This window comes from Microbacterium sp. PM5 (genome assembly GCF_003293595.1).
GTDB lineage: Bacteria > Actinomycetota > Actinomycetes > Actinomycetales > Microbacteriaceae > Microbacterium.
The window spans coordinates 2,493,102-2,550,772 of the sequence record NZ_CP022162.1; the positions used below are offsets into that span (position 1 = coordinate 2,493,102).

Annotated in this window: 53 protein-coding genes (1 of these 53 only partly in view); 45 read left to right on the forward strand and 8 right to left on the reverse strand. The window is 70.3% G+C overall.

What is annotated here, in order from left to right:
* Positions 1-42: 42 nt before the first annotated feature.
* From CEP17_RS11870 to CEP17_RS11885, 4 genes are all read left to right on the forward strand, one after another.
* A complete protein-coding gene (locus CEP17_RS11870) occupies positions 43-711 on the forward strand; it encodes an NUDIX hydrolase family protein (RefSeq protein ID WP_112932388.1) in 669 nt (222 codons plus the stop codon).
* 42 nt (positions 712-753) lie between these two features.
* Entirely contained in the window at positions 754-1,566 is an 813-nt protein-coding gene (locus tag CEP17_RS11875; protein WP_239498521.1) for an ATP-binding protein, read from the forward strand.
* A 110-nt stretch (positions 1,567-1,676) separates the two neighbouring features.
* Positions 1,677-2,936, forward strand: a complete 1,260-nt coding sequence (locus tag CEP17_RS11880; protein ID WP_112932389.1) for a DivIVA domain-containing protein — start codon at positions 1,677-1,679, stop codon at positions 2,934-2,936.
* Between the two features lie 42 nt (positions 2,937-2,978).
* Entirely contained in the window at positions 2,979-4,916 is a 1,938-nt protein-coding gene (locus CEP17_RS11885) for a M3 family metallopeptidase (protein ID WP_112932390.1), read from the forward strand.
* 21 nt (positions 4,917-4,937) lie between these two features.
* On the opposite strand, the gene CEP17_RS11890 is transcribed toward CEP17_RS11885, so the two are convergent.
* The 3 genes from CEP17_RS11890 to CEP17_RS11900 are packed head-to-tail and all read right to left on the reverse strand — an operon-like array spanning position 4,938 to position 8,132.
* On the reverse strand, positions 4,938-5,999 hold the full coding sequence (locus tag CEP17_RS11890) for a low specificity L-threonine aldolase (RefSeq protein WP_112932965.1): 1,062 nt from the start codon (positions 5,997-5,999) through the stop codon (positions 4,938-4,940).
* Positions 6,000-6,010: 11 nt separating this feature from the next.
* A complete protein-coding gene (locus CEP17_RS11895) occupies positions 6,011-6,685 on the reverse strand; it encodes an SDR family NAD(P)-dependent oxidoreductase (protein ID WP_112932391.1) in 675 nt (224 codons plus the stop codon).
* Positions 6,678-8,132 (reverse strand): DUF6421 family protein, encoded by a 1,455-nt coding sequence (locus CEP17_RS11900; RefSeq protein ID WP_112932392.1) that lies wholly within the window; start codon positions 8,130-8,132, stop codon positions 6,678-6,680. The genes CEP17_RS11895 and CEP17_RS11900 overlap by 8 nt, the downstream gene beginning before the upstream one ends.
* Before the next feature lie 71 nt (positions 8,133-8,203).
* On the opposite strand from CEP17_RS11900, the gene CEP17_RS11905 reads away from it, so the two are divergent.
* The 5 genes from CEP17_RS11905 to CEP17_RS11925 all read left to right on the forward strand — a co-directional run bounded on the left by CEP17_RS11905 (position 8,204) and on the right by CEP17_RS11925 (position 12,988).
* Positions 8,204-8,659 (forward strand): Lrp/AsnC family transcriptional regulator, encoded by a 456-nt coding sequence (locus tag CEP17_RS11905; RefSeq protein ID WP_081767941.1) that lies wholly within the window; start codon positions 8,204-8,206, stop codon positions 8,657-8,659.
* A 75-nt stretch (positions 8,660-8,734) separates the two neighbouring features.
* A complete protein-coding gene (locus tag CEP17_RS11910) occupies positions 8,735-10,018 on the forward strand; it encodes a histidine kinase (RefSeq protein WP_112932393.1) in 1,284 nt (427 codons plus the stop codon).
* Positions 10,015-10,671: a response regulator transcription factor gene (locus CEP17_RS11915; RefSeq protein ID WP_112932394.1), complete on the forward strand. Its 657-nt coding sequence runs from the start codon at positions 10,015-10,017 to the stop codon at positions 10,669-10,671. Before CEP17_RS11910 ends, CEP17_RS11915 begins: the two co-directional genes overlap by 4 nt.
* 92 nt (positions 10,672-10,763) lie before the next feature.
* Complete coding sequence (locus tag CEP17_RS11920) at positions 10,764-11,525, forward strand: ABC transporter ATP-binding protein (RefSeq protein ID WP_036316731.1); 762 nt, start codon at positions 10,764-10,766, stop codon at positions 11,523-11,525.
* On the forward strand, positions 11,522-12,988 hold the full coding sequence (locus tag CEP17_RS11925) for an ABC transporter permease (RefSeq protein WP_112932395.1): 1,467 nt from the start codon (positions 11,522-11,524) through the stop codon (positions 12,986-12,988). Before CEP17_RS11920 ends, CEP17_RS11925 begins: the two co-directional genes overlap by 4 nt.
* 87 nt (positions 12,989-13,075) lie before the next feature.
* Here the strand turns inward: CEP17_RS11925 and CEP17_RS11930 are convergent, their stop codons facing one another.
* Positions 13,076-13,606 carry a hypothetical protein gene (locus CEP17_RS11930; RefSeq protein ID WP_112932396.1) on the reverse strand — a complete coding sequence of 177 codons (531 nt, stop codon included), beginning with the start codon at positions 13,604-13,606 and terminating at the stop codon, positions 13,076-13,078.
* A 39-nt stretch (positions 13,607-13,645) separates the two neighbouring features.
* Between CEP17_RS11930 and CEP17_RS11935 the strand changes: the two genes are divergently transcribed.
* Positions 13,646-14,287 (forward strand): 2-phosphosulfolactate phosphatase, encoded by a 642-nt coding sequence (locus CEP17_RS11935; RefSeq protein ID WP_112932397.1) that lies wholly within the window; start codon positions 13,646-13,648, stop codon positions 14,285-14,287.
* 28 nt (positions 14,288-14,315) lie between these two features.
* Here CEP17_RS11935 and CEP17_RS11940 read toward each other — a convergent pair whose 3' ends face one another.
* The 3 genes from CEP17_RS11940 to CEP17_RS11950 form a co-directional block, all read right to left on the reverse strand.
* The gene (locus CEP17_RS11940; RefSeq protein WP_112932398.1) at positions 14,316-14,825 is read right to left on the reverse strand and encodes a SprT-like domain-containing protein; all 510 of its coding nucleotides are present in this window, start codon (positions 14,823-14,825) and stop codon (positions 14,316-14,318) included.
* A gap of 29 nt (positions 14,826-14,854) precedes the next feature.
* A complete protein-coding gene (locus tag CEP17_RS11945; RefSeq protein WP_036316723.1) occupies positions 14,855-15,379 on the reverse strand; it encodes a hypothetical protein in 525 nt (174 codons plus the stop codon).
* Between the two features lie 106 nt (positions 15,380-15,485).
* Positions 15,486-16,349 (reverse strand): fused MFS/spermidine synthase, encoded by an 864-nt coding sequence (locus tag CEP17_RS11950; RefSeq protein ID WP_112932399.1) that lies wholly within the window; start codon positions 16,347-16,349, stop codon positions 15,486-15,488.
* A 187-nt stretch (positions 16,350-16,536) separates the two neighbouring features.
* On the opposite strand from CEP17_RS11950, the gene CEP17_RS11955 reads away from it, so the two are divergent.
* The 5 genes from CEP17_RS11955 to CEP17_RS11975 all read left to right on the forward strand — a co-directional run bounded on the left by CEP17_RS11955 (position 16,537) and on the right by CEP17_RS11975 (position 27,365).
* Complete coding sequence (locus CEP17_RS11955; RefSeq protein WP_112932400.1) at positions 16,537-17,292, forward strand: 5-oxoprolinase subunit PxpA; 756 nt, start codon at positions 16,537-16,539, stop codon at positions 17,290-17,292.
* A complete protein-coding gene (locus CEP17_RS11960) occupies positions 17,286-18,905 on the forward strand; it encodes a 5-oxoprolinase/urea amidolyase family protein (RefSeq protein ID WP_112932401.1) in 1,620 nt (539 codons plus the stop codon). Before CEP17_RS11955 ends, CEP17_RS11960 begins: the two co-directional genes overlap by 7 nt.
* Before the next feature lie 245 nt (positions 18,906-19,150).
* Positions 19,151-22,651: a DNA-directed RNA polymerase subunit beta gene (locus CEP17_RS11965; RefSeq protein WP_039413142.1), complete on the forward strand. Its 3,501-nt coding sequence runs from the start codon at positions 19,151-19,153 to the stop codon at positions 22,649-22,651.
* Positions 22,652-22,695: 44 nt separating this feature from the next.
* A complete protein-coding gene (gene rpoC / locus CEP17_RS11970) occupies positions 22,696-26,571 on the forward strand; it encodes a DNA-directed RNA polymerase subunit beta' (RefSeq protein WP_112932402.1) in 3,876 nt (1,291 codons plus the stop codon).
* 179 nt (positions 26,572-26,750) lie between these two features.
* Entirely contained in the window at positions 26,751-27,365 is a 615-nt protein-coding gene (locus tag CEP17_RS11975; protein WP_112932403.1) for a hypothetical protein, read from the forward strand.
* A 10-nt stretch (positions 27,366-27,375) separates the two neighbouring features.
* Here CEP17_RS11975 and CEP17_RS11980 read toward each other — a convergent pair whose 3' ends face one another.
* Positions 27,376-28,029 carry a hypothetical protein gene (locus CEP17_RS11980; protein ID WP_112932966.1) on the reverse strand — a complete coding sequence of 218 codons (654 nt, stop codon included), beginning with the start codon at positions 28,027-28,029 and terminating at the stop codon, positions 27,376-27,378.
* Between the two features lie 127 nt (positions 28,030-28,156).
* Here CEP17_RS11980 and CEP17_RS11985 point away from each other — a divergent pair, with 127 nt between their 5' ends.
* The 30 genes from CEP17_RS11985 to rplF all read left to right on the forward strand — a co-directional run.
* A complete protein-coding gene (locus tag CEP17_RS11985) occupies positions 28,157-29,125 on the forward strand; it encodes an ABC transporter (RefSeq protein WP_112932404.1) in 969 nt (322 codons plus the stop codon).
* Positions 29,125-29,610 carry a hypothetical protein gene (locus CEP17_RS11990; protein ID WP_112932405.1) on the forward strand — a complete coding sequence of 162 codons (486 nt, stop codon included), beginning with the start codon at positions 29,125-29,127 and terminating at the stop codon, positions 29,608-29,610. The genes CEP17_RS11985 and CEP17_RS11990 overlap by 1 nt, the downstream gene beginning before the upstream one ends.
* 52 nt (positions 29,611-29,662) lie before the next feature.
* A complete protein-coding gene (locus tag CEP17_RS11995) occupies positions 29,663-30,328 on the forward strand; it encodes a hypothetical protein (RefSeq protein ID WP_036320745.1) in 666 nt (221 codons plus the stop codon).
* 128 nt (positions 30,329-30,456) lie between these two features.
* The gene (locus CEP17_RS12000) at positions 30,457-31,602 is read left to right on the forward strand and encodes a serine/threonine-protein kinase (protein WP_036320741.1); all 1,146 of its coding nucleotides are present in this window, start codon (positions 30,457-30,459) and stop codon (positions 31,600-31,602) included.
* The gene (locus tag CEP17_RS12005; protein ID WP_112932406.1) at positions 31,602-37,547 is read left to right on the forward strand and encodes an Ig-like domain-containing protein; all 5,946 of its coding nucleotides are present in this window, start codon (positions 31,602-31,604) and stop codon (positions 37,545-37,547) included. The genes CEP17_RS12000 and CEP17_RS12005 overlap by 1 nt, the downstream gene beginning before the upstream one ends.
* Positions 37,548-37,562: 15 nt before the next feature.
* Positions 37,563-38,528, forward strand: a complete 966-nt coding sequence (locus CEP17_RS12010) for a MoxR family ATPase (RefSeq protein WP_112932407.1) — start codon at positions 37,563-37,565, stop codon at positions 38,526-38,528.
* 23 nt (positions 38,529-38,551) lie between these two features.
* Positions 38,552-39,901 carry a DUF58 domain-containing protein gene (locus tag CEP17_RS12015; protein WP_239498522.1) on the forward strand — a complete coding sequence of 450 codons (1,350 nt, stop codon included), beginning with the start codon at positions 38,552-38,554 and terminating at the stop codon, positions 39,899-39,901.
* Positions 39,898-42,339 carry a transglutaminase-like domain-containing protein gene (locus CEP17_RS12020; RefSeq protein ID WP_112932409.1) on the forward strand — a complete coding sequence of 814 codons (2,442 nt, stop codon included), beginning with the start codon at positions 39,898-39,900 and terminating at the stop codon, positions 42,337-42,339. Before CEP17_RS12015 ends, CEP17_RS12020 begins: the two co-directional genes overlap by 4 nt.
* Positions 42,336-44,096: an FHA domain-containing protein gene (locus tag CEP17_RS15345; protein ID WP_112932410.1), complete on the forward strand. Its 1,761-nt coding sequence runs from the start codon at positions 42,336-42,338 to the stop codon at positions 44,094-44,096. The genes CEP17_RS12020 and CEP17_RS15345 overlap by 4 nt, the downstream gene beginning before the upstream one ends.
* A gap of 291 nt (positions 44,097-44,387) precedes the next feature.
* Positions 44,388-44,756, forward strand: a complete 369-nt coding sequence (rpsL, locus tag CEP17_RS12030) for a 30S ribosomal protein S12 (RefSeq protein ID WP_036318318.1) — start codon at positions 44,388-44,390, stop codon at positions 44,754-44,756.
* A gap of 5 nt (positions 44,757-44,761) precedes the next feature.
* Positions 44,762-45,232 (forward strand): 30S ribosomal protein S7, encoded by a 471-nt coding sequence (rpsG, locus tag CEP17_RS12035; RefSeq protein WP_005050524.1) that lies wholly within the window; start codon positions 44,762-44,764, stop codon positions 45,230-45,232.
* Positions 45,233-45,349: 117 nt separating this feature from the next.
* A complete protein-coding gene (gene fusA, locus CEP17_RS12040; RefSeq protein ID WP_005050523.1) occupies positions 45,350-47,464 on the forward strand; it encodes an elongation factor G in 2,115 nt (704 codons plus the stop codon).
* 166 nt (positions 47,465-47,630) lie between these two features.
* A complete protein-coding gene (gene tuf, locus CEP17_RS12045; RefSeq protein WP_005050522.1) occupies positions 47,631-48,824 on the forward strand; it encodes an elongation factor Tu in 1,194 nt (397 codons plus the stop codon).
* 152 nt (positions 48,825-48,976) lie between these two features.
* Positions 48,977-49,189 (forward strand): Rv0909 family putative TA system antitoxin, encoded by a 213-nt coding sequence (locus CEP17_RS12050; RefSeq protein ID WP_112932411.1) that lies wholly within the window; start codon positions 48,977-48,979, stop codon positions 49,187-49,189.
* A gap of 936 nt (positions 49,190-50,125) precedes the next feature.
* The gene (gene rpsJ, locus CEP17_RS12055) at positions 50,126-50,434 is read left to right on the forward strand and encodes a 30S ribosomal protein S10 (protein ID WP_005050520.1); all 309 of its coding nucleotides are present in this window, start codon (positions 50,126-50,128) and stop codon (positions 50,432-50,434) included.
* A gap of 10 nt (positions 50,435-50,444) precedes the next feature.
* Positions 50,445-51,104, forward strand: a complete 660-nt coding sequence (gene rplC / locus CEP17_RS12060) for a 50S ribosomal protein L3 (protein WP_005050519.1) — start codon at positions 50,445-50,447, stop codon at positions 51,102-51,104.
* A 2-nt stretch (positions 51,105-51,106) separates the two neighbouring features.
* The gene (rplD, locus tag CEP17_RS12065) at positions 51,107-51,769 is read left to right on the forward strand and encodes a 50S ribosomal protein L4 (protein WP_036318319.1); all 663 of its coding nucleotides are present in this window, start codon (positions 51,107-51,109) and stop codon (positions 51,767-51,769) included.
* A complete protein-coding gene (gene rplW, locus CEP17_RS12070) occupies positions 51,766-52,068 on the forward strand; it encodes a 50S ribosomal protein L23 (RefSeq protein WP_036318320.1) in 303 nt (100 codons plus the stop codon). Before rplD ends, rplW begins: the two co-directional genes overlap by 4 nt.
* Before the next feature lie 24 nt (positions 52,069-52,092).
* Entirely contained in the window at positions 52,093-52,932 is an 840-nt protein-coding gene (gene rplB, locus CEP17_RS12075) for a 50S ribosomal protein L2 (protein WP_036318321.1), read from the forward strand.
* A 12-nt stretch (positions 52,933-52,944) separates the two neighbouring features.
* Positions 52,945-53,226: a 30S ribosomal protein S19 gene (rpsS, locus tag CEP17_RS12080; RefSeq protein ID WP_005050512.1), complete on the forward strand. Its 282-nt coding sequence runs from the start codon at positions 52,945-52,947 to the stop codon at positions 53,224-53,226.
* Positions 53,227-53,265: 39 nt separating this feature from the next.
* On the forward strand, positions 53,266-53,664 hold the full coding sequence (rplV, locus tag CEP17_RS12085) for a 50S ribosomal protein L22 (protein ID WP_016463574.1): 399 nt from the start codon (positions 53,266-53,268) through the stop codon (positions 53,662-53,664).
* On the forward strand, positions 53,664-54,425 hold the full coding sequence (gene rpsC, locus CEP17_RS12090) for a 30S ribosomal protein S3 (protein ID WP_016463573.1): 762 nt from the start codon (positions 53,664-53,666) through the stop codon (positions 54,423-54,425). Before rplV ends, rpsC begins: the two co-directional genes overlap by 1 nt.
* On the forward strand, positions 54,425-54,844 hold the full coding sequence (gene rplP, locus CEP17_RS12095; RefSeq protein WP_016463572.1) for a 50S ribosomal protein L16: 420 nt from the start codon (positions 54,425-54,427) through the stop codon (positions 54,842-54,844). The genes rpsC and rplP overlap by 1 nt, the downstream gene beginning before the upstream one ends.
* Positions 54,844-55,158 (forward strand): 50S ribosomal protein L29, encoded by a 315-nt coding sequence (rpmC, locus tag CEP17_RS12100; protein WP_005050508.1) that lies wholly within the window; start codon positions 54,844-54,846, stop codon positions 55,156-55,158. The genes rplP and rpmC overlap by 1 nt, the downstream gene beginning before the upstream one ends.
* Positions 55,158-55,523: a 30S ribosomal protein S17 gene (gene rpsQ, locus CEP17_RS12105; protein WP_036284607.1), complete on the forward strand. Its 366-nt coding sequence runs from the start codon at positions 55,158-55,160 to the stop codon at positions 55,521-55,523. The genes rpmC and rpsQ overlap by 1 nt, the downstream gene beginning before the upstream one ends.
* Before the next feature lie 3 nt (positions 55,524-55,526).
* Positions 55,527-55,895, forward strand: a complete 369-nt coding sequence (gene rplN, locus CEP17_RS12110) for a 50S ribosomal protein L14 (RefSeq protein WP_005050506.1) — start codon at positions 55,527-55,529, stop codon at positions 55,893-55,895.
* Between the two features lie 5 nt (positions 55,896-55,900).
* Positions 55,901-56,260: a 50S ribosomal protein L24 gene (gene rplX, locus CEP17_RS12115; RefSeq protein ID WP_005050505.1), complete on the forward strand. Its 360-nt coding sequence runs from the start codon at positions 55,901-55,903 to the stop codon at positions 56,258-56,260.
* Positions 56,261-56,262: 2 nt separating this feature from the next.
* A complete protein-coding gene (gene rplE / locus CEP17_RS12120; protein WP_036284609.1) occupies positions 56,263-56,853 on the forward strand; it encodes a 50S ribosomal protein L5 in 591 nt (196 codons plus the stop codon).
* An 86-nt stretch (positions 56,854-56,939) separates the two neighbouring features.
* The gene (rpsH, locus tag CEP17_RS12125) at positions 56,940-57,338 is read left to right on the forward strand and encodes a 30S ribosomal protein S8 (protein WP_005050503.1); all 399 of its coding nucleotides are present in this window, start codon (positions 56,940-56,942) and stop codon (positions 57,336-57,338) included.
* 6 nt (positions 57,339-57,344) lie between these two features.
* A protein-coding gene (gene rplF, locus CEP17_RS12130; RefSeq protein WP_036318323.1) for a 50S ribosomal protein L6 crosses the window boundary here: on the forward strand, positions 57,345-57,671 show its 5' portion. The gene runs 210 nt beyond the window's last position; the window shows 327 of its 537 coding nt (coding positions 1-327); its start codon is at positions 57,345-57,347; the stop codon falls past the right edge of the window.

A 57,671-nucleotide genomic window follows, 5' to 3' on the forward strand; every position in this document is an offset into this window, starting at 1 on the left:
CGCGGACGCGCCATGGGCGGCGGTGCGGGTATACATGGAGGCATGGCCGTTCGCACCCCCGACCCTGATCCGAACGAACGCGACGACGACGGGACCCCTCGCGACCCGCTGCGCGGCTTCGGGGGAGGGGCCGGTCGTCCCGGGCACCCTCTCGGCGACGGCACGTTCGGCTCGCCGGCTCCGGAAAGCGCCGCAAACCCCGGCTGGTTGAGCGACGTCGAGCTCGCCGAGGCCCGTCGGCGGCTGCCGATCCTCTACGTCGAGGCGGTGCCGGTGCGCACGGACGGCGTGGGTGCGGTGACGCAGGTCGGCGTGCTGCTGAGGGCGACGCCGCTGGGGGAGATCACCCGGTCGATCGTGTCGGGGCGGGTGCGCTATGGCGAGACGGTGCGCGACGCCCTCTTCCGCCATCTCGAGAACGACCTCGGTCCGATGGCGTTCCCGCAGCTTCCGCCGCAACCGGTGCCGTTCACGGTGGCCGAGTACTTCCCCCTCCCCGGGGTCAGCGCCTTCCACGACGACCGTCAGCATGCGGTGTCGCTGGCGTTCGTCATCCCGGTCACCGGTACGTGCGAGCCGCGCCAGGATGCCCTGGAGGTCACGTGGATGACCCCCGAGGAGGCGTCGTCCGACGCTCTGGCCGCCGAGATGGAGGGCGGGCGCTCGACGCTCATCCGTCTGGCTCTCGCCAGCGTCGGCGCGCTGCGCTGACCGCCCCGCCGCCGAACCGACTCTCGAACCCAGGTGATCACCGTGCCCCGCAGTGAGATGCTCGTCGAGGTCGCCGGCGCGCTGCCGCTGGCGCTGCTGCTGTCGTTCGTGATCGCCTGGGTGCTGCGTCGCCTGTTCGGTGCCCGGCTCTCCCTGCCGCTGTCGGTCATGACGATCGTGTCGCTGCTGGGAGTGAGCCTGGGGCTCTTCCTGGCGGGGTGGTTCTTCGTCGGGCTGAGGCTGTGGATGCCGACCGCACTGCTGCTGGCGGCCGGCAGCAGCCTCGGGCTGTCGTTCCTCGTCGCCGGCGTGGCGGCGCTGCTGCGCCGCGACGGGGCCATCGACGTCGCCGCGCTCCTGGAGAAGGGCGAGAGCGACCGTGTCGAGTTCAAGGAGACCGCGCGCTGGAACGTCCGTGACGACAAGAAGGACGCGCGGATGGAGCAGGTGGTCGCGAAGACCGTCGCCGCCTTCCTCAACAGTTCCGGGGGAACACTGCTCATCGGCGTCGACGACGACGGCCGCGTGCATGGTCTCGATCGCGACTTCGCGACTCTCCGCACCCCCGACGCCGACCGGTTCGAGCTCTGGCTGCGCGACATGCTGACGGCGAGTCTCGGAAAGAACGCCGCTGCCATGCCGCGTATCCGTTTCGCCGAGGTCGACGGCGCCACGGTCTGCGCCGTACGCTGCCCGCGAGCGCCCGAGCCCGTCTTCGTCGCCCAGGGCGGCGGCACCGAGTTGTGGGTGCGGGTCGGCAACTCGACCCGCGCGTTCGGCGTCGACGAAGCCGTGACCTACGTCGCCCGGCACTTCCGGCCCACCCTCACCGATCTTCTGCTCGGGCGTCGCTGACGACGACACCGTCACGATCGGCTTCTCCGATATCATTCGCGTGCCGGCACGCCCGAGTCGGTGACATGCCGCCGCGCCCGCCGGGGCGGGCGCCGCTTCGGAGTGTTGCCATGACCGACCGCCACGAGTCCGACCAGTCCGCCTTCGACGACCTCATGTCGGGGTCGCACGAGTCCCGATCCGAAGGGGACGCGGCGTCGTTTCCCACCGTCTTCCGCGGCTACGACCGCGCCGCCGTGGATGCCGCGCTCGCGGCGTTGATGGCCGACGCTGACGCCCGCCGCGCCGACGCCGACGCGCTCACCCGTCAGCTCGAGACCGCGCAGCAGCAGGAGCACGAGCGCACCGACGAGCTCGCGCGGCTCCAGGCGCGCGTTGCGCAGCTGGAGAGCGACCTCGCGGTGCAGTCCGCGCGCGCCGACAACGCAGAGGACAAGGTGCAGACCCTCTCGGCGGAGTTCGTGAGCTCCGCCGCGGAGTCCTCCCACGAACGCGAGCGGTTCGAGGACGTGCTGCGGGTCGCGGAGGACCAGGCATCCGTGATCATCAAGAACGCGAGCGTGCAGGCAGAGCGTCTTCTCCAGGCCGCCCGCGAGGAGATCGCCGCGCAGCGCGCAGCGGCTCACGCCGATATCGAGACGGTGCGCGCCCAGGCGGCGACGGATGCCGCACAGGCGAGACTGACGATCGATACCGAGCTGACGGCGCACACCGCCCAGCTCGAGCGCGAAGCGGCGCACGCCGCCGAGAAGCTCGCCCAGGCCGAACAGGAGGCCGCTGCCATCCGCACCGAAGCTGAGAAGGGCGCCGCGGCCCTGCGTGCTCTCGTCTCGCGCGAGACGGAGCAGCTCCGCGCGGAGGCGGAGGACGCGGTGCGCGAGCAGCGCCTGCGCGCACTCGAGTTCGAGGAGGCCCTGAGCCGCCGGCAGGACGATGCCCAGCAGGAGTTCCTGATGCTGCACAACCAGGCCGTCGCGCACGCCGAGCGCATCACGCAGGACGCCAACGACCAGGTCGCCGCATCGCTGGAGCACGCGCAGCGCATCACGGCGAAGGCCGACGACTTCGACAAGCTCATGCGCGCCCAGGCTCAGCAGCACGAGGCCGACGCCCGGCTGCGGTCGCGCGAGATCCTGGATCGCGCGAGCGTCAAGGCGCAGAAGATCATCGACACCGTCACCGGGCATTCGCAGAGCGTGCTGCGCGACGCCGAAGACCGCGCGCGGGCGCTGCGCTGGCAGCAGCACCAGTTGACGAGCTTCATGTCCGAGGTCAAGGAGCTGCTGCGCACCGAGGCGGCGGCCGACGGCGCCGAGGCCGCGTCGGTACCCGGTGCCGAGGAGATCGACGACGATCACGCGCCGCAGTGATCGCCGATCGGTGACGTCGCGGGCCCGACGTAGGCTCGGAGCATGACCTCGATCGAGCCCCTCGTCTTCCCGACCGACGCCGACGGTTGGGCGGCATTCGCGTCCGGACGCCCCGCCGCCGCTGTCGCCCTCGTCGCCGATGTCGACGCCCGCCTCGTCGGCGCGGCGGACGAGATGGATGCCGCGACGCGCCTGGATCTGTGGAACGACGCCGACCTGGCGCTGCGTCAGGCCACGTGCGAGGCCTATCTCCTGAGTGAGGCGCACCCGGATGCCGAGGTGCGCCGCGTCGCGGAAGCCCAGGTGCAGGCGCTCGAGGCGCTCTCGGCATCCCGGCTTCTCGACGCGAAGCTCTTCGCCGCGTTCGAGACGCTGGCCGATGAGGATCTCGACGCCGACCAGGTGCGCCTGCTCGCCGAGGTGCGCCGCGACTTCCGCCGCGGGGGCGTCGCCCTTCCTCCGGACGACCGCGATCGCGTGCGCGTGCTCACCGACCGCGACACGGAGCTGAGCCTCGAGTTCTCGCGCAACATCCGCGACGGGCGTCGGGAGGTCCGTGTCGCACCCGAGGCTTTGGCGGGTCTGCCGCAGGACTTCATCGACGCGCATCCCGTGGACGACGACGGACTGATCGTGCTCACCACCGAATACACCGACCTCATGCCGGTGCGAGAATACGCGACCGACCGCGCGACCCGCGCGGCGCTCGTCGCGGCCTACAACGACCTCGCGTGGCCGGCGAACGACGCGGTGCTCGCCGAACTGCTGGCGGTCCGCGCCGAGCGGGCGCAGCTGCTCGGCTACCGAGACTGGGCTGACTACGAAACCGAGACCCGCATGATCGGCGCCGGACGCCCCGACGGCGGCAGTGCGGCGATCGCGGAGTTCCTCGCGCGTCTCGACGATGCGTCAGCCGCCGCCGCCGCGGGTGAGTACCCCGTGCTGCTCGAGCGGCTGCGACAGGACGACCCGTCGGCCACCGAGGTCACCATCGCCGACTTCTTCTACCTTCTCAGCACGCTGCGCCGTGAGCGTCACGACGTCGACGCCCAGCTGGTGCGCTCGTATTTCTCGTTCGACCGCGTGCTGCCGGGCGTGCTCGACACGACCGCGCGACTGCTGGACGTCCAGTACGTTCCCGTCGAGATTTCCGCCTGGCATGACGACGTGCGCTCCTACGACGTGATCCGCCGCGGCGCGCGGCTCGGACGCATCCACCTCGACCTGCATCCGCGCGACGGCAAGTACAACCACGCCGCGTGCTTCCCCCTCGCGCCCGGCGTGACGGGACGCGTGCTGCCCGAGGCGGTGCTGCTGTGCAACTTCGCGCGCGGGCTGATGACCCACGACGAGGTCGTCACGTTCTTCCACGAGTTCGGTCACCTCGTGCACGACATCCTCGGCGGCGCCCAGCGCTTCGTGCGCTTCTCGGGGGTCGCCACGGAGTGGGACTTCGTCGAGGCACCGAGTCAGCTGTTGGAGGAGTGGGCGTGGGATGTCGAGGTCCTCGCATCCTTCACGGCGAACGCCGACGGCGAGCCGATCCCGGCCGACCTCGTCGCCAAGATGCGCGTCGCCGACGGGTTCGGCCGGGCACTGGAGGTGCGCCGTCAGCTCGGTCACGCCAACGTCTCCTACCACCTGCACGTCGACCGTCCGGCCGACCTGCAGGCGGCCACCGAGCACTGGTACGCCTCGACGAGCCCCGTGCAGCCGCTGCGCGGGCTGCACTCGTACGCCGGATTCGGGCATCTCACGGGGTACGGCGCCTGCTACTACACGTACCAGTGGAGCCTCGTGATCGCGCGCGACCTGCTCTCGGGCTTCGGCGGCGACCTCATGGATGCCGAGGCGGCGACCCGCTACCGTCGTGAGATCCTCGAGCCCGGCGGCAGCCGGGACGCGACCGCGCTCGTCGAGGCTTTCCTGGGGCGGCCCTCCTCGTTCGACGCCTACCGCGAATGGCTCGCGGGCGCCTGACCGGCGGGGAGAGCGCGGGTCTCAGGTGAGGCGGGCGAGCTCCGCGATGAACGCGTCGACGTCGTCCTCGGACGTGTCGAAGGAGCACATCCAGCGGACTTCGTTCTTCGCCGCGTCCCAGTCGTAGAAGCGGAAGCTCTCACGGAGGGTGTCGGCGACACCGTCCGGCAGCACCGCGAACACGCCGTTGGCCTGCGTCGGCTGGCTGAACGACACCCCCGTGATCGATCCGTCGGCGATGCCCGCCTCGACGCCGGCACGAAGCCGCTGGGCCATCGCGTTGGCGTGGCGGGCATTGCGCAGGTACAGGTCTCCCTCGAGCAGTGCCACCAGCTGCGCGGAGATGAAGCGCATCTTCGACGCCAGCTGCATGTTGAGCTTGCGCAGGAACAGAAGTCCTTCCGCGGCATCCGGGTTCAGGACAATGACGGCCTCTCCGCCGAGCGCGCCGTTCTTCGTCCCACCGAAGCTCAGCACGTCGACGCCGACATCGGTCGTGAAGGCGCGCAGCGGCAGGTCGAGCGCCGCAGCCGCGTTGGAGATCCGGGCGCCGTCGAGGTGCAGGCGCATACCGCGCGCGTGCGCATGGTCGGCGAGGGCTGCGATCTCGTCGGGGTTGTAGAGGGTTCCGAGTTCGGACGACTGCGTGATCGAGACGACGAGCGGCTGCGCGCGGTGCTCGTCACCCCACCCCCAGGCCTCGCGATCGACGAGCTCGGGGGTGAGCTTGCCGTCGTCGGTGGGGACGTTCAGGATCTTGATCCCCGCCACGCGCTCCGGGGCACCGCCTTCGTCGACGTTGATGTGCGCGGTGGATGCCGCGATCACCGCCCCCCAGCGCGGGAGCATCGACTGCAGCCCGACGACGTTCGCGCCCGTTCCGTTGAAGACGGGGAACGCCTCGACGCCCGCACCGAAGTGGTGACGGAACACCTCCTGCAGTCGGGCCGTGTACGCATCCTCGCCGTACGCGATCTGGTGTCCGTGGTTGGCGGCGGCGATGGCCTCGAGGATCTCGGGGTGGACGCCCGAGTAGTTGTCGCTGGCGAAGCCGCGCACGGCGGTGTCGTGGAGAGTCGTCACGGACATCCAATCTAGTTCGACGCGCCGAGAGCGACGATCGTGTCGTTGACGGTGGCGGCGTCGAGGTCCCACAGACCGACGAAGGCACGGGCCAGCTCGTCCTCGAGACCCTCGAGCGCGCGGATGCGGAAGATGACGGATGCCGCGCTCTGCGGCATCGAGCGATCGCGCGCGTCCTTCGCGAACCCCTGCGCCATCGCCCGCGCCCACGTCTCCTCGGCCGCCTTGACGGCCGCGTAGTTCGCGCCGCCGGCCAGGGGACGCGCGACCGCCGTGGACGACACGATCGCCGCGCGTGCAGCGGCGGAGGCACGCAGATCGTCCCACCATGCTCTCGTGACGTGCCGCAGGGCGCTCAGTCCGCTCTCGAGATCTCGGTAATCGGCCTCGGTCTGGCCGCGCAGCCCTCCACCGCCGCGCCAGCCGCCGACGAGGTGCAGCAGCCCATCGAGGCGTACGCCGTCCGCCGCGAGCGTCGCCGCGAAGCGCGCGACCTCCGCTTCGTCGGCGAGGTCGCACACGACGGTGCGGGCGCCCAGTTCTCGGAGGGGGATCAGAGCGTCCGCCCGTCGCCCCACCGCGATGACGTTCGCCCCCGCCGCCACGAGCGCGCGTGCGGCGGCGTGCCCGCTCGCGCTCGTCGCACCGGCGATCATGACCGAGCGCCCGCGCACGCCGTCACCCATCGCGGCCCGTGATGCCCGTGGTCGAGGAGATGACGCTCTGCATCTTCTTGTCGAGCGCCTCGAAGAACATCGACAGCGGGAACTCGTCGTCCAGCACGGCGTCGGTGTAGCCCTTCGGGGCTCCGGCCAGCACGTCGTCGGGCAGACCGCGCGCCCAGAGCGACGCCGGGTGAGGGGTCACGACGCTGCTCACGAGCTCGTAGGCGGCGAGCCAGTGCGCGACCTTCGGTCGGTCGATCGACTCCCAGTACAGCCGGTCGATCGCATCGCTGAGGGCGATGACCGCCGCCGGCACCTCGTCCCAGTCGAGGGCGAGAGCGGTGTCGGTCCAGTGCAGCACGCCGCGCTGGTGCAGCCAGGCGAAGAGCAGCTGCCCGCCGAGACCGTCGTAGTTGCGCACCCGCGACCCGGTGATGGCGAATCGGAAGATCCGGTCGAAGAGCACCGCGTACGGGACGAGTCGCGCGTGATCGAGCATCTCCCGCTCGGCATCCGTCAGATCGTCGCCCTCATCGACGCGCGCGCTCAGCCGCGCGGCGATGCCGACGCACTCCCGGTACGCCGTCAGATCGCATCGCAGTTCCTCCAGCGTGTACAAGAAGTACGGCATGCGCTGCTTGATCATGAACGGGTCGAACGGCAGGTCCCCGCGCATGTGGCTGCGGTCGTGGATCAGGTCCCACATCACGAAGGTCTGCTCGGTCAAGCGCTGGTCGGCGAGCAGGCGCCTGACGCCCTCCGGCATATCGAGCTTCGTGATCTCGGATGCCGCGGCGACCACGCGTCGGAAACGCGCCGCTTCACGGTCCTGGAAGATCGCGCCCCAGGTGAACGCCGGGATCTCGCGCATGGCGACCGTCTCCGGGAACAGCACCGCCGAGTTCGTGTCGTAGCCGGACGTGAAGTCCAGCAGGCGGAGGGAGACGAACAGGCCGTTGGTGTAGGTCTGTTCGAGCTCGGCGATGAACCCCGGCCAGATCACCTCGCAGAGCACCGCCTCCAGGTGGCGGTCGCGGGAGCCGTTCTGCGTGTACATCGGAAAGACGACGAGATGGCGCAGGCCATCGACCCGATCGCGCTGCGGCTGGAAGGCGACCAAGGAGTCGAGGAAGTCGGGCGCGCCGAAACCGGAGTCCGCCCAGCGGTGCAGGTCGACCACGCACGCCGACAGATAATCGGCGTCGTGCGGGAACAGGGGCGCGAGAGTCTCGATCGCCTTCGCAACGACGGCGACCAGCGAGGTCGCCTGATCACGGTGAGCGGGGTCGGGCACCGCGCCGTCGGGTGCTTGCAGCGGCTGCAGTCGTGAGACGGCGTCCTTCAGGGCCAGCCAGGCCGGCTGCTGGGCGATCGGTCGGTCGTCTTCGACGAGCTGGGTGATCGGTCGGTCGTCTTCGACGACCTCGGGCTCTCCGATGACGGACTTCGCGGGAGTGAGAAGGGACATGGTGGGCACCTCCGATCGTTTGGCAGGAATATTTACGGCCTGAGTGGATTGCGTCAGATATTCTTCCATGTGTGGAAGATGATGTCGACCGTCGAATCGTTGCCGAGGTCTCCCGTGACGGGCGGATGACCCTGGCTGACCTGTCCGCCGCCGTCGGATTGTCGGTCTCGGCGGTGCAGGCGCGGCTCAAGCGCCTCGAGTCCCGCGAGGTCATCACCGGGTATCGTGCCCTCGTCGATGCCGATGCGGCCGGACGCCCCCTGGCCGCGTTCATCGAGATCACCCCGCTCGATCCCGCCCAGCCCGACAATGCGCCCGAGCTGCTCGAGCACCTCGACGCCATCGAGGCCTGCCACTCGATCGCCGGCGACGCCAGCTACATGCTCTTCGCCCGCGTCGCCTCGCCGCGCGCACTCGAAGAGCTCGTGCGCGACATCCGCCTCGCGGCCTCCGTCCGCACTCGCACCACCGTCGTCCTCCAGACGTTCTACGAGCACCGGCCGATCGTCCCGCTCGGCGCGTCCTAGCGCCGCCGGGCGCCGCCGACTGCAATACATCCCGCGATGGATGCCGCGACACGCGCCGTCGCGTAGCGTCGAAGCGTGTTCCGCACGCTCACCCGCACGCAGCTGACGGTCGACATCGTCGCCGCCGGCGTCTTCGCGATGTTCGCCGTGCTGGCCACCCTCGTCCCCTGGGACTCGGTGAGCTCGGGCGTGCTGCCGCCGCGCGTGGCGCTCGCCGTCGCGCTGGTTCTCACCGTGGTCTTCTCGGCCGCCGGCGCGATCCGCCGCCTCGCGCCGGAGCTGGCGCTCGCGGTCTGCTGGGTGGCCGCGATCATGCAGATGGCCAGCGGCCTGCCGCCCCTGCCGGCGAACGTCGTGATCTTCGGTGTGCTCTACACCACCGCCGCATACGGCGCCCGACGCACGTTCTGGTTCGGACTCGCCTCATCCCTGGTCGGTGCGTTCGCGATCGCCGCCTACATCGTCGTGGTGCCGCTCCTGCTCGGAGCGGGCACGCCGAACGGCATCGGCACGTACGTGTTCGCCAGCGTCGCCACCTTCGCCTCCGCCGCGTTCGCTCTGCTGCTGTCGTGGACGACCGGCGCGCTGGTGCGCACCACGCTGCGTGCGCGCGAGAACCGCCGCGCGCAAGAACTCGCCGAGGCGACGGCGATCGCCGAGGCCGAGCGCACCCGCATCGCCCGCGACATGCACGACGTCGTCGCCCACTCGCTCGCGGTCGTGATCGCTCAGGCCGACGGTGCGCGCTACGCGGCGGCATCCGACCCGGCCGTTGCCGCAGCGACTCTCGGCACCATCTCGGCCACGGCCCGCGCCGCGCTGTCCGACGTCCGGATGCTGCTGACGCAGCTGCGGCACACGCAGGCCGAAGGGCCACAGCCGACGCTCGCCGACCTGGAACAGCTCTATGCGCAGGTCCGCGCGGCGGGGGTCGCACTGCGCGTCGATGTCGACCCGATGCCGGCCGCCGAGGTGCCCTCGGCCGTGCAGCTCGCCGTCTTCCGCATCCTGCAGGAGGCGCTCACCAATGCGCTGCGCCACGGCGCACGCTCCGAGGTGAGCGTGCGGCTGGCGTGGCACCCTGGACGGGTGGAGCTGACCGTGAGCAATCCCATCGATCCGCCGTCGCCGCTTGCCGGCGCGCACGGCGACCGCGCAGACGGCGAGGCGCGCGGGCACGGGCTCATCGGCATGCGTGAGCGTGCACAACTCGTCGGCGGGAACCTCGAGGCGGCTCCCCGCGGGCGGGACTTCGTGGTGAGTGCCTCGCTGCCGATCGCCGCCGAAGCGATGACGCCGGGATCCCGCGTGCCCGGGCCGACGCTGCCGGGTTCGCACGTCCGGGAGGCGGCGCGGTGAGCGCGCCGATCCGTGTCGTCCTCATCGACGACCAGGCCCTCTTTCGCGCCGGCATCCGCATGGTCATCGATTCGCAGCCGGACCTGACCGTCGTCGGTGAAGCCGGAGACGGGGCGGAAGGCGTGCGGGTCGTCCGACAGACGCGCCCCGACGTCGTGCTCATGGACATCCGGATGCCGGTGATGGACGGCCTCGCTGCGACCGCGGAGCTGCTGTCCGATACGACGCTGGCGAGCGCACCCCCGCGGATCGTCATGCTCACGACCTTCGATCTCGACGAGGCGGCCGCGCGAGCCATTCGTCAGGGGGCGAGCGGCTTTCTCCTGAAGGACGCCGATCCGGAGTTCCTCCTCGCGGCCATCCGCACGGTGCAGTCGGGCTCGGCGGTCATCGCCGCCGCGGCCACGCGTGAGCTGTTCGCCCAGTTCTCGGCCCCTCTGCGTGCCGCACCGCCGGCGTTCGCCGAGCTCACCGACCGAGAGCGGGAGATCTTCGCCCTCGCCGCCCGCGGCCTCTCCAACGCCGAGATCGCCCAGCGCGAGTTCCTGTCCGAGGCCACGGTGAAGACACACATCAGCCGCGTGCTGGGAAAGCTCGGACTCCGTGACCGCGTGCAGCTGGTCGTCTTCGCGTTCGAGCACGGCTTGGCCTGAGAGCGCGTCGTCGCCGCATCATCCTTGCGATGTACGTCTCCGCGACGCGAGGCCGACGCGGGGCTGCAGACGCCCTCCGTAGCGTCGAGATCATGCAGATCACCACGACCGAACTCGGGCTCGCCGCTCGCGTGCAGAGCCTCACCAAGACCTACGGCGGCGGGGAGAGCGCGGTGCGTGCCCTCGACGGCGTCACCGTCGGCATCCGCCGCGGGGAGTTCACCGCCATCATGGGCCCCTCGGGCTCGGGCAAGTCGACGCTCATGCACATCATGGCCGGGCTGGACAGCGCCACCAGCGGTCGGGCGTGGATCGGCGACACCGAGATCACGGGTCTGTCCGACCTCGAGCTGACGATTCTTCGCCGGCGTCGGATCGGCTTCGTCTTCCAGGCGTTCAACCTCGTGCCGACCCTCGACGCGATCGGCAACATCATGCTGCCCTTCGACCTCGACGGACGGCGCCCGACGGCGCTGGAACGGGCTCGCATCGATGCCCTCATCGACACCCTGGGGCTGCGGGCACGCCTGCAGCACCGGCCGCACGAGCTGTCCGGCGGCCAACAGCAGCGCGTCGCCATCGCTCGCGCCCTCGCGACGGCGCCCGACCTCGTCTTCGCCGACGAACCGACCGGCAACCTCGACTCGCGCTCGAGCCGTGAGGTGCTCTCCCTTCTCGCCGCCGCCAGCCGGGATCACGGACAGTCCATTGCGATGGTGACGCACGACCCCGTGGCCGCTGCGCATGCCGATCGCGTGCTGTTCCTCGGTGACGGCCGTGTCGTCGCCGACAAGCCCGCGCAGACCGCTGAGCAGGTCGCGGCGTTCATGCTGGCCGCGGAGGTGAGGGCGTGAGCGCCCTGGTCGCCGATCGCGCCGCGCCGCCGACGAGGTCCTCCCGACGTGACGCGGCCAGAGGCGGGTGGCTGCGCGAGCGCGGCATGGGGGCGAGCATTCTCGTCGCCGCCATCTCCTCCGCGTTCGGCGTGCTGCTGCTGACCGCCACCGGCTACATCGCGACCTGGGCGCGCAGCGACCCGTACCTGGGCGACAGTGAGACGGTCGCGATCGTCCTCGGCATCCTGAGCGTCCTGCTGGTCGGCGTCGCCGTGTACGTCGCTGCGATCGTGACGGCCAACACTTTCGCGACCATCGTCGCCGGTCGCACCCGTCAGATCGCCCTGATGCGGCTGATCGGTGCGTCAGCGCGGGCGCAGCGCCGCGCGGTCGGCCGTCAGGGCTGGGGCGTCGGCGTCATCGGAGCCACCACGGGACTCGTCCTGGGAGCCGCCGTCGCTGCGGTTCTCGTCCGCGCCGCCGATGCCGTGCTGCACGTCACCGTCGGCTACGCCGTGCTGCAGCCGGTGCTGCTGGTCCCCGCCGCCGTCGTGGCGATCACCACCTGGGCCGGCGCCTGGAGCGGGTCGCGCCGCGTGCTGGCCGTGACGCCGCTGCAGGCGCTCGGGGGAGCCACACCGCGCACGCGCGACGAGACCCGTTCGCGCGGGCGTACGGCGGTCGCGGCCGGCCTCGGGGCCGTCGGCGCAGCCCTGCTCGCCACCGGCGTGGCCGTCGGGACCGCATCGCCGCTGGGCGTCATCGTCGCCTTCTTCGGGGGCGTGCTGTCCTTCACCGCTCTCGCGCTGGGCGCTGTGCTCGTCATGCCGCCGCTGCTGCGTCTCAGTGGCCGTGCCTTCGGACGGTCTGCGCCGGCGCGCCTGGCGGCCGAGAATGCGCTGCGCTACCCCGAGCGGGCCAGCCGGATGGCCATCGGCGTCGTGATGGGGGTGACGCTCGTCGTGATGTTCGCGGTCGCGAGCGCGTCGGTGAAGTCCCTGCTGACCGCGGCCGCCGACGGCGTTCCGCCTGCTGAGCTGAGCCGCGTGCTCGACACCTTTGCGGCGATCATGATGGGTCTCGTGGCGGTATCCGCGGTGATCGCCGCCGTCGGGCTCGTCAACCTTCTGACGATCGGCGTCGTCCAGCGCCGACGCGAGCTCGGTCTGCTGCGTGCGCTGGGGTTGTCGTCGGCGCAGGTGCGCACCGTGGTGCTGCTGGAGGCCGTGCACGTGACGGTTACGGCACTCGCGTTCGGTCTGGTGCTCGGCGTCGCCTACGGCTGGGTGGCGGTGCAGTCGCTGCTCGGGTCGGTCACGCTGCCGCCGTCGTTCTCGTCGCCGACGATCGTGGCTCCCGCCGTGCCGTGGATGCCGGTGCTCATCGTCGTGGCGGCGACGGCACTGCTGACTGCCGTCGCGACGGTCGTACCGACGCGGCTGGCGACACGGGTGAGCGCCGTGGAGGCCCTCGCCGAATGAGTCTCCGGGCGCATCGGGAGCGCCCGGACACCGGCCGCCGCGGTCACGGCTTCGACCGTGGCGGCCGGCTTTTCCGAAGGGTGGCGGTCAGCGCGTCGACGCGTCGCCGGGGACGCTCTGCACGGTGTCGGGGTCGTACGCCCAGGTCGGCGCCAGCGCCTTCAGCCGCGCGCCGCGCCACTGCCACGTCGCCCACAGCACGGGCCAGAGCGCGGCCGCCGCCGCACCGCCGATGACGAGTCGGTCGCGCCAAAGGGTTCGCGACGGATCGCCCGGTGCGGGGGAGACGGCCATCTGGTGGTCCCAGACATCGAGGGCCGCGAGAGGGCCGGTGAGCGGGATGCCGCTGTCGCGGAAGATGCGGACGGGACCGTTCGCATCGTCCATGTGACGCTCACTCACGTGGATCAGCTGCTGTCCGAGCGTGATCCGCCCGGCGATGCTCATGCGAACGGGAACGTCGGCGCCCGCCTCCAACCGCGACGGCAGCCCCTCTGCCGCCATCGGCACCAGTTGCACGAAGGGGCCGTACAGATCGGCCACCGCCCGCGGCGAGTGCAGCGCTCGCCACGCGGCATCCGCATCGCAGTCGAGGACGAGCTTCAGCATGATCCGCATGTGCCCAGTCTCGCATCCGCCTGCCCGTAGCCTGGAGACATGCCCTCCCCGTTCGATCAGTCCCGCTATCAGGTGCGCATGGAATGGGGGGTGTCGGGGCTCGAGCGCGCTGCGGCATCCGACATCGTGGTCGTCGTCGACGTGCTCCGATTCTCGAGTACGGTCGCGCGGCGTATCGCGGCGGGCGTCACCGTCGCCCTGGATGCCGACGCCCACGCCGTGTCGCTGAACGGCGCGGCCGTCGCAGCCCGTGCCGCCGACAGCGCAGCGGTGGTGTTTCTGGGGGCGCTCGTCAGCGCAGGTGCGGTGGCCGCCGCCGTCATGGCCGAGCAGCAGCGCCGCGCCGCGAGGACGAGCATCCTCGTCATCGCCGCCGGCGAGCTCTCATCCCGTGAGCCCGGCGCCGCTCTCCGCGTCGCGGTGGAAGACCTTCTCGGCGCCGGCGCGATCGTCGACGCCCTCGGAGCGCTCGGCATCGACCACACCTCTCCCGAAGCCGCGGCCGCCGGCGAAGCGTTCCGAGGCCTTCGTCCCGCGCTGCGGCACCTGCTCACCGCCAGCGGTTCGGGGCAGGAGCTCATCGACCAGGGCCTTCGCGACGACGTGCTCGCTGCCGCCCAGGTCGATACCGTGTCGTCGGCGCCGGTGCTGCGCGACGGCGTCTTCGTGCCGTACGCCTGAGGGTTCTCGCTGCACGCACGAGCCGGGCTCAGAGCGACGCGCCCACGCTCTCCCGCGGCGTCATCGCCGCCCGACGTGTGGCCGGCGAGATCTCGCGTCTCGTCCAGACGAAGAGGTAGCGGTCGTCGAAGGATGCCGAGCAGCGCGCGCACGAGGTCGGTCGGGTGGCGCGGCGATGGCGATAGGCGATGTGGCCGCGGGGGCAGATGCCGACCCAGGGCGCCAGCTCGGTGGCCGTCTCGCCGTGGTGGGTTGTGCCGCCGGTGTAGCCCAGCAGGCGCGCCGTGCGCTTCCACGCGCTGCCGTGCCCGGCTCGCGGACCGGCGAGCGCGTGCGCGACCTCGTGCAACAGCGTCTGCCGGTTGGTCTCGTCGTCGTAGCGGGCGGCGAGATACCGCGAGACGGTGATGCGCTGGCGCGTGTAGTCGCAGGCCCCCGCGCGCCGCTTCGCGTTGTCGAACGCGAACGTCCACGACGCGTCGAGATGCGTGCGGATGAGAGCCTCGGCCTCGCGCCGGACGACGTCCAGATCGGTCATGCGCACACGCTAGAAGGGATGTCCGACACTCAGCTCGCGACGGCCGTGCTGCGACGACGGTCGGCGGCTTCGATCGCCAGCAGCGTCGATTCGAGCTGCTCCTCGGGGGCACCCGCCTGCTGGCGCAGGAACAGCGCGCGCTTGAAGTCGGCGCGGGCGTCGGCGAACTCCTCGGCGTCGTAGCTCACCTTGCCGCGATGCTGGAAAGCGAACGCCGCCAGGGCGGCCCAGCCCTGGCCTTCGGCCTCTTCGGCGCACGTGGTGAGCTCCTGATGGGCCGCGGCGTAGGCTCCCCGCACCTGCAGCACGCTCGCGTGCAGGATCCGTGCGCGCAGGAGATCCTTGCGGGTCCCGCCCATCCGCGCCACCCGCACCGATTGCTCCGACACGACGAGGGACTCGTCCCACCGGCCGAGCACCTTCAGCAGCCACACCCGCTCGAGCAGAGCCGGAAGGCTGCGCTGGTCGCCCAGCTCGTCGAGGCGCTCCTGGCATTCGCGCGGGTCCACGATCTCGCGCAGCGTCTGCGGGTCGTATCCCTTGATGTAGCTCACGGGCGGGCCCCCTTCGTCGTGCGAACGCGCCCGGGTGAGGCGCACCCCTCCAGTGTGACCCGCGGCCGTCGGAGGGACGGCCTGTACACGCCGCCGGTGCCGATTCTCAGCGTTCGAACACGGATGCCGCGGGCTTCGGCGAGGCCGTCGCGTCGGCATCCGTCGCCACGCGAGCGCCGCGCACGAACTCGTCGAGCTCTGCGCCCTGTGCGACCTTCGCCGGGTGCGGGCCCGCGGCCATGAGTCGCGGCAGCCACGCGACCGGCAGGGGAGAGGGGGATGCCGCGATGACGAGGTTGCCGAAGCGGCGCCCCTTCAGGGTCTGCACCTCCGCGAGCACGATGACCTCGGGCAGCACCTCCCGGACCGTGGCCACCTCGCGGCGGGCGAAGGCGAGTCCCGCCCCGTCGGCGACGTTGACGAGGAGCACGCCGTCGGGAGCGAGGAGCCCGGCGAGGATGCGGAAGTACTCGACGGTGGTGAGGTGGGCGGGGGTCTGTGCCCCGGCGAACACGTCGGAGACCACGAGGTCGGCGGCGCCCTGCAGCCCCGCGGGAAGGCGACCGGCGACCTCGCGGGCGTCGCCGATGCGCACGCGCACCTGTGCGCCGCGCGGCAGCGGCAGCTGGGCGCGCACGAGGTCCACGAGCGGCTGTTCGAGCTCGATCACCTGCTGTCGCGAGCCGGGGCGCGTGTGCTCGACGTACCGGGGAAGGGTGAGCGCTCCCGCGCCGAGGTGGATCGCGGTGAGCGGCTGCCCCGGCATCCGGAGCCGGTCGATGACCGCGCCCATCCGGGCCACGTACTCGAAGTGCAGGTGCGCCGGGTCGTCGAGATCGACGTGCGACTGGGGTGTGCCGTCGACATCCAGTTCGAAGCCGCCCGCGTAGCGGCTCGGCACGACCCGTGCGATCGTGCCGTCCGACAGGCGCGCCTGCGGTTCGTCGTCCTCCACGTGCGCGCGAGCCATGCCTCCCACGGTACTCGCGCGCCCGCACCCGGCTCGTGGCGTGCGTAACTCCGCCTGGATCGGCGTTGCCGGGTGTGGGGGCCGCGGTCGGCGCGTGTGAGGCGGAGTTGTGCACGCCGCAGTCAGGTGACCGCAGGTTGACCGGCCGACCCCACCGACGGACGCCGGCCGCCGGTACGCTCGGATCGTGGCGGTCATCGATCTCAACGCCGATCTCGGCGAGACGGTCGGCGGGCTGCCCACGGCGGACGACGACGCCATGTTCGCGCTGATCTCGAGCGCGTCGATCGCGTGCGGGGGCCACGCCGGCGACATGGCCTCGATGCACGCCGCGGTCGAGCGCGCCGCCCGCACCGGCGTCGCGATCGGAGCGCACCCTTCCTACCCCGATCGCGCCGGCTTCGGACGGACGCCCCTCGCGATGAGCGCAGCCGATCTCCGCCGGAGCCTGGACGACCAGCTCGGCACCCTCGCCGCCGTCGGCGCCGACATCCGCTACGTCAAGCCCCACGGGGCGCTCTATCACGCCGTCCGCTCCGACGCCGCGCACGCCCGCGCGGTGGTGGATGCCGTGGCGGCGCTGGCCGCGGGGCTCGGCCGTGCCGTTCCGATCCTGGGTCTGGACGGCGCCATCGCCGACGATGCCTCGCGGGCCGGTGTCCCGTTCGTGCGCGAGGCGTTCCTCGATCGCGGCTACCTGCCCGACGGTGGGCTCGTGCCGCGGAGCGACCCCGGGGCGCTCCTGCACGACCCCGACGAGGTGGCTGCACGCGCGCTGCGACTGGCGCGCGACGGGGTCGTCGAAGCCGTCGACGGCAGCCTCGTCGCCACCGGTGCGGCATCACTCTGCGTCCACGGCGACTCACCGGGCGCCGTCGCCATGGCCCGTGCCGTGCGCGCGGCGCTGGATGCCGCGGGTGTCGACGTCGCCGCGCCATGGTGACGCACGGCGACGCGGTGATCGGCGGCGGCATCCGGGTGCGGCCCTTCGGCGAGCGCGCGCTGCTCGCGGAGGTGGACGACCTCGAGGCGGTTCTCGCGCTGCACGCCCGACTCGTGGCGACGCGGCGGCCCGGGATCGTCGATCTCGTGCCGGCGGCGCAGACGGTGCTCGTCGTCATCGACCCGACGGTGATGCCGCTCGCGTCGGCGCGGACGTGGGTGCTCTCGGCCCGCACGGCCGTCGCGCAGGGCGCACTCCCGCCGGCTCGCACCGTCGAGGTCCCCGTCGTCTACGACGGCGAGGACCTCCATGCGCTCGCCGCCGAGCTCGGCATCGGCGTCGCGCAGCTGACCGCGCGCCACGCGGCGGCCGACTGGACGGTCGCCTTCACGGGGTTCGCGCCCGGTTTCGGCTACCTCGTGAGCGCCGACTGGCCTTTCGACGTGCCGCGGAGGGCGCGTCCGCGGCCACGGGTGCCGGCCGGCGCCGTCGCGCTCGCGGGACGTTTCTCGGGGGCGTATCCGCGCTCGACGCCCGGCGGTTGGCAGCTGATCGGCACGACACCCGCGGTGCTGTTCGACCCCGATGCCGCATCCCCCGCGCTCCTTCGGCCCGGCGACCATGTGCGCTTCGTTCCGACGGCGCCGTCGGCGGCGGGGCGCCCGGTCGGCGTTGACATCCCGGCCGCCGCCCCTCGCGCCGTGTCGCCGTCGTCGCGCGCCCGCGACGGCATCGTGGTGCGCGCGCCGGGGCCAGCGGCGACGGTACAGGACCAGGGGCGGCGCGGCGTGCTCGCCGACGGCGTCGCGCTGTCCGGGGCGGCCGACCGGGCGGCGCTGCGGGTCGCCAACCGGCTCGTCGGCACCGCGGCCACCGCGGCCGGCGTCGAGATCACGATGGGCGGGTTCCGTGCGGTGCGGGATGCCGCGGCATCCGCGGAGGACCTCTGGTTCGCCCTCGCGGGTGCGTGGGGCACGATGCGTCTCGACGGCCGGCCGCTCGACCCCTACGTCGCCCACCCCTGGCCTGTGGGCGCGGAGCTGGAGATCGACACCTTCACGCACGGTGTGCGCGCCTACCTCGCGGTCCGCGGCGGCGTGGCCGTGCGCTCACTTCTCGGCTCGAGGGCGACGGACACCCTCGCGGGGCTCGGCCCGGCGCCGCTCGCGGCGGGCGATGTGCTCGGCGTGGGAGGCGACGTCGCCGGGCCGGTTCCCGCCGTCGATCTGCGGCCCTGGAGTCCGCCCGCCGCCGAACTCGACATCGCGCTGGCGCCGGGCCCGCGCGCCGACCGGTTCGCCACGGTGGAGCCGTTGTTCGCGGAGGTCTGGACGGTGTCCACACAGGCCGATCGGGTGGGCATCCGCCTGGAGGGGCCGACGCTGGAGCGCGCCGATGTCTCGGAGCTGGCGAGCGAGGGCATGCTGCCCGGTGCGATCCAGGTGCCGCCGGACGGACATCCCGTCATCCTCGGCCCGGACGGCCCGGTCACCGGCGGCTACCCGGTCGTCGCCGTGGTCACGGATGCCGATCGCGATCTCCTCGGTCAGGCGCGGCCGGGCACGCGCCTGCGCTTTCGCCACGCCGGCGCGGCGTCGTCCGGTCCCTCCTGAGAGCGCGTCCGCGCGTTTATACCGCAGCCGGGGAAGCTCGTCAAGAATCGACTGGACATGGCGCGTCGTGCGGACTATAGTGGGTAGTTGCGCTCCCTTCCCCCATGCCCTCATATGGTGGTCGGCTTGTGCCTGCGTTGACAATGTGCCCCGGATCATGGGGGCGCTCGCGCAGGAGTGGAACGGAGCACTCCACCTGACGACAAGGAAACCAGCCCCTGCCCGGGCTCATGGAGGTAATCCCCTTGGCTGCTGCGCGCAACGCAACCAATTCCACCACCACCCCCAAGAACGGCCGCGGCGCTTCGCGCCTGTCGTTCGCCAAGATCTCCGACACGCTGACGGTCCCCGACCTTCTCGCGCTGCAGACGGAGTCCTTCGACTGGCTCGTCGGCAACGACGCCTGGAAGGCCCGTGTCGCAGAGGCGAAGGCCGCCGGTCGCACCGATGTGCCCGAGACCAGCGGCCTCGAGGAGATCTTCGAGGAGATCTCGCCCATCGAGGACCTCGGCGAGACGATGCAGCTGAGCTTCACGAACCCCTACCTCGAGCCGGAGAAGTACTCGATCGAGGAGTGCAAGGAGCGCGGCAAGACCTACGCCGCCCCGCTGTACGTCGAGGCCGAGTTCATGAACCACCTCACGGGTGAGATCAAGACGCAGACGGTCTTCATGGGCGACTTCCCCCTGCAGACCGGCAAGGGCACGTTCATCATCAACGGCACCGAGCGCGTCGTCGTCTCGCAGCTGGTGCGTAGCCCCGGTGTCTACTTCGACAAGACGCCCGACAAGACCAGCGACAAGGACATCGTCTCGGCCCGTGTCATCCCCAGCCGCGGCGCCTGGCTCGAGTTCGAGATCGACAAGCGCGACCAGGTCGGCGTGCGCATCGACCGCAAGCGCAAGCAGTCCGTCACCGTGTTCCTGAAGGCGCTCGGTCTGTCCAGTGAGGACATCCTCGCCGAGTTCGCCGGCTACGAGTCGATCGCCGACACGCTGAGCAAGGACACGATCCTCACCAAGGAGGACGCGCTCCGCGACATCTACCGCAAGCTCCGTCCGGGCGAGCAGGTCGCCGCCGAGGCCGCCCGCGCGCTGCTGGACAACTTCTACTTCAACCCGAAGCGCTACGACCTCGCGAAGGTCGGCCGGTACAAGATCAACCAGAAGCTCGGCCTCGACAAGCCGCTGAGCGACTCGGTGCTCACCGTCGACGACATCGTCGCCACGATCAAGTACCTGGTCGCCTTGCACAACGGCGACGCGACCATCCCGGGCGTGCGAGCAGGCCAGCCCGCCGAGATCCGCCTGGACGTCGACGACATCGACAACTTCGGCAACCGTCGCATCCGCGCCGTCGGCGAGCTCATCCAGAACCAGGTCCGCACCGGTCTGTCGCGCATGGAGCGCGTCGTCCGCGAGCGCATGACCACGCAGGACATCGAGGCGATCACGCCGCAGACCCTGATCAACGTCCGTCCCGTCGTGGCGGCGATCAAGGAGTTCTTCGGCACGTCGCAGCTGTCGCAGTTCATGGACCAGAACAACCCGCTCGCGGGTCTGACCCACAAGCGCCGCCTGTCGGCCCTGGGCCCCGGCGGTCTGTCGCGTGAGCGCGCGGGCGTCGAGGTCCGCGACGTCCACCCGTCGCACTACGGCCGCATGTGCCCGATCGAGACGCCGGAAGGCCCGAACATCGGTCTGATCGGCTCGCTCGCCTCCTTCGCCCGCATCAACGCGTTCGGCTTCATCGAGACGCCGTACCGCCGTGTGGTCGACGGCAAGGTCACCGACGAGATCGACTACCTCACGGCATCCGAGGAGAACGACTACATCGTCGCTCAGGCCGGTGTCGAGCTGACCGCCGACGGCAAGTTCGCCAACGAGCGCGTGCTCGCCCGCCGCGGTCAGGGTGGCGAGGTCGACCTCTTCCACGCCGACGAGATCGGCTACATGGACGTCTCGCCGCGCCAGATGGTGTCGGTCGGCACCTCTCTCATCCCGTTCCTCGAGCACGACGACGCCAACCGCGCCCTCATGGGTGCGAACATGCAGCGTCAGGCCGTGCCGCTGCTGCGCAGCGACTCGCCGTTCGTCGGAACCGGCATGGAGGGCTACGCCGCCATCGACGCCGGTGACGTCATCACCGCCGACAAGGCCGGTGTCGTCATGGAGGTCTCCGCCGACGTCGTCACCGTGCAGCTGGACGAAGGCGGCACGAAGGACTACTTCCTGCGCAAGTTCGACCGCTCCAACCAGGGCAACTCCTACAACCAGCGCGTCATCGTCTCGGCGGGCGACCGGGTCGAGGTCGGCGAGGTCATCGCCGACGGCCCCGCCACCGAGAACGGCGAGCTGGCGATCGGAAAGAACCTGCTCGTCGCGTTCATGACGTGGGAGGGCCACAACTTCGAGGACGCCATCATCCTCAGCCAGGACCTCGTCAAGAACGACACCCTCTCCTCGATCCACATCGAGGAGTACGAGGTGGATGCCCGCGACACGAAGCTCGGCAAGGAGGAGATCACCCGCGACCTCCCCAACGTCAGCCCCGACCTGCTGAAGGACCTCGATGAGCGCGGCATCGTCCGCATCGGCGCCGAGGTGCGCCCCGGCGACATCCTCGTCGGCAAGGTCACACCCAAGGGTGAGACCGAGCTGAGCGCCGAGGAGCGCCTGCTGCGCGCGATCTTCAACGAGAAGAGCCGCGAAGTCCGTGACACCTCGCTGAAGGTGCCCCACGGCGAGCAGGGCACGATCATCGCCGTCAAGGAGTTCAACGCCGAGGACGGCGACGACGAGCTCGGCTCGGGCGTCAACCGCCGCGTCGTGGTCTACATCGCCCAGAAGCGCAAGATCACCGAGGGTGACAAGCTCGCCGGCCGCCACGGCAACAAGGGCGTCATCGCGAAGATCCTCCCCGTCGAGGACATGCCGTTCCTCGCGGACGGCACGCCGGTCGACGTCGTGCTCAACCCGCTCGGCATCCCGGGTCGAATGAACTTCGGCCAGGTGCTGGAGACTCACCTCGGGTGGATCGCCAAGCAGGGCTGGAAGGTCGAAGGCACCCCCGAGTGGGCCGTGCACCTGCCGGAGGAGGCCCGCGAGGCCGCTCCCGGCACGAAGGTCGCGACTCCGGTGTTCGACGGTGCGCACGAGGCGGAGATCGCAGGCCTGCTCGACTCGACGCTGCCCAACCGCGACGGCGAGCGTCTCATCGACAGCTCGGGCAAGACGACGCTGTTCGACGGTCGCTCCGGCGAGCCGTTCCCGGCGCCCATCTCGGTCGGCTACATGTACATCCTGAAGCTGCACCACCTCGTGGACGACAAGATCCACGCGCGTTCGACCGGCCCCTACTCGATGATCACCCAGCAGCCGCTCGGTGGTAAGGCGCAGTTCGGCGGCCAGCGCTTCGGTGAGATGGAGGTGTGGGCCCTCGAGGCCTACGGTGCCGCGTACGCGCTCCAGGAGCTCCTGACGATCAAGTCCGACGACATCGTCGGCCGCGTGAAGGTCTACGAGGCCATCGTCAAGGGCGAGAACATCCAGGAGCCCGGCATCCCCGAGTCGTTCAAGGTGCTCATGAAGGAGATGCAGTCGCTCTGCCTGAACGTCGAGGTGCTCTCGGCCGATGGCACGCCCGTCAACCTCCGAGACACGGATGACGAGGCCTTCCGCGCAGCGGAGGAGCTCGGCATCAACATCTCCAGCCGCTTCGAGTCCTCGTCGATCGACGAGATCTGACCCGCGGCCTGATTTCGAAACTTTTCTGAGACACAGGAGAACCAGTGCTCGAGTCCACCACTTTCGATCAGCTTCGTATCGGCCTGGCCACCGCTGACGACATCCGTCGTTGGTCGTTTGGCGAGGTCAAGAAGCCCGAGACCATCAACTACCGCACGCTCAAGCCCGAGAAGGACGGTCTGTTCGGCGAGCAGATCTTCGGCCCCTCGCGCGACTGGGAGTGCGCCTGCGGCAAGTACAAGCGCGTCCGCTTCAAGGGCATCGTCTGCGAGCGCTGCGGCGTCGAGGTCACCAAGAGCTCGGTGCGCCGTGAGCGCATGGGCCACATCGAGCTCGCCGCCCCCGTCACCCACATCTGGTACTTCAAGGGCGTGCCCTCGCGCCTCGGCTACCTGCTCGACATGGCGCCGAAGGACCTCGAGAAGGTCATCTACTTCGCCGCGTACATGGTGATCTCGGTCGACGAGGACGCCCGCCACCGCGACATGCCGACCCACGAGGCGAACCTGCGCCTGGAGATCAAGAACCTCGGCGACCGCCGCGACGCCCGCGTGGCGACGCGTCTGGCCAAGCTGGAGGAGGAGCTCGCGGCCCTCGAGGCCGAGGGTGCCAAGGCCGACCAGAAGAAGAAGGTCAAGGACGCCGCCGAGAAGGAGATGGCGTCCATCCGCAAGAACGCGGACGACCAGGTCGCCAAGCTCGAGCGCATGTGGGACGAGTTCCGCGGTCTCGAGGTCGGTCAGCTCAAGCAGGAGGACGACGTCTTCCACGAGCTGCAGGACCGCTTCGGTCAGTACTTCGAGGCCTACATGGGCGCGGAGTCGATCCAGCGTCGTCTGCAGGCCTTCGACCTGGCCGCCGAGGCCGAGTCGCTGCACCTGCAGATCTCCGAGGGCAAGGGCCAGCGCAAGATCCGCGCGATCAAGCGCCTCAAGGTCGTCAACTCGTTCCTGCAGACGGGCATGAGCCCGGCATCCATGGTCCTCGACGTCGTCCCGGTGATCCCGCCGGAGCTGCGCCCGATGGTCCAGCTCGACGGTGGCCGTTTCGCCACCAGCGACCTGAACGACCTCTACCGTCGCGTGATCAACCGCAACAACCGTCTTCGTCGCCTGATCGACCTCGGCGCCCCCGAGATCATCGTCAACAACGAGAAGCGGATGCTGCAGGAGGCCGTCGACGCGCTGTTCGACAACGGGCGCCGCGGTCGTCCCGTCACCGGTACCGGCAACCGTGCTCTGAAGTCGCTGTCCGACATGCTCAAGGGCAAGCAGGGCCGCTTCCGTCAGAACCTGCTCGGTAAGCGCGTGGACTACTCGGGCCGTTCGGTCATCATCGTCGGCCCGCAGCTCAAGCTCCACCAGTGCGGTCTGCCCAAGCAGATGGCCCTCGAGCTGTTCAAGCCGTTCGTGATCAAGCGCCTGATCGACCTCGGTCACTCGCAGAACATCAAGGCCGCCAAGCGCGCCGTCGAGCGCACCCGTCCCGAGGTCTGGGACGTGCTCGAGGAGATCATCCGCGAGCGTCCGGTGCTGCTCAACCGCGCCCCCACGCTGCACCGCCTCGGCATCCAGGCCTTCGAGCCTCAGCTCGTCGAGGGCAAGGCCATCCAGCTGCACCCGCTCGTGTGCGCGGCGTTCAACGCCGACTTCGACGGTGACCAGATGGCCGTGCACCTGCCGCTGTCGGTCGAGGCTCAGGCCGAGGCCCGCGTGCTCATGCTCGCGTCGAACAACATCCTCAAGCCCTCCGACGGCCGTCCGGTCACCCTGCCTTCGCAGGACATGATCATCGGCCTGCACCACCTGACCACGGTCATCGAGGGCGCCAAGGGCGAGGGCCGGGTGTTCGGCTCGGTCGGCGAGGCCATCCTGGCCAAGGACGAGGGGACCCTCGACCTGCAGGCGAAGGTGCGCATCCGCATCCCCGGTCTGACCTTCCTCGAGGGCGAAGCGCCCGAGGGCTACGAGCGCCACGGTCTCGTGGACGCCTCGCTCGGCCAGGCGATCTTCAACGACACGCTCCCTAAGGGCTACCCGTTCGTTCGCGAGCAGGCCGACAAGGGCAAGCTGTCGCAGATCGTCAACAAGCTGGCCGAGGAGTACCCCAAGGTCGAGGTCGCGGCGTCGCTGGACCGCATCAAGGATGCCGGCTTCTACTGGGCCACGCGTTCGGGTGTCACGGTCGCGCTCAGCGACATCCTGACCCCGCCGAACAAGGGCGAGATCATCGCCAAGTACGAGAAGCAGGCGCAGAAGGTCCAGGGCCAGTTCGAGAAGGGTCTCGTGACCGACGCCGAGCGTCGTCAGGAGCAGATCAAGATCTGGACCGAGGCCACCGACGAGGTGCAGGCCGCGATGAAGGCCAACTTCCCGGCCGACAACACCATCAACCGCATGGTGAGCTCGGGCGCCCGTGGTAACTGGCTGCAGATCCGTAACATCGCCGGTATCCGAGGCCTGGTCAACAACACCAAGGGTGAGATCATGCCCCGCCCGATCATCTCCTCGTACCGCGAGGGGCTGTCGGTCGCGGAGTACTTCACCGCGACGCACGGTGCCCGTAAGGGTCTGGCCGACACGGCTCTGCGTACCGCAGACTCGGGTTACCTGACGCGCCGCCTCGTGGACGTCTCGCAGGACGTCATCATCCGTGAGGACGACTGCGGCACCTCCAAGGGCCTCGAGTTCACGATCGCCGCTCCCGGTGCCGACGGCACCCTCGTGCGCGACGCGAACGTGGAGAACTCCGTGTTCGCCCGCACGCTCGCGGCCGAGGTGGTCGCACCGTCCGGCGAGATCGTCGCCGAGGCCGGAGACGACGTGGGTGACGTGCTCATCGACAAGCTCGTGGCCGCCGGTGTCGAGACCATCAAGGTGCGCTCCGTGCTCACGTGTGACTCGGCCGTCGGTGTCTGCGCAAAGTGCTACGGCCGTTCGCTCGCGACCGGCAAGCTGGTCGACATCGGTGAGGCCGTCGGCATCATCGCCGCCCAGTCGATCGGTGAGCCCGGCACGCAGCTGACGATGCGTACCTTCCACACCGGTGGTTCCGCGTCGGCCGACGACATCACGCAGGGTCTGCCCCGCGTGCAGGAGCTGTTCGAGGCGCGTACCCCCAAGGGTGCGTCCCCGATCGCCGAAGCCGACGGTGTCATCAAGATCGACGAGACCGACAAGGCCAAGAAGGTCATCCTGACGCCCGACAACGGCGACGAGCCGCACGTCTACCCCGTCCTGAAGCGCGCGACGCTCCTGGTCGAGGACGGCCAGCGCGTCACGGTCGGCCAGCCGATCCTGGTGGGCACGCTCGACCCCAAGGAGGTCATGCGCGTCATGGGCGCCCGTGAGGTGCAGAAGTACCTCGTCAACGGCGTGCAGGGCGTCTACCGCTCGCAGGGTGTGCCGATCCACGACAAGCACATCGAGGTCATCGTGCGCCAGATGCTGCGGAAGGTCACCGTGGTCGACCACGCCGACACGACGCTGCTTCCGGGTGAGCTGGTCGACTTCAAGCGCTACCAGCAGATCAACCGCGAGGCCGTCGCCGAGGGCAAGCGCCCGGCGTCGGGTCGTCCGGAGCTGATGGGTATCACGAAGGCGTCGCTCGCGACGGAGTCGTGGCTGTCGGCGGCATCGTTCCAGGAGACCACCCGCGTCCTGACGCAGGCGGCCATGGAGGGTAAGAGCGACCCGCTCGTCGGCCTCAAGGAGAACGTCATCATCGGAAAGCTCATCCCCGCCGGCACCGGCCTTGCGAAGTACCGCAACGTCGTGGTCGAGGCGACGGAGGAGGCCAAGAGCGAGCGGTACCCCAACCGCATCTTCGCCTCGGACGGCGCGTACAGCGACGCCGACCTGAGCTACGTCGACTTCGACAGCTTCTCGACGGACGACTTCACGCCCGGCACCTACAACTGATCGAGGCCAAAGGGCCCCGGGGACACACGTCCCCGGGGCCCTTTCCCATTCCCGCGAGCCGCCACGTTCCGCGCGAGCCGCCATGATCTGGCGCGCCGGAACATGGCGGCTCGGGCAGATCTTGGCGGCTCGCGGGAGGGCGCGGCGGGTGCGTGGGGGCGCGGAGATAGCCTGAGCGCATGGCTCGGGTCGGAGGAAGAAACGCGGCGTTCGCGTGGGTCGTCGGTGTCGCGAGTGCGGCGACCGTCGGCGTGCTGGCGTTCCTCGCGATTCCGATGATCCCGGCATCCGTGTCGTGGCTCGGCGAGGCGGTCGGACGCCCGTCGACCTCGACACCGGCCGCGGACGCGACGGGGGAGGCGGGGCCCATCGGGGGCGCGGCGCCGACCCGCTGCGCCGATCTCTACGACGCGGCTCTGGACGCGACGCTCACCTTCGCGCCCGGGGCTGCCGGGCTGGCGGCATCGTCGGACGCTCCGACCACCACCGCGACGCAGCTGGTCGACGCGCTGCGACCGCAGGTCGTGTTCACGTGTGCATGGCGCGCCGACGCCGGCACCGTGACCACGACGCTCGCGGATGTGCCGACGGATGCCGGGCCCATCGCCGCCGCGGCGCTGCCCGCGGCGGGGTTCACCTGTTCATCGCAGGGCGAGCGCACACGCTGCACGCGCACCGACGGCGACCTGACGGAGACGATCGAAGCCGGTGGGGGCCGGTGGCTGTCGACGAGCGAGCGCGGCTGGCACCCCTCGGACTACGTGAGCCGCATCGCGAAGCGCGTCTGGGGCTGACCGCGCACCGCTACCGCGTCGCCGAGGGGCTGGGTGTCGGCGCCGGCGTTCTCGGCACCGACCCGGCGGGCGGCCAGAGCGCGTCGATGATGGCGTCGGTGTAGCCGGCGGGGGCGAGATTCGAGTACTGGGTGTCGACGATGACACCGTCGCGGTAGAAGAGGGTGCGCCCCTCCTGCACCGGGAGGGTCGCGGACTGCCAGGTCTTCTCGCAGCGGATGCCGCCGTGCGGCTCGTAGCACGTGTAGCCGTCGTTGCCGAGGGCGTAGAGCGCATCGCGTGCCGGCTGGTCGGGGGCGTACCCGATGAGGGTCACGAGGCGAGTGCCGACCGCGCCCGGCTCGCCCCAGACGCACACGCGCGTGCTGTCGCTGCGGATGCCGCCGCCCATCCCGTCGGCGTTCAGCGGCACGCCGTCGAGCTCCTGCAGGACGCTCGCGGTCAGGATGTCGCGGCACCCCTGCGGCAGGTTCGAGGGCAGCGGCGTCGTCGAGGTGGCCGGGCCCATCGGGAACGGCGCGAGCGTCATCACCGGTGTCGGCGCCGCAGACGACGCCCCCGACGTCGCGCTCGTCGTGCCACCGTCGGGAGTGCCGGCGCAGGCTGTCAGCGCGAAAGCCGCGAGCAGCGCGAGCCCGAGGGCGGCGAGTCGGCGTGAGGTCATGGCCTCACGATAAGCGGCGCGCGCGGCACGGGCGTCGAGACACGTCGGCATGCCTCCCCGTCGGCGCGCCGGCCCGGCGTTACGCTCGCTGTGCGGCGGCACACGTCCCGCGTGAGGAGCACACGCCATGAGCGACCCCAAGTACGGCGAACCGATCGAGGAGCACCCTCCGGTCGAGACCACGTCGGTCGACGAGGCCGTCGCGAGTGCCCATGCGGGGCTCGCCGACGCCGAGGCCGCCTCTCGCGAGGCCGCCGTCGATGCGCCCTCGAGGGCGGATGCCGAGGCCGCCGACGCTGTCCACACGTCCGCATCGGCCGCGTCCGAGCAGGCGCCGCAGCCCGTGGTCGCCGAGCCGGCCCGCGCGGAGTCGACGCCCGCCACGCACACGGAACCGGTCTACGGATCCTCCTTCGCCGACGATCCGGTCGACGAGACGTACGTTCCGGGCGCCTATTCGTCTTCTGCGGAGACCGTCGTCGTCGCGGAGCCGGTCGTGCCGGTCGTCCCGGCCGCGGCCCCCGCCCCGCAGCCGATCTTCGTCCAGGCTCCCGAGCCGCCGCGTCTGCGCGGCAACCGCGGCGCCGCGGGCGCGATCGGCCTGCTGGCGACGCTGGCCTTCGGCATCCTGTACCTGGGCGCCGCGCTCGGCCTGCAGGCCATCCGGGGTGAGGTGACGGGTGCCAACGTGGGCACCGCCGCGCTGGCTGCGGTGCAGTCGTGGTGGCTGTGGGTGCCGGTCGTCGTCTTCTTCATCGGCTTCTGGCTGCTCGGCGCCATCATCAACCGCGGACGCTGGGGACACTGGGTCATCTTCGGCCTGCTCGTCGGCGTCGTCGCCTACGCGGGTCACCTCCTCGGCCAGCTCTTCCAGGCGCCGTTCTGGACGCTCACCGCGCGGCAGGGTGCCGACCTCGTTCAGGGGCAGCTGCTCGCCCCGCTCGCGATCGTGGCCTTCGTGCTCGGCCGTGAGCTCACGATCTGGTTCGGCGCGTGGGTGGCGGCACGCGGCAAGCGCGTCACCGAGCTGAACGACGAGGCGCAGCGCGAGTACGAGCGCACGCTCGAGGCGGGCCCGAGGCTGCACCAGAGCTGATGACCGATCCGCGCGGACGCGGTGGCGCAGGCGGACTCGCTCCGCCGGTGGCCACCGCGTTCGCCGTTGCGGGATTCTTCGCCCTGGTCATCGCGGGATTCGGCATGCTCAGCCTGTTCACGGGGGCGGAGGTGCTGGCGGTCTCCGGGCTCGGGCAGCTTCCCGGCATCGTCGGGGGCGCATTCGCCGTCGGCGCGTTCGGGGTGTCGACGTGGTTCGCCCTGCGAGCCGAGCGCACACGATACGGCAGTGCGCTGATCGTGACGGTCGCGACGTTCCTCGCCTACCTCGTCGGTGTACCGGTCGGCGGCGTGCTCTCGGGAGTGGACGCCGCGCGCGTCGTGGCCGCGGTGGGTGGCTTCGCGACCTCGTGGTTCGCCGTCGTGCTGGCCGCCGCAGCTCTGGTGGCGGGATGGGCCGCGATCGCGCTCGTGCGGACCGCCGCCGAGCGGCCGCGCTGGCCGTGGGAGCGCGACGAGGACTGAGCCGTGCGCGCAAATCCGCGCCGATCGGCGCGGATGCCGCCACAATGGAGCCGTGGAGCGGTCGATCGAGACCCAGGTCAGCCAGGCGGTGGACGCCTGGCTGCGCTGGCTGCCGCGCTGGGAGCCCGCCACCCATCGCGGGCGCGTCGCTCCGTGCCGCCGTTGTTTCGGCTCGCCGGTGCTGTCGGCCGCGGGCCTGGGAGCGGATGTTCCGCACGGTGTGCAGCACGGACTCTCCACCCGCATCAAGACGATCGTCGATCACGCGGTGGCCGAGTACACGTCGCGCAATCTCCCCATGCTGCAGGCCGAACTCGAGCAGCAGGCCGCCCGCAACCGGGCGCGCAGCTATCGGCCCGCCGAGGGCCTCGATCCCGAGTTCGAGGGGCTTCCGCTCGACCCGGATCCGGTGCCGGGGGCGCCGTTCCTCTTCACGATCGGCGGGCTCGCGGAGCAGGAGGATGCCGACATCCCCGCGCTGCCACCGCTCAGCGACGATGCGAAGGCGGCCCTGCGCCAAGAGGTCGGCCTCGCCGATGACTACGCGAACATGGTGGGCCGCGAGGTCTGCGCCGTGCTGCTGCACCATCGCCTCCGCATCCAGGCCGCCATCGCGCAGTACGTCGAGCCGCAGATCGCCGCCATGCTCGAGGAGCTCACCCGTTCGCTGGATGCGCCGTTCGAGCCGAACGGCGACCCCGGACTTCCCGAGCTCTGACTCGCTCCGGCTCGCCCCGAGGCGAAGCGGGGCGGAGCGGGCGCCGCGGTGCGGCGAGGTGGCTTTGTTAGCATGGCCGGGTTCCCGACGTCGTCGGGAATGGGGTCGCGAGATGACTGAGGGGTGCCATGACGCGCAGGCTCCCGTCTGCGCCGCCGCAGCTGCCGGGGCTCGATTACGTGCGTCCGCTGGGATCCGGCGGCTTCGCCGACGTGTTCCTGTATCAACAGGACATGCCGCGACGCGCGGTCGCCGTGAAGGTGCTGCCGGCCGGCGAGCGTGACCCCGACCTGCTGCGCATGTTCAATGCCGAGGCGGACGTGCTGGCGCATCTGTCGGCGCACCCGGCGATCGTCACGGTCTACCAGGCCGGAATCTCCGCCGACGGACGGCCGTACATCGTGATGGAGTACTGTCCGGGCTCGCTCGCGCAGCGCTACCGGATCGAGCGGATGCCGGTGGACGAGGTGATGGCCGTCGCCGTACGTCTGGCCGGTGCGCTCGAGTCGGCGCACCGCGCCGGTCTCATCCACCGCGACATCAAGCCGAGCAACATCCTGGTGACCACTTTCGGGTCGGCGGTGCTGGCCGACTTCGGCATCTCCGCGTCGTTGCAGCGCAGCGCGGCATCCGACGTCCTGGCGATGTCGATTCCGTGGAGCGCGCCGGAAGTCGTCGCCGAGCACAGTGGCGGCACCATCGCGAGCGAGGTGTGGAGCCTGGGCGCGACCGTGTACTCGCTGCTGGCCGGGCACAGTCCGTTCGAGCGGCGCGAGAAGGATCAGAACACCCGCGAGCTGATGCGTCGCCGCATCGCGCGGGCGACGTTCGTGCCGATCGCCCGCCCGGATGTTCCCGACGCGCTGCAGCAGGTTCTCGCGACGGCGATGACCCGAGACCCCGACCGTCGCTACGCCTCGGCGCGGGAGTTCGGCGAGGCCGTCCGCGAGGTGCAGCGCGCGGCCGGGATCGCGCCCACGGCGCTGGAGGTGCCGACGGAGGAGTGGATGCCGGCATCCGACGCGATCGACTTCACCGACGTGTCGGCACGAGGACCGGCGCGCAGCCGCGTCGCGGAGGGGCGTCGGCGCGCCACGGCGGACCCCACGGCCCGACGCACCCCCGGCGGGGATGAGGACGCGACGGGGCTGAGCGCCTCCGCGCCGCGTGCGCTGTGGTCACCGCGGGTCATCGCGCTCTCGATCGTCGGCGCCCTCGTCGTCGGCGGCGGACTGCTGGCCGCGGCCGCGGCGCTGTGGACGGTGATGCGCTGATGAGGCGGGGCAGCATCGTCGGTCTCGCCGCCGCGGGCGCGACGGCGGCGCTGATCGCCGGTGTCAGCGTGGTGTGGCCGGGCCTGGACGCACAGCGCACCCCGCCGTCGCAGAGCTCCGCGTGGGTTCTGCAGGCCGACACGCTGCGCTACGCGCGCGTGAACACCGCGATCGGAGAGATCGACACGGTGCGCGCCGTCAGCAATCCGAGTCGGATCGTGACCTCCGCCGACGGTGCGTACATGTTCACCGACAACGACGCCAAGGTCGAGCGCATCGACGACGCCGCGCCGGTCGATCTCGACGCCGAGGGGCTGCGCACCGCGACGCCCGCGCCCGCCGGGACGGCCGACATCGACGCCTCCGGTGACGTCGTGGCCTACCGCACCGATGCGGGGGCGGTCTTCGCGGGGCGGCTCTCGGCCGGACCCGCCGCGCCGATCGACGTTCCGGCCGCCGCCGCCGTCGCGGCCGCATCGTCGGGCGTGGTCTTCAGCTATTCGGCGTCGGCCGGCACGGTTTCGCGGATCGACCTCGCCTCGGGAAGGGTCGTCGCCGCCGACAAGGTCGCGGCCACGGTGGAGCGCCCCGTCCTCACTGCCGCCGGCGATGACTGGGTGCTCCTGGACACTGCCGGCAGCGGTGCGGGACGGTTCTGGACAAGCCGTGGGACGGGCACGATCTCGCTGACGGGCACCATCGCGGTCAGCCGACCGGCGGTGGACGGCGATGCCGTCTACGTCGCCGACGACACGGGTCTGGTGCGCATTCCGGTCTCCGCGGTCGCGGCCGAGCGCATCTTCGGTGACAGCACGACCTCGCGAGGCACCCCCGCCCGTCCGGTCAGTCGCGGCGGCGTCATCAGCGCCGCGTGGCTTGCCGAGGGCACGCGCGGGGGCACCCTGTGGACCTCCACCGGAGGGGATGTGCCACTGGACTACGGCGGGCAGGGTCTGGGCTCCCAGCGTCGCCCCGTCTTCGTGGATGCCGGCGACAGCGTGATCCTCAACGATGCGCGATCAGGGTGGGTCTGGTCCGTCCCGGAAGGGCACCTGCTGCCCTCCAGCCAGAACTGGGACATCGAGGACGAGGTGAAGACGGCGCCGAAGACGTCGGACCAGAAGCCGCCGCCCATCATCGACCCGCGCCCTCCGGTCGCCGAGAACGATGCGTTCGGCGTGCGGCCGGGTGCCCTCGTGAGCCTTCCGGTCCTGCTGAACGATCACGATCCCAACGATGACGTCCTCGCCGTCGACCCCGCATCGGTCACCGGCCTCGACCCCGCCTTCGGCACCGTGACCACCACCGACGACCGCCAGCGCCTTGCGGTGCGGGTCGCCCCCGGAGCGACGGGATCGGCGACGTTCAGCTATGCGGTCACCGACGGCACGACGGCGGACGGGCTCGTTTCGCCGCCGGCGACGGTGACGCTGCGCGTCGCGGCGGAGGACGAGAACTCCGCCCCGGTGTGGTGCGGCGTCGAGGGGTGCCGCCAGGACTGGCCGAGCCCCGAGGTGGCTCCCGGGGGCACGGTGACCGTTCCCGTGCTCGGCGACTGGGTGGACCCGGAAGGCGACCCCGTTCTGCTCCTGTCGGCGAGCGACGACTCCGGTCTCGGCGAGGTCGCCACCACCCCGGAGGGCGACGTCGTGTTCCAGCACCGCGACGCCGGGGTGGCCGGCGAGCAGGCCGAGTCGATCACGGTGACCGTCGCCGACGTCCGCGGCGCCACAGCGACCCGGCAGCTCGTCGTGCGGATCCGGGGCGACGCGCAGCCGGCCCTGCAGTCGTTCGCGGTCGTCGACGTGGCGGGCTCGCGCGTGTCGGTCGACGTCGCCCCGCACGTCACGGGGACCGCCGGCGACCTGACGCTCACCGCGGCGCGCGTGCTCGACGATGCGGCGGCCACCGCGACCGTCGTCGGCGGCTCGACCACGTTCGACGTCGTCGCGGCGTCGCCGGGCGCCTACCGTGTCGCCGTCACGGTGTCTTCGGGAGGGCACGAGGCCACCGGCACCGTCCGACTCACGCTGCTCGACCCCGGCGGGCCCGCCGACCTGTCCACCTCGCCGGTCGTCGCCTTCGTGCGTCCGCAGGCCGATGCCACCGTCGACGCCCTGGCCGCGGTCACCAACCCCACCCGGCGGGTGCTGCTGCTGAGCGATCTGGTCATCCGCCCGGTCACCGGTGCGTCCCTGTCGGCCGACGTCGTGGCCCAGAGCCAGCTGCGGGTGTCGGGCTCGACGGCATCCGGCGCGTCGGGTCTGCTGGGAACCGTCTCCTACCGGGTCGGCGACGGCACGACCGACGAGGGTTCGGCCATCACCGGTGAAGCGACGGTGTACCTGCTGCCGCCCGCCGCCGAGCAGGCGCCGATCGCCGTCGACGATCGTGCCGTCGTGCGCGCGGGCGCGCAGATCGACATCCCGGTGCTGGACAACGACGTCGCGGCGGTCGGCACCCGCCCTCGCCTGGACCCCGAGTCGATCGTCGCCTCGCGCCCCGACGTCCTCGCCTTCGCCGCCGGCGATGTGCTGCGGGTGCTGGCTCCCACGACGCCGGGGGACGTCACGATCTCCTATCGGGCGTTCACGACCGGCGCACCGGCGCTCGGCGACACCGCCACGGTGCACCTGAGCGTGGTCGGCGACGGAGCGAACCGCGACCCCCTGCCGCGGACGCTCTCGGGGCGGGTGCTCAGCGGACTGTCCACGGTCATCGCGTTCGACGGCTTCGGGATGGATCCGGACGGCGACGTCGTGCGTCTGGATCGCATCGTCGATCAGCCCGCGCACGGCTCGGCCGTCATCTCCGCCGACGGTGCGTCCATCGTCTACTCCAGCGACGCCGGGAGTTCGGGGCAGGACACGTTCACCTACCGGGTGGTGGACCCGTCCGGCGCCGCGGGCGTCGGAACCGTCCGCGTCGGGGTGCTGAGCGGCGATGCCAGTCCTGCCCCCATCACCTACACCGATTACGTGCAGGTGCAAGCCGGTGACGGCAACGTGCTGCGCGTGCATCCCCTCGCCAATGACATCGACCCCCTGCAGGGCACGCTGACCCTGCAGCGGGTGCGCCCCGACGTGCCTCAGTTCGCGTTGGACGGGTCGCCGACGGCGGAGTTCACCCGTCTGCAACAGCGACTCGTGTCGCAGAGCGACGACACGGTCACGATCGCGGCGGGACCGACACCCGGGACGATGTCGTTCCTCTACGACGTGGTCTCCTCGGCCGGAAACACCGCCCGCGGCCTCATCGTCGTGCGGGTGGTCGCCCAGCGCGTCGCCGACTTCCCGGTCGTCTCCGACACCGTGCTCGACGCCGACGGACGCGCCGATCTGGCGCGAGGCATCGACGTGCTCTCCGGCAAGGTGCTGTGGTCCGGAGGCGACACGGGCGACCTGTCGGTCGGGCTCTGGGCACCGGTGGACGGCATCACCGTCGAGGGGACGCGCCTGGTGGGCACCGTCGACGACCGCGCCCACGTGATCCCCTTCTCGGTCACGGGGCAGACGTCCGCCGGACCCGTGACGACGTACGCGTTCCTGAGGATCCCGGCCGCCGCCGATACGCCGTTGGCGCTGCGTGCCGGGGCGCCCCCGCTCACCGTCGGCGAGAACGCGCAGGCCGATGTCGACCTCGCCGCGCTCATCACGGTGCCACGCGGTCGCGCCCTGGAGTTGTCCGGCGAGACCCGCGCCTCGGGCGCGCGGCCCGGGGCATCGTGCACCGCCGTCGGCGGAACCACCCTGCGTTACGCGGCCGGCGCGGACGCGCCGTGGACGGACACCTGCCGGGTGCTCGTACGCCTGGCCGGTCAGCCGGCCTGGACCGTCCTGGCCATCCCGGTCGTGGTGACCCCGATCGCCCCGCAGCCGCGGCTGTCGCCGGCCGCGCTCGAGGTCGCTCCGGGCGACACCCAGGTCTTCGACCTCGGCGCGATGACCACCTGGCAAGGGCGCCCCGAGGCGATCGTCTACCGGGTCGACGGGACCCCGGCATCCTTCGACCTCGCGCTGCAGGGCGCGCAGCTCAGCGTTCGAGGCCGCGATGCGGCCGCCCCCGGCACGATCGAGAGCGTCGTCGTCCAGGTGACGTCGCACCCGGGTGTCGCCCCGGCGCGGATCTCCCTGCGGGTCGGCGCCGCCCCGTCCACGTTGCCCCAGGGCGGTTCGGTGCAGCAGCAGTGCAGCCAGGCATCGGGCTCGTCGTGCACGATCGACGTCATCGGTGCGGTCGGCGAGGTCAACCCGCTGCCGGGTACGCCGCTGCAGGTCGTCTCGGTCGCCCCGGCCGGCGTCTGCACCGGAGTGAGCTTCGCGGTGGTCTCGCCCAGCCGCGTCTCGGCATCGTGGACCTCGGATGCGCCGGGTGCGACGTGCGCGGCGAGCTTCACCGTCCGCGACGCCCAGGGCCGCCAGAGCGCGAGCGCCCGGGACGGGCGGATCCTCCTCGACCTGCAGGGCTATCCGAAGGCGCCGGCGAGCGTGGCCCAGTCCGCCTACGCCGACGGCTCTCTCACGCTCCGCGTCGATCCCGGACCGGCGCAGGCCGCCTACCCGGTGCTCACCGGGTTCGAGGTCCGTCAGGGCGGCCAGCGCGTGGCGGTGTGCACCCCGCAGGGCATCTGCCCGCCGATCAGCGCCCCGAACGGCGAGCAGCGCTCCTACGAGGCCGTCGCGGTGAATGCGGTGGGGTCATCGCTCACCGCGGTGCGCACGACCGCGTGGGCGTACGACCCGCCGTCCGCTCCCACGGGTGCGACCGCGGCTCCCGTCGTCGCGGGCGCCGACGGCGGCGTCGCGTCGCTGGCGATCTCCGGCGTGGATGCCGCGAACACCGGATCTCTGCAGATCACCAGTCCGGTCGGCGAGACGCAGACGATCGCCGTCGGCTCGTCGCAGACCACCGTCACGGTGCCCGCGTTCCGCGTGGGCGCGAACACGGCGACCGACGTGACGATCACGCCGCTGTCGCGGTACACGGCCCCACCGGGACTGCCCGGCCCCGCCATCGGCTCCACGACGGTGTCGGCGCACGGCATCGGTGCGCCGACGCAGGGCACCCTGACCCTCACGGCCGTCAACGTCGGCGGCGGCCGCGTCGACATCACGGCGGTGGGAACGGCGACGCCGGGGGGCGACGGCGCCCGCGTGCGTTACGGCATCGTGCGTCTCGACGGCCCCGTCGCCCAGGACGGCGCCCCGGTCTCCGTCGACAGCTGTCGCACGAGCGACGACGGCGGACAACGCGTCTTCCGCGGTCTTCCGGACGGGCGCCTGTACACCTTCGCCCTCTGCGCGGAGTCGTGGTTCGATTCCCGCTCCTTCGGTCGGGCCACCGTCACCAACACGGTGCGCGCGGTGCAGAGCGGAGCCGCGCCGACCGGGTACACCTTCGTCGTCGGCCCCACCGCCCACGTCGCCGGCGACGGCACCCCGTCGGGCCGCGCCACGTGGACGATCGATCAGACGCCCACGTCGCCCGAGACGCCGCCGAACGACAACAACGTCGTCTTCCGGGGACTGCCGAGCAGCGTGTTCGACAAAGACCCCGGGATCGAGGTGCGCTACGAGCACAAGGACGGGTGGTGGCAGTCGGACTGGGGCGACGTCGTCCCCGCCGCCGGCAGCGCTCCCTACCAGGTGCAGGCGTCCTGGTCGCTCGGCACGTGCACCGGCGGCACGACCCTCACGCGCAACGCCGGATCGAGCGGCTCGGATGCCGCGGTGACGTTCGATGCCGCCGGCATCCGCTACTACGACAAGAACGACGCGTTGCTGGTTCCCGGCACGGACCCGTGGACGGTGCCCGCGGAGGCCGTGCGCGTCACCGGCATCCGTGTCGTCGTCGACTGGTCCGGGCAAGGCTGGAGCCTCGCCCCCGCGAGCGCAGAACTCGCGACACGCTGTACGCCCTCCACCGCGCCGAACCCGGCCGGCTGACCCGACGGAGTCCTCATGACGATCACCACCGAGCAGGCGACCTGGTTCGCCCAGACCTTCGCGCAACTGGCCGACAACGTCGAGCGCGCCGTGCTCGGCAAGCGTCACGTCGTCGAGCTCATCCTGACCGCCATGCTCAGCGAAGGACACGTGCTCATCGAGGACGTGCCGGGCACGGGCAAGACGTCCCTCGCTCGCGCCGTGGCCCAGTCGGTGCAGGGGACGACGACCCGCATCCAGTTCACCCCCGACCTGCTTCCGGGCGACATCACCGGAATCACCGTCTACGACCAGAAGACCGGCGCGTTCGAGTTCCACCCCGGCCCCATCTTCGCCAACATCGTCCTCGCCGACGAGATCAACCGCGCGAGTCCGAAGACGCAGGCCGCGCTGCTCGAAGTGATGGAGGAGGGGAGCGTGACCATCGACGGCGTCACGCGCGCCGTCGGCGCCCCCTTCCTCGTGCTCGCCACGCAGAACCCGGTCGAGCAAGCCGGCACCTACCGACTGCCCGAGGCCCAGCTCGACCGCTTCCTGCTGCGCACGGCGCTCGGCTACCCCGATCATGCGGCCACCGTCCGCATCCTCGATCGCGCCGCGGTCGCGACCGCGGACCTGGCGCCCGTGCTCACTCCGGGCGCGCTGGTCGGTATGAGCGAACTGGCCGCTGACGTCTACGTGGACGCGCTCGTGCTCGACTACATCGCGCGGCTCGTCGATGCGACCCGAGCCGCTGACGAGGTGCGCCTCGGCGTCAGCATCCGCGGGGCTCTCGCCCTGACGCGTGCCGCACGCACCACCGCCGCCGCCCACGGTCGCACCTACGTCACTCCCGACGACGTCAAGCGTCTCGCCGTCCCGGTTCTCGCCCACCGCCTGATCCTGCATGCGGAGGCCGAGTTCGACGGTGTGGCCCCCGCGGCGGTCATCGGCCAGGTCCTTCTCGACGTGCCGCCGCCCACCCGCCGGGACAGCGCGTGAGCAGCGTCGAGAGCCGCTCGTCCGTGACCGACACCCGGCTCACGCGCACGTCGGCCACCGGGCTCACCGGCGAGCGGACCGAGGTGACGGCTCGCCGCGGACGTCGCCTCGTGGGAGCGGCCGTCCGCGCCTCGCGAGCCTGGGCGAGCGGACGTTCGGCCGTGCGCGCCGCCATCGCCTGGTGTCGTGCCACGATCCGGCCCGCCGGGGCCCTGGTCGTGCTCACCTCGACCGTCGGCCTCGCCGCCGGTCTCGCGTTCGGATGGGTCGAGGCGCTCGTCGCCGGGGCGGCGGCCGGGGCACTGCTCGTGATGGCCCTGCCCTTCTTGCTCGGAGCCCGCGCGTACGAGGTGCGGGTGGTGCTCGAGCGGGAGCGCGTCGTCGCCGGGGCGGCGGCGCGGGCGGGCATCGCCGTGCGCAACATCGGGCGCACCACGGCGCTGCCGGGCCGCATCGACATCCCGATCGGACCCGGTCTGGTCGAGGTCGGCATCCCGCTCCTCGCCGCCGACGAGGTCTCCCGGCACGCGGTGGATCTGCCGCCGCAGCGGCGCGGCATCGTGCGCATCGGCCCCGCGACGACGATCCGCTCCGACCCGCTCGGTCTGCTGCGGCGCGAGCACGCCTTCGACGAGGTGCAGGAGCTGTTCGTCCACCCGCGCACGGTCACCGTGCCGTCCACGAGCGCGGGACTCATCCGCGACCTCGACGGCAGCGCGACCCGGCGACTGGTCGATGCGGACATGTCCTTCCACGCGATCCGCGAGTACGCGCCCGGTGATGCGCGCCGACAGATCCACTGGAAGTCGACCGCGAAGACGGGCCGGCTGATGGTCCGGCAGTACGAGGAGTCGCGCCGCTCGCGGATGGCGGTCGTGCTCGGACTCTCCAGCGCGGAATACGCGTCCGACGACGAGTTCGAACTCGCCGTCAGTGCGGCATCCTCCCTGGCGCTGCGGGCTGTGCACGACGCGCGCGACCTCGACATCGTCGTCGGTGCCGAGATCCCGCGCGTCGTGCGGGGTCGCCTGCGCGCCATCCGACACATCGCCGCGAGTGCTCCGCGCGCCGTGCTCGACGGCTTCAGCGGTGTCGATCGTCTCGTCGAGACGATGCCGTTCCCCGAGGTGTGCCGGCTGACCGCCGAGGCGAACGAGCGGCTCTCGGTCGCCGTGCTGGTCGCCGGCTCGGGCGTGCCTCTCACGTCTCTGCGCCTGGCGGCACTGGCTTTTCCGGTGGATGCCGCGATCATCGCCGTCCGCTGCGACGAGCGCGCGCATCCGCGCGCGCAGACCGTCGGTCCCCTCACCGTCGTCACGATCGGTGCGCTCGAGGACCTCGCCGGACTCCTCCTGCGCGGAGCGCGCTCGTGAGGGTCGCGGCCGGGGCGCTGTACGCTCTCGCAGCCGTGGGGCTGGCGGCGGTGGCGGCCTGGCCGGTCTACCGCTCGGCGTCGTTCCTGCTGCTGGTGGCTGCGGCATCCGTTCTCGCGGGAGCGATCGCCGCCCTCGTCGCCTGGCGGCGATGGAACGGCTGGGCTGCCGCCGGGCTGCTCGCCGGTGCACTCCTCGTGGTCGGCGTGCCCGTGGCCGTCCCCTCGCGCGCCGGAGCACCGGCGCCGTTCCTCCAGGGACTGGGTGAGCTCGTCGCGGGGCTGCTGTGGGGCTGGAAGGACCTGCTCACCGTCGACCTGCCGGTCGGGTCCTATCGCAACCTGCTGGTGCCGGCGCTCGTCGTGTTCCTCGTCGGTACCGCCAGCGTCCTGCTGCTGAGCTGGCGCACAGACGCGCTCGCCGTGCTCGCTGTGCCCGTGGCGATCGCGATGGCCGGCTTCGGGCTGCTGTTCGGCAGCACGGAGCTCAGCGCGCCGCTGGTTGTCGGACCCGTCGTCCTTCCCGCTCCGGTCGAAACGGCCGTCGGCGCCGGGGTGCTGCTCAGTGGGGTGCTGTGGCTGTCGTGGCGCACCCGCGCCGCGCGGGTGCAGGCACTTCGTCGGGCGTCGGGCGCGGCCAGCGTGCGGGTGGCCGGCGGCGCCGCGCGGGGAGCGGGTGCACGACTGCGCCGGCTCGGGCTCGGCGTCGGCATGGTCGTCGTCGCCGCGGCCGTCGCCGTCGCGGTGCCGGCGGTGGCGGTGCCGTCGCAGCGCGACGTCCTGCGCGAGGCGACGGGACCGCGTCAGGAGATCTCGCGCGCGGTCAGCCCGTTGAGCGCGTATCGGACGCTGTTCGCCGATGCGCGCGTCGACGAGGAGCTTTTCCGCATCACCGGCGATGCGCTCCCCGATCGCGTGCGACTGGCCGTGCTGGACGATTACGACGGCGCGGTCTTCCGCACCGACCCGGCGGGCGAGCCGTTCGTGCGGCTCGCGGCGGCGCGCGTTCTCGGTGCGGGCGCTCCCATCGATGCCGAGGTGACGATCGGTGCGCTGGACGGCATCTGGATGCCGACGGCCGGCGCCGTGGCATCCGTCGACTTCGCCGGACCGCGCGCCGCCGCGCTCGCCGACGGGTTCTACGTGAGCGGTGCCCGCGAGGCGGCGGTCGAGACGACACCGTGGAGCGCCGGTGACACGTACCGCCTCCGCGCCGCAGCACCGGCGGTGAGCGCCCTCACCTCGGCGGCTGCTCCCGGGGGACAGGCGGGGGTGTCGGTGACCGCGGCCGACGGCGGCGAACTCGTGGCGCCGGCGAGCCTGCGCACCTGGATGCAGCAGCATGTCGTCGGCACGGGCGGTGCAGCCCTGGACGGACTCGTCGCGCTGCTGCGCTCGCGCGGCTACCTGAGCCACGCGCTGCGCGCTCCGGCCGGCGGCGCCGCGTGGATGCAGCAGCTAGGCGCGGGCTACACCTTCGCGCCGAGCGCATCGGGACACTCGCTGGCGCGCATCGACAGTATGTTCACGGCATTGCTCGCCCGCGAGGCCGACCCCGCCGCCGTGGCTGCGGACGACCTCGTGGCCGCCGTCGGCGACGACGAGCAGTTCTCGACCGCCGTCGCCCTCATCGCCCGCGAGCTGGGCTTTCCGGCGCGGATCGTCGTCGGCACGCGGCTCGTGTCGAGCGACCCGGACGCCGCGACGTGCGCCGACGGAGTGTGCCGCGCCGGCGACGTCTCGGCCTGGGTGGAGGTGCGCTCGGCATCCGGGGAGTGGATCCCGGTCGACGTCACCCCCCAGCACACGCGCCCGCCGCGCACCGAGCGCACCGAGCAGCCCGACCCGCAGATCGCCACGTCGGTGCGCCCCGACGGGGTCGACGAGGTCCAGCCCCAGCGTCCCGCGCAGGAGGACAGTGCCGCGCCGACCGACCGACCCGACCCCCTCGACCTGCGCTGGCTGTGGACGACGCTGGGTATCACCGGCGGCGTCCTCGCGGTTCTGCTCGTGCTCGCCGGCCCGTTCGCGGCGATCATGATCGCCAAGGCCCTGCGCCGCCGACGGCGACGGCGCCAGGACCGACCCGCCGACGCGATCGCCGGGGGGTGGGACGAGTACCTAGACGCCGCCGCCGACGCCGGCCGTCGCACACCGCCCGCGGCCACGCGCTCCGAGATCGCACGGGCGCTGGCTCGTCCTGCGGCGGGAACCCTCGCGCGGACGGCCGATGAAGCGGTCTTCTCCGCCCGCCCGATGTCCTCCGACGAGGCCGAGGAGTTCTGGCGGATCGTCGAGGACGAGCGGGCCGCGCTCGCGACGAACAGGTGGCGCCGGCTGCGTGCAGCCGTATCGTTGAGATCGTTCGTCCCGCGATCGTTCCGGTCACACTTCGAGAGGGGGAGCCGTGCGGCCTCGCGCCCGCGGCGCACCGCATGAACGCACCCATCGGCGACTCCGTCGGCGCTCTGCTGGGCCTCGTCGCCCTGGCGGTGGGCCTCGCTCTCTATGTCTGGACCGCGCTGGCGCTGGCCGCGATGTTCCGCAAGATGGGAGAGGCCCCCTACAAGGGGTGGGTTCCCGTGTGGAACGTCGCCACCCTCCTCCGGTGGGGAGGCTTCAGCCCGTGGCTCGTTCTGATCGCGCTCTTCCCGGTGCTGGGGCCGATCGTGCTGTGGGTGCTGGTCGTCGTCGCGGCGCACCGGATCAATCCGGGCTTCGGCTACGGGGGCGGCATGACCGCCCTCGCGGCGGTGCTGTTCGTCGTGTGGGCAAGCATTCTCGGTTTCGGGCCCGCGCGATGGCTCGGCGCGCGCGCCGGCGGCATGTCGGCGCACCGCCGCGAACAGCCACGCGCGAGCCTCGGCGGTGTGTTCGCCGAACCCGCCCCGATGACGCCGGAAGCCGCGGTCGTCTCTGCATTGCCGCCGGCCGCGGCGGCGGAGCCGGCAGCACCGACCGACGACGTGCGCGAGGACGACGACGACCTGGCGCGGCTCTTCGCTCCTCCCGCTCCCGCCGCCGCACCGGCCTGGACCCCGCCGGAGACGACGGTGCCGCCCGCCTCGCCGTCGACGGTCGCCCCGGCGCCCGCGGAAACGGCGCCGGCGGAACCTGCCCCCGCACGGCCCGAGGCGGGAACCGTCGCCGTCGATGCGCTCGATGCGCTCGACGAGCCCGTCGCGACGTCGTCGCCGTCCCCGGCCGCCGTGGTCCGTCCGCCCGCTCCGGCGCCCGTATCGGCATCCGCCGCGGTCCGCGCCGGGGAAGCCGCCGCTGACGACGACGCGGCGTGGCCGTCGGAGATCGATGATGTCTCGGCGATCGCGCCCTCCCCGTTCCCGCCCAGCTCCGGTGCCGGATGGCGCCACGCGATGCCGCCGGTCACCGATGATGCCCCCATCGACTTCGTGCCGGGCCGTCGCAGCACCGCGCTGCCGTCGCCGCACGACGTCGGCGAGGCGGCGGATGCACCGGCACCGGCGCCCCGGGTCTCCGCGGCCGCGGCAGCCGCCCGAGCCGCCCACGGCGTACCGGCCGAACCCGCCGCGGATGCGTCCGACTCCGCGGTCGACGGCTCCCAGGCGGGCTCCTCGGACGCGCCCGCCGCGGGGGAGCGTGGGCTCGCGCCGGAGGCGGCGGAGCCGCCGCTGCGTCGCGCACGACCGTGGCCGGCGTTCGCGGTCGCCCCGAACGAACCCGATGGCTTCCCGGAGCTGTCGGGCGAGGTCTCGGCGGTCATCGGATCGCCCGCCGCCGGGTCGCCCCGCTCCGCCGCGGGCGCCGTCGCGGCCCAGCATCGCCGCGACCAGAGCGTCGACGACGACATCGACCAGACGGTGATCACGCGGCGGGTCCGCGCGGCCGTGTGGCAGTTGGTCCCCGCCGCCGGCGCACCGGTGGCGATCACGGCGGACGTCGTCATCCTCGGGCGTCGCCCGGCAGCCGACACGGCCTTCCCGAAAGCGCAGCTCATCGCCGTTGCGGGCGAGGCTCTCACCGTGTCCAAGACCCACGCCCGCCTCGAACGGCACGACGACGTCTGGACGATCACCGATCTGGCCTCGACGAACGGGGTGCTCGTTCGCACCTTCATGGGCGAGGAGGTCGAGGTGGAGCCGGGCTCGAAGATCGACGCGGGGGAGCGGTTCTTCCTCGGCGACGAGGAGTTCCACCTCGCGCGCATCGAACGCTGAGGCGAGCGCGGCGGGAGCAGGGCGCGACTCACCGGGCGCGTTTGCCCGCGTTCGTCATACGGCGTAGTATTGACCGGGTGTGCGTATACGCGCGCCGTCCGCCGTGCCACGGCATCCGGACGGGGTTCGGCACACGATCGGGACCGGTCTGCGAACAGGCCGCCCCCACGGCATATCCACCACCCATGCTCGGCATCCGCCGTGTCGGTGGATCTGTGGTGAAACCACCATCGCTGTCACCGTGCAGCACCTGTGCAGGCGAGAGCCCGCACAGCTTTACAAGGAGAGAACGTGCCAACCATTCAGCAGTTGGTTCGCAAGGGACGTACGCCCAAGGTCACCAAGACCAAGGCGCCCGCCCTGAAGTCGAACCCGCAGCAGGCGGGTGTCTGCACCCGCGTGTACACGACCACGCCCAAGAAGCCGAACTCGGCGATGCGCAAGGTCGCCCGTGTCAAGCTTCGCAACGGCACCGAGGTCACGGCCTACATCCCGGGTGAGGGCCACAACCTGCAGGAGCACTCGCTCGTGCTCGTCCGTGGAGGCCGTGTCAAGGACCTCCCCGGTGTCCGCTACAAGATCGTTCGCGGCGCCCTGGACACCCAGGCCGTCAAGAACCGCAAGCAGGCCCGTAGCCGCTACGGCGCCAAGAAGGGCTGAGTCCGATGCCTCGCAAGGGACCCGCACCTCGCCGCGTCGTCGTCAACGACCCGGTCTACGGTGCTCCGATCGTCACCCAGCTGGTGAACAAGATCCTCGTCGACGGCAAGAAGTCGCTCGCCGAGTCGATCGTCTACAACGCTCTGAAGGGCGTCGAGGCGAAGAACGGCCAGGATGCCGTCGCGACCCTCAAGAAGGCGCTCGACAACGTCCGCCCCACCCTCGAGGTCAAGAGCCGCCGCGTCGGTGGTTCGACCTACCAGGTGCCGGTCGAGGTCAAGCCGCACCGCGCGAACACGCTCGCGCTGCGCTGGCTCGTCAGCTACGCGAAGGGTCGTCGTGAGAAGACGATGACCGAGCGTCTGCAGAATGAGATCCTCGACGCCTCGAACGGCCTGGGTGCCGCGGTCAAGCGCCGCGAAGACACCCACAAGATGGCCGAGTCGAACCGCGCCTTCGCTCACTACCGCTGGTAACGCGTTTCGACGCGCTGCGCTCGCTCAACGACCGGCGGTCACTCCCCGGTCGTTGAGCGAGGCCCGCAGGGCCGCGTCGAAGCGTCCGCAACCCGAACACACACGTAAGGACACCCCGTGGCACAAGAAGTGCTCACCGACCTCAACAAGGTCCGCAACATCGGCATCATGGCGCACATCGATGCCGGCAAGACGACGACGACCGAGCGCATCCTGTTCTACACGGGTGTCAACCACAAGCTGGGCGAGACCCACGACGGCGCCTCGACCACCGACTGGATGGAGCAGGAGAAGGAGCGCGGCATCACGATCACGTCCGCCGCCGTGACCTGCTTCTGGAACAAGCACCAGATCAACATCATCGACACCCCCGGACACGTGGACTTCACGGTCGAGGTCGAGCGGTCGCTGCGCGTCCTCGACGGTGCCGTCGCCGTCTTCGACGGCAAGGAGGGCGTCGAGCCCCAGTCCGAGACGGTCTGGCGCCAGGCCGACAAGTACGACGTGCCCCGCATCTGCTTCGTCAACAAGATGGACAAGCTGGGCGCCGACTTCTACTTCACCGTCGACACGATCGTGAACCGTCTGGGCGCCAAGCCGCTCGTGCTGCAGCTGCCGATCGGTGCCGAGAACGACTTCGTGGGCGTCGTCGACCTCGTCGAGATGCGCGCACTGGTCTGGCCCGGCGACGCCAAGGGTGATGTCACCATGGGCGCCAAGTACGAGGTCCAGGAGATCCCGGCCGACCTCGCCGACCGTGCGGCCGAGTACCGCGAGAAGCTGCTCGAGACGGTCGCCGAGTCCGACGAGGCGCTGCTGGAGAAGTACTTCGGCGGCGAAGAGCTCACGCTCGCCGAGATCAAGGGCGCCATCCGCAAGCTCACCGTCGCCGGTGACCTGTACCCGGTGCTCTGTGGTTCGGCCTTCAAGAACCGCGGCGTGCAGCCGATGCTCGACGCGGTCGTGGACTACCTGCCCTCGCCCCTGGACGTGCCCGCCATCGAGGCGCACGACCCGAAGGACGAGGAGAAGGTCATCGAGCGTCACCCCGACGCCAACGACCCCTTCGCCGCGCTCGCGTTCAAGGTCGCGGTGCACCCCTTCTTCGGCCGTCTGACCTACATCCGCGTCTACTCGGGTCACCTCGACTCGGGTGCGCAGGTCATCAACTCGACCAAGGGCAAGAAGGAGCGCATCGGGAAGATCTTCCAGATGCACGCCAACAAGGAGAACCCCGTCGACGCGGTCACCGCGGGCAACATCTACGCCGTGATCGGCCTGAAGGACACCACCACCGGTGACACCCTCGCCGACCCGAACGAGCCCGTCGTCCTCGAGTCGATGACCTTCCCCGAGCCCGTCATCGAGGTCGCCATCGAGCCGAAGACCAAGGCCGACCAGGAGAAGCTGGGCACCGCGATCCAGAAGCTCGCCGAAGAGGACCCGACCTTCCGCACCGAGCTCAACCCCGAGACCGGCCAGACGGTCATCAAGGGAATGGGCGAGCTGCACCTCGACATCCTCGTCGACCGCATGAAGCGCGAGTTCAAGGTCGAGGCCAACGTCGGAAAGCCCCAGGTGGCGTACCGCGAGACGATCAAGAAGGCCGTCGAGCGTCACGACTACACCCACAAGAAGCAGACCGGTGGTTCGGGTCAGTTCGCGAAGATCCAGTTCGCGATCGAGCCGCTCGAGGTCACGGCCGACAAGACGTACGAGTTCGAGAACAAGGTCACCGGTGGCCGCATCCCGCGCGAGTACATCGAGCCGACCAACCAGGGCTTCCAGGACGCGATGAACGTCGGTGTCCTCGCGGGCTACCCCGTCGTGGGCGTCAAGGCGATCCTGCTCGACGGCGCGTCGCACGACGTCGACTCGTCCGAGATGGCGTTCAAGATCGCCGGCTCCATGGGCTTCAAGGAGGCCATCCGCAAGGCGAACCCCGCCATCCTCGAGCCGCTCATGGCGGTCGAGGTGCGCACGCCCGAGGAGTACATGGGCGACGTCATCGGCGACCTGAACTCGCGTCGTGGCCAGATCCAGTCGATGGAGGACGGGTCGGGCATCAAGATCGTGCGCGCCCTCGTCCCGCTGTCGGAGATGTTCGGCTACATCGGCGACCTGCGCTCGAAGACCTCGGGCCGGGCCGTGTACTCGATGGAGTTCGACTCGTACGCGGAGGTCCCCAAGGCCGTCGCCGACGAGATCGTCCAGAAGAACAAGGGCGAGTAACCCTCTGGGATGCTGTGCGCCGAGCCTTCTGCGTAGACCGCTTCGCGCACAGCATCCGCACAAACTGAATACAGACCCAGTCGTCTAGACTGACACCCATCCCCGTAGAGCACCGGTCGCAATCCAGCGCCCGGAACCTCTACATGAATGTCCTGAGGAGGACCCAGTGGCCAAGGCCAAGTTCGAGCGGACCAAGCCGCACGTCAACATCGGAACGATCGGTCACGTCGACCACGGCAAGACCACGCTCACCGCTGCGATCTCGAAGGTGCTCGCCGACAAGTACCCGTCGGCGACCAACGTGCAGCGTGACTTCGCGTCGATCGACTCGGCTCCCGAAGAGCGTCAGCGTGGTATCACGATCAACATCTCGCACGTCGAGTACGAGACCCCGAAGCGCCACTACGCGCACGTCGACGCGCCCGGCCACGCCGACTACATCAAGAACATGATCACCGGTGCCGCTCAGATGGACGGCGCGATCCTCGTGGTCGCCGCCACCGACGGTCCGATGGCTCAGACGCGTGAGCACGTTCTGCTCGCCAAGCAGGTCGGCGTTCCCTACCTGCTGGTCGCGCTCAACAAGAGCGACATGGTCGACGACGAGGAGATCCTGGAGCTCGTCGAGCTCGAGGTTCGTGAGCTGCTCAGCTCGCAGGACTTCGACGGCGACAACGCTCCCGTCGTCCGCGTCTCGGGCCTGAAGGCTCTCGAGGGCGACGAGAAGTGGGTCGAGTCGATCGTCGAGCTGATGAACGCCGTCGACGAGTCCATCCCGGACCCGGTGCGCGACAAGGACAAGCCGTTCCTCATGCCCATCGAGGACGTCTTCACGATCACCGGTCGTGGCACCGTCGTCACGGGCCGCGCCGAGCGTGGCACGCTGGCCATCAACTCCGAGGTCGAGATCGTCGGCATCCGCCCGACGCAGAAGACGATCGTCACCGGTATCGAGATGTTCCACAAGCAGCTCGACGAGGCCTGGGCCGGCGAGAACTGTGGTCTGCTCCTGCGCGGCACCAAGCGTGACGACGTCGAGCGTGGTCAGGTCGTCGTCAAGCCGGGTTCGGTCACGCCGCACACCGACTTCGAGGGCACCGCGTACATCCTCTCCAAGGAGGAGGGTGGCCGTCACAACCCGTTCTTCACGAACTACCGCCCGCAGTTCTACTTCCGCACCACCGACGTCACCGGCGTCATCACGCTGCCCGAGGGCACCGAGATGGTCATGCCCGGCGACACCACGGAGATGACGGTCGAGCTGATCCAGCCGATCGCCATGGAAGAGGGCCTCGGCTTCGCGATCCGTGAGGGTGGCCGCACCGTCGGTGCCGGTACCGTCACCAAGATCCTGAAGTAAGCACTTCACACCGACGATGCCCCCGGGAGCCACGTGCTCCCGGGGGCATCGTCGTCTCTGCGCGACCATCCCCCTAGGCAGCCGGCTCCCGCGACGCCAGAATGTCCTCAGCGCGCTCCCGCGCGGTATCGATCGACCAGGAGGGGATGGCCATGGGGCTGGACGACATCGTGAATCAGGGTAAGCAGTTCCTCGAGCAGAACAAGGACAAGATCGACGAGGTGATCCACTCCGACAAGGCGGAGGAGGTCAGCGACGGCGTGCTGGACGCTGCGGCCGACTTCGTCAAGAAGATCGCCCCCGATCAGTTCGACGGCAAGGTCGACGAGGTGCGCGATCAGGTGGACGGCGCCCTCGGCAACTGACCGGCGATCAGCGCCGACGTGGTCGGATGAGGGGGTGGATGCCGCGGCATCCACCCCCTCATCGCACCGTGTCGAAAACGAGATCAAACCCGACTTGACGCGGGGTCGCGCACCATCTAGCGTCAGCAGTGGTCAGTACGACGCCGGGGGGCTGAAAACCGACTGAACGAACTGTGGGGGTTCGTTCCGCCGCATCGCGCAGAAGCTGCGTGTGTGCACGGTGACAGGTTGTGGGGGCATGAGCGCTGCTCGTGGATGTATGGGGGATGCTGTTCGGGGGACCCGAGCGCACTCGTCGCGGTTCGGCGTTTCCGACCGCGTGTCCCTGGCTCCTGCCGGCGATGGACTCCTCGCCGTCGATGTGGATGCCGGGGGGCGTCCTCATCGCGGTCGTCCGCGTCTGCACGTCGTTCTGGACGCCGCGCCATCGCGTCGGGGGGACGCGGCGCGCTGAGACCCGGGACGCGCGGTCGGGGGGTCGCGCGTCCCGCGGAGACCGGGAGGGGTGGGCTTTCCCCAAGGGCCCGCCCCTCCCCTTTTTCTGTCTCACGAGCGCGACGAGATCCCGCGCACGCGTCACTCATGCGGCGGCGACACGCCCGGGTTTGCGACACGCCCGGCGGACACGTAGACTAGTCCAGTTCCACATTCCTGCGTGCGCGCGACTGACAAGACGCGCGGCGTGCGGGATCACTGCCAGGGCAGTGCATAGGCGGCGCATCCTCTTCGGAATCGCGCACTGACCTAGGCCGCGGGCAGCAGAACAACACAATCCGATCTCTCCTGGTCACAGGATTCGTGCGCGTGCGCGCGAACGATCGGAACTGACATCAGAACAGCGGTGCGCAAGTGCCCGGCACAACCCTGTGCCATGTGCGTCCAATGCCCCCTGAGCGATCAGGGCAGGTACGACGCGAGAAAGAGAGTGAGCAGACAATGGCGGGACAGAAGATCCGCATTCGCCTGAAGTCGTATGACCACGAGGTCATCGACACGTCGGCGCGCAAGATCGTCGACACGGTGACCCGCGCAGGCGCCACCGTCGTGGGCCCCGTGCCCCTTCCGACCGAGAAGAACGTCGTGTGCGTCATCCGGTCGCCCCACAAGTACAAGGACAGCCGCGAGCACTTCGAGATGCGCACCCACAAGCGCCTCATCGACATCATCGACCCGACGCCCAAGGCCGTCGACTCGCTGATGCGCCTCGACCTCCCGGCCGACGTCAACATCGAGATCAAGCTCTGAGGTCCCGGTCATGGCACACATCAACGAAAAGGTTTCCAAGGGCCTGCTCGGCACGAAGCTCGGCATGACCCAGGTCTGGGACGAGAACGGCAAGCTCGTTCCCGTCACCGTCATCGAGGTGGCCCCCAACGTGGTCACCCAGGTGCGCACGCCGGAGCGCGACGGCTACAACGCCGTCCAGATCGCCTACGGCCAGATCGACCCCCGCAAGGTCAACAAGCCCCAGACGGCCCACTTCGAGGCCGCGGGCGTGACCCCCCGCCGCCACCTCACCGAGGTGCGCACCGCGGATGCCGCTGACTACTCACTCGGTCAGGAGCTCACCGTGGACGCCACCTTCGAGGCCGGCCAGCTGGTCGACGTCGTCGGCACCAGCAAGGGCAAGGGCACCGCGGGTGTCATGAAGCGCCACAACTTCAAGGGTGTCTCCGCCTCGCACGGTGCGCACCGCAACCACCGCAAGCCCGGCTCGATCGGCGCCTCGTCGACGCCGAGCCGCGTCTTCAAGGGCATGCGCATGGCCGGCCGTATGGGTGGCGAGCGCGTGACCGTCCTCAACCTCACGGTGCACGCCGTCGACGCCGAGAAGGGTCTGCTGCTCGTCAAGGGCGCCGTCCCCGGTGCGCGCGGCCGCATCGTCTACGTCCGCAACGCAGTGAAGGGTGCCTGATCATGGCTGACTCGACTCTCGCGCTCGACGTCCACAGCCCCAGCGGCAAGAAGGCCGGCTCGGTCGCTCTTCCCGCTGCGCTGTTCGACGTCAAGACGAACATCCCGCTGATCCACCAGGTCGTCGTCGCGCAGCTCGCGGCGGCTCGCCAGGGCACGCACTCGACCAAGCGTCGTGGCGAGGTCTCCGGTGCCGGCCGCAAGCCCTTCAAGCAGAAGGGCACGGGTAACGCCCGTCAGGGCTCCATCCGCGCGCCGCACATGACCGGTGGTGGCATCGTCCACGGCCCGAAGCCGCGCGACTACTCGCAGCGCACCCCCAAGAAGATGATCGCCGCCGCCCTTCTGGGCGCGCTGAGCGACCGTGCTCGCGGTGGCCGTCTGCACGTCGTCGACTCCTTCGGCATCGAGGGCGCCCCGTCGACCAAGGCCGCTGCGGCCGTCCTCGCCGAGCTCGCTCCGACCAAGAACGTCCTGGTCGTCATCGAGCGTGGCGACGAGCTGTCGGTCAAGAGCGTTCGCAACCTCGCGTACGTCCACGTCCTCAGCTTCGACCAGCTGAACGCCTACGACGTGCTCGTCTCCGACGACATCGTCTTCACCAAGGCCGCCTACGACGCGTTCGTCGCGTCCAAGAGCGCCACCACCGAGGAGGTCTCGGCATGAACGTCTCCCTCAACAAGGACCCGCGCGACATCATCCTGAAGCCGGTCGTCTCGGAGAAGAGCTACGGGCTCATCGACGAGGGCAAGTACACCTTCCTGGTGGACCCGCGCTCCTCGAAGACCGAGATCAAGCTCGCGATCGAGAAGATCTTCGGCGTCAAGGTCGCCGCGGTCAACACGCTCAACCGCGCGGGCAAGTCCCGCCGCACCCGCTTCGGCACCGGTAAGCGCAAGGACACCAAGCGCGCCATCGTCACGCTCAAGTCGGGCACCATCGACATCTTCACGGCCGTCGGCTGACAGCTGGGATAGAGGACAACCAACATGGCTATTCGCAAGTACAAGCCCACGACCCCGGGTCGCCGCGGTTCGTCGGTGGCCGACTTCGCCGAGATCACGCGATCGACGCCCGAGAAGTCGCTGCTCCGTCCGCTGTCGAAGACCGGTGGTCGCAACAACCAGGGGCGCATCACCACGCGTCACATCGGTGGCGGTCACAAGCGTCAGTACCGCGTCATCGACTTCCGTCGCAATGACAAGGACGGCGTCAACGCCAAGGTCGCACACATCGAGTACGACCCCAACCGCACCGCGCGCATCGCGCTGCTGCACTACGTGGACGGCGAGAAGCGCTACATCCTCGCGCCGAACAAGCTGCAGCAGGGCGACATCGTCGAGTCCGGTCCGGGCGCCGACATCAAGCCGGGCAACAACCTGCCGCTGAAGAACATCCCCACCGGTACCGTGATCCACGCGATCGAGCTCCGCCCCGGCGGCGGCGCGAAGATGGCGCGTTCGGCCGGTGCGTCGGTTCGCCTGGTCGCCAAGGACGGCCCCTACGCGCAGCTTCGTCTGCCGTCGGGCGAGATCCGCAACGTCGACGCGCGCTGCCGCGCCACGATCGGCGAGGTCGGCAACGCCGAGCAGTCGAACATCAACTGGGGCAAGGCCGGCCGTAACCGCTGGAAGGGCATCCGCCCGACCGTCCGCGGTGTCGCGATGAACCCGGTCGACCACCCGCACGGTGGTGGTGAGGGCAAGACGTCCGGTGGACGTCACCCCGTCTCTCCTTGGGGCCAGGCTGAGGGTCGCACCCGCCACGCCAACAAGGAAAGCGACAAGTACATCGTCCGTCGTCGCAACGCCGGCAAGAAGCGCAAGTAGGAGTAGAGGAAGATGCCTCGCAGCCTGAAGAAGGGCCCCTTCGTCGACGAGCACCTGCTTCGCAAGGTCGTCTCGCAGAACGATGCCGGCACCAAGAACGTCATCAAGACCTGGTCGCGCCGTTCGATGATCATCCCCGCCATGCTGGGACACACCATCGCCGTGCACGACGGACGCAAGCACATCCCCGTGTTCGTGTCCGAGACCATGGTCGGTCACAAGCTGGGCGAGTTCGCGCCCACCCGCACCTTCCGCGGCCACGAGAAGGACGACAAGAAGGGTCGCCGCCGCTGACGCGGTGGCGTTCCTAGAGAGGACTAGAGGAGGAGAGAAATGGTGGATTCCATCGCACGCGTGAAGCACATCCGCGTGACCCCTCAGAAGGCTCGTCGTGTCGTCGCGCTGATCAAGGGCAAGCAGGCTCAGGAGGCCCTGGCCATCCTGAAGTTCGCGCCCCAGAGTGCCAGCGAGCCGATCTACAAGCTCGTCGCCGCTGCGGTCGCCAACGCCCGTGTGAAGGCTGACAAGGACGGCGAGTTCCTGGACGAGCAGGACCTTTACGTGCGCAACGCGTACGTCGACGAGGGCACGACGCTCAAGCGTTTCCAGCCCCGCGCACAGGGCCGCGCCTTCCAGATCAAGAAGCGCACGAGCCACATCACCGTCGAGCTCGCGACCCCCGAGGTCGATGAGGCCGCGGCCGGCTCCACGAACAAGAAGGCGAGCAAGTAATGGGACAGAAGGTCAACCCGTACGGCTTCCGCCTCGGCATCACCACGGACCACGTGTCGCGTTGGTTCTCCGACTCCACGAAGCCGGGACAGCGTTACGCCGACTACGTGGCCGAGGACGTCAAGATCCGTAAGCTCCTGCAGACGCAGCTGGACCGCGCCGGCGTGAGCGGCATCGAGATCGAGCGCACGCGTGACCGCGTCCGCGTCGACATCCACACCGCCCGCCCCGGCATCGTCATCGGTCGCCGCGGCGCCGAGGCCGAGCGCATCCGCGCCGACCTCGAGAAGCTCACCGGCAAGCAGATCCAGCTGAACATCCTCGAGGTCAAGAACCCCGAGGCCGACGCTCAGCTGGTCGCCCAGGGCATCGCCGAGCAGCTCTCCGCCCGCGTGGCCTTCCGCCGCGCGATGCGCAAGGGTCTGCAGGGCGCACAGCGCGCCGGCGCCAAGGGCATCCGCATCCAGGTCTCGGGTCGTCTCGGCGGCGCCGAGATGAGCCGTTCGGAGTTCTACCGCGAGGGTCGTGTGCCGCTGCACACGCTGCGCGCGAACATCGACTACGGCTTCTACGAGGCCAAGACCACCTTCGGCCGCATCGGTGTGAAGGTCTGGATCTACAAGGGCGACCTCACCAACAAGGAGCTCGCTCGCGAGCAGGCCAACGCGCCGAAGGCACCCCGCGGTCGTGACGACCGTGGTGGCGACCGTCGTCGCGCGCCCCGCAACGAGGCGCCCGTCGCAGAAGGAGCATCGGCATAATGCTTATTCCCCGTAAGGTCAAGTACCGCAAGCAGCACCACCCGGGTCGCGCGGGCCAGGCCACCGGCGGCACGAAGGTCTCCTTCGGCGAGTTCGGCATCCAGGCCCTCACCCCCGCGTATGTGACCAACCGTCAGATCGAGTCCGCTCGTATCGCGATGACGCGTCACATCAAGCGTGGCGGCAAGGTGTGGATCAACATCTACCCCGACCGTCCCCTCACCAAGAAGCCCGCCGAGACCCGCATGGGTTCCGGTAAGGGTTCGCCGGAGTGGTGGGTCGCCAACGTCAAGCCGGGTCGCGTCCTGTTCGAGGTCGCGGGCGTCAACGAGCAGCTCGCTCGCGAGGCGCTCACCCGTGCAATTCACAAGCTGCCCCTGAAGGCACGCATCATCAAGCGCGAGGAGGGCGACGCGTAATGGCTGTCGGAACCAAGACGCTCGCTCCGAGCGAGCTGGACACGTTCGAGGACCAGCGCCTCGTCGAAGAGCTGCGCAAGGCCAAGGAAGAGCTGTTCAACCTGCGCTTCCAGTCGGCCACCGGCCAGCTCGAGAGCCACGGCCGCATTCGCGCCGTCAAGCGCGACATCGCGCGGCTCTACACCGTGATCCGCGAGCGCGAGCTCGGCATCCGTGCCACGCCCGCCCCCGTCGAGGTCGCGTCCAAGGCGAAGAAGACCAAGGCCAAGAAGGCGGATGACGCTGCCGAGGCCACGAAGGAAGAGGCCGAGTGATGGCTGAGACCACCGAGAAGAAGGCCGCCAAGAAGGCGCCGGCCGCCGAGGCCGTCGTCGAGGCGCCCGCTGCCGGTCACGAGTCGGCTGCCCACGACGTGCGCGATGCGGACGCCCGTGGCTACCGCAAGTCGCGTCGTGGCTACGTCGTCAGCGACAAGATGGACAAGACGATCGTCGTCGAGGTCGAGGACCGCGTGAAGCACCCGCTCTACGGCAAGGTCATCCGTCGCACGTCGAAGGTCAAGGCCCACGACGAGCAGAACAGCGCCGGCATCGGCGACCTCGTGCTGATCAACGAGACCCGGCCGCTCAGCGCCACCAAGCGGTGGCGCCTGGTCGAGATCCTCGAGAAGGCGAAGTAAGAAATGATCCAGACTGAGTCCCGCCTCAAGGTCGCCGACAACACCGGCGCCAAGGAGCTGCTCACGATCCGCGTGCTCGGCGGCTCCAACCGCCGTTACGCCGGTCTCGGCGACATCATCGTCGCGACCGTCAAGGACGCGATCCCCGGCGGCAACGTCAAGAAGGGCGATGTGGTCAAGGCCGTCATCGTCCGCACCAAGAAGGAGGTCCGTCGTCCCGACGGCTCCTACATCAAGTTCGACGAGAACGCCGCCGTCATCCTGAAGAACGACGGGGAGCCCCGCGGCACCCGCATCTTCGGACCGGTCGGTCGTGAGCTTCGTGACAAGAAGTTCATGAAGATCGTGTCGCTCGCACCGGAGGTGATCTGACCCTCATGGCCAAGATCAAGAAGGGTGACCTCGTTCAGGTCATCACTGGCAAGAAGCAGGACAAGGGCGGCGACCGCGGCAAGCAGGGCAAGGTTCTCGACGTTCTCGTCGAGCAGAACCGCGTCATCGTCGAGGGCGTCAACTACGTCACGAAGCACAACCGCGTGGGCCAGTCCCAGCGCGGGACCAAGACGGGCGGCATCGAGACGATGGAAGCCCCGATCCACATCTCCAACGTCGCCCTCGTCGACCCCTCGACCAAGAAGCCGACCAAGGTCGGTCACCGTGTCGAGGAGCAGACGAAGGATGGCGTGAAGCGCACCGTTCGCGTGCGCTACGCGAAGAAGAGCGGCAAGGACCTCTGAACATGAGCAGCACCACTGCCGCGGCGGCTGGCAAGATCCAGCCCCGCCTGAAGCAGAAGTACCAGGGCGAGATCAAGAAGGCCCTGCAGGACGAGTTCGGCTACGCCAACGTCATGCAGATCCCCGGGATCGTCAAGGTCGTCGTGAACACCGGCGTCGGCGAGGCGGCTCGCGACTCCAAGGTGATTGATGGTGCGGTCGACGACCTCACCAAGATCACGGGTCAGAAGCCCGTCGTCACCAAGGCCCGCAAGTCCATCGCACAGTTCAAGCTGCGTGAGGGCCAGGCCATCGGTGCGCACGTCACCCTCCGCGGTGACCGCGCGTGGGAGTTCCTGGACCGCCTCGTGAACCTCGCTCTGCCGCGCATCCGCGACTTCCGCGGCCTGTCGCCCAAGCAGTTCGACGGTCACGGCAACTACACGTTCGGTCTGCAGGAGCAGTCGGTCTTCCACGAGATCAACCAGGACAAGATCGACCGCGTCCGCGGCTTCGACATCACGATCGTCACCACGGCGAAGACGGATGACGAGGGCCGGTCGCTGCTGCGCCAGCTGGGCTTCCCGTTCAAGACGGACGAGAACCAGGCCTGACACCCCCGACCTCTCCGGTCGGCCCATCAAGAAGGTCGGCTGTCGTGTAACGGCATCCGAAACCGCTGAACAAAGGAAACCAAGAAATGACGATGACAGACCCGGTCGCTGACATGCTGACCCGTCTGCGCAACGCGAACTCGGCGCACCACGACTCCGTGTCGCTGCCGAGCTCGAAGCTCAAGACCCACATTGCCGAGATCCTCCAGCAGGAGGGCTACATCTCCGGCTGGGAGGTCTCCGACGCTCGTGTCGGCCAGACCCTCACGCTCACGCTGAAGTACGGCCCGAACCGCGAGCGGTCGATCGCCGGCATCAAGCGCGTCTCGAAGCCCGGCCTGCGCGTGTACGCACGCTCGACCGAGATCCCCAAGGTCCTCGGCGGCCTGGGCGTCGCGATCCTGTCCACCTCCTCCGGTCTTCTCACCGACCGCCAGGCAGAGCAGAAGGGCGTGGGTGGGGAAGTCCTCGCCTACGTGTGGTGATCTGACATGTCGCGTATTGGACGTCTTCCCATCGACATCCCCGCCGGCGTGACCGTTTCGGTCGACGGCCAGGATGTCACGGTCAAGGGCCCGAAGGGCGAGCTCGCGCTCTCCGTCTCCAAGCCCATCGAGGTCAAGGTCGAGGAGAACCAGGTTCTGGTCTCCCGTCCCGACGACGAGCGCGAGTCGCGTTCGCTGCACGGACTGACCCGCACCCTGATCAACAACAACATCATCGGCGTCACCCAGGGCTACACCAAGGGCCTCGAGGTCGTCGGCACCGGTTACCGCGTCGCGCAGAAGGGGACGGCGGTCGAGTTCGCGCTCGGCTTC

Excerpts from the sequence above, each read along its gene's own strand:
- CEP17_RS11870 (WP_112932388.1), top strand. The coding sequence starts at position 43 with ATGGCCGTTCGCACCCCCGACCCTGATCCGAACGAACGCGACGACGAC.
- CEP17_RS11880 (WP_112932389.1), top strand. The coding sequence starts at position 1,677 with ATGACCGACCGCCACGAGTCCGACCAGTCCGCCTTCGACGACCTCATG.
- CEP17_RS11885 (WP_112932390.1), top strand. The coding sequence starts at position 2,979 with ATGACCTCGATCGAGCCCCTCGTCTTCCCGACCGACGCCGACGGTTGG.
- CEP17_RS11895 (WP_112932391.1), bottom strand. The coding sequence starts at position 6,685 with ATGGGTGACGGCGTGCGCGGGCGCTCGGTCATGATCGCCGGTGCGACG.
- CEP17_RS11900 (WP_112932392.1), bottom strand. The coding sequence starts at position 8,132 with ATGTCCCTTCTCACTCCCGCGAAGTCCGTCATCGGAGAGCCCGAGGTC.
- CEP17_RS11920 (WP_036316731.1), top strand. The coding sequence starts at position 10,764 with ATGCAGATCACCACGACCGAACTCGGGCTCGCCGCTCGCGTGCAGAGC.
- CEP17_RS11930 (WP_112932396.1), bottom strand. The coding sequence starts at position 13,606 with ATGCGGATCATGCTGAAGCTCGTCCTCGACTGCGATGCGGATGCCGCG.
- CEP17_RS11935 (WP_112932397.1), top strand. The coding sequence starts at position 13,646 with ATGCCCTCCCCGTTCGATCAGTCCCGCTATCAGGTGCGCATGGAATGG.
- CEP17_RS11940 (WP_112932398.1), bottom strand. The coding sequence starts at position 14,825 with ATGACCGATCTGGACGTCGTCCGGCGCGAGGCCGAGGCTCTCATCCGC.
- CEP17_RS11950 (WP_112932399.1), bottom strand. The coding sequence starts at position 16,349 with ATGGCTCGCGCGCACGTGGAGGACGACGAACCGCAGGCGCGCCTGTCG.
- CEP17_RS11960 (WP_112932401.1), top strand. The coding sequence starts at position 17,286 with ATGGTGACGCACGGCGACGCGGTGATCGGCGGCGGCATCCGGGTGCGG.
- CEP17_RS11975 (WP_112932403.1), top strand. The coding sequence starts at position 26,751 with ATGGCTCGGGTCGGAGGAAGAAACGCGGCGTTCGCGTGGGTCGTCGGT.
- CEP17_RS11980 (WP_112932966.1), bottom strand. The coding sequence starts at position 28,029 with ATGACCTCACGCCGACTCGCCGCCCTCGGGCTCGCGCTGCTCGCGGCT.
- CEP17_RS11985 (WP_112932404.1), top strand. The coding sequence starts at position 28,157 with ATGAGCGACCCCAAGTACGGCGAACCGATCGAGGAGCACCCTCCGGTC.
- CEP17_RS11990 (WP_112932405.1), top strand. The coding sequence starts at position 29,125 with ATGACCGATCCGCGCGGACGCGGTGGCGCAGGCGGACTCGCTCCGCCG.
- CEP17_RS12000 (WP_036320741.1), top strand. The coding sequence starts at position 30,457 with ATGACGCGCAGGCTCCCGTCTGCGCCGCCGCAGCTGCCGGGGCTCGAT.
- CEP17_RS12005 (WP_112932406.1), top strand. The coding sequence starts at position 31,602 with ATGAGGCGGGGCAGCATCGTCGGTCTCGCCGCCGCGGGCGCGACGGCG.
- CEP17_RS12010 (WP_112932407.1), top strand. The coding sequence starts at position 37,563 with ATGACGATCACCACCGAGCAGGCGACCTGGTTCGCCCAGACCTTCGCG.
- CEP17_RS15345 (WP_112932410.1), top strand. The coding sequence starts at position 42,336 with ATGAACGCACCCATCGGCGACTCCGTCGGCGCTCTGCTGGGCCTCGTC.
- rpsG (WP_005050524.1), top strand. The coding sequence starts at position 44,762 with ATGCCTCGCAAGGGACCCGCACCTCGCCGCGTCGTCGTCAACGACCCG.
- CEP17_RS12050 (WP_112932411.1), top strand. The coding sequence starts at position 48,977 with ATGGGGCTGGACGACATCGTGAATCAGGGTAAGCAGTTCCTCGAGCAG.
- rpsJ (WP_005050520.1), top strand. The coding sequence starts at position 50,126 with ATGGCGGGACAGAAGATCCGCATTCGCCTGAAGTCGTATGACCACGAG.
- rplC (WP_005050519.1), top strand. The coding sequence starts at position 50,445 with ATGGCACACATCAACGAAAAGGTTTCCAAGGGCCTGCTCGGCACGAAG.
- rplD (WP_036318319.1), top strand. The coding sequence starts at position 51,107 with ATGGCTGACTCGACTCTCGCGCTCGACGTCCACAGCCCCAGCGGCAAG.
- rplW (WP_036318320.1), top strand. The coding sequence starts at position 51,766 with ATGAACGTCTCCCTCAACAAGGACCCGCGCGACATCATCCTGAAGCCG.
- rplB (WP_036318321.1), top strand. The coding sequence starts at position 52,093 with ATGGCTATTCGCAAGTACAAGCCCACGACCCCGGGTCGCCGCGGTTCG.
- rpsS (WP_005050512.1), top strand. The coding sequence starts at position 52,945 with ATGCCTCGCAGCCTGAAGAAGGGCCCCTTCGTCGACGAGCACCTGCTT.
- rplV (WP_016463574.1), top strand. The coding sequence starts at position 53,266 with ATGGTGGATTCCATCGCACGCGTGAAGCACATCCGCGTGACCCCTCAG.
- rpsC (WP_016463573.1), top strand. The coding sequence starts at position 53,664 with ATGGGACAGAAGGTCAACCCGTACGGCTTCCGCCTCGGCATCACCACG.
- rplP (WP_016463572.1), top strand. The coding sequence starts at position 54,425 with ATGCTTATTCCCCGTAAGGTCAAGTACCGCAAGCAGCACCACCCGGGT.
- rpmC (WP_005050508.1), top strand. The coding sequence starts at position 54,844 with ATGGCTGTCGGAACCAAGACGCTCGCTCCGAGCGAGCTGGACACGTTC.
- rpsQ (WP_036284607.1), top strand. The coding sequence starts at position 55,158 with ATGGCTGAGACCACCGAGAAGAAGGCCGCCAAGAAGGCGCCGGCCGCC.
- rplN (WP_005050506.1), top strand. The coding sequence starts at position 55,527 with ATGATCCAGACTGAGTCCCGCCTCAAGGTCGCCGACAACACCGGCGCC.
- rplX (WP_005050505.1), top strand. The coding sequence starts at position 55,901 with ATGGCCAAGATCAAGAAGGGTGACCTCGTTCAGGTCATCACTGGCAAG.
- rplE (WP_036284609.1), top strand. The coding sequence starts at position 56,263 with ATGAGCAGCACCACTGCCGCGGCGGCTGGCAAGATCCAGCCCCGCCTG.
- rpsH (WP_005050503.1), top strand. The coding sequence starts at position 56,940 with ATGACGATGACAGACCCGGTCGCTGACATGCTGACCCGTCTGCGCAAC.